The 57,671-nt window shown below is 38.8% G+C and carries 50 protein-coding genes, 2 tRNA genes and 1 CRISPR repeat array (2 of these 53 cut by a window edge); of the genes, 19 read left to right on the forward strand and 33 right to left on the reverse strand.

Annotated features, from left to right (window positions below; translation table 11 throughout):
• The 7 genes from WKV44_05240 to ptsP all read right to left on the reverse strand — a co-directional run.
• On the reverse strand, nucleotides 1-837 hold the 5' portion of the coding sequence (locus WKV44_05240; GenBank protein ID MEM5947940.1) for an ABC transporter substrate-binding protein. 753 nt of this gene lie to the left of the window's left edge; only the first 837 of its 1,590 coding nucleotides appear in the window; its start codon is at nucleotides 835-837; its stop codon lies off the left edge, out of view.
• Nucleotides 837-2,291: a hypothetical protein gene (locus WKV44_05245; protein ID MEM5947941.1), complete on the reverse strand. Its 1,455-nt coding sequence runs from the start codon at nucleotides 2,289-2,291 to the stop codon at nucleotides 837-839. The genes WKV44_05240 and WKV44_05245 overlap by 1 nt, the downstream gene beginning before the upstream one ends.
• Nucleotides 2,281-3,876 (reverse strand): SUMF1/EgtB/PvdO family nonheme iron enzyme, encoded by a 1,596-nt coding sequence (locus WKV44_05250; GenBank protein MEM5947942.1) that lies wholly within the window; start codon nucleotides 3,874-3,876, stop codon nucleotides 2,281-2,283. Before WKV44_05250 ends, WKV44_05245 begins: the two co-directional genes overlap by 11 nt.
• Before the next feature lie 264 nt (nucleotides 3,877-4,140).
• A complete protein-coding gene (locus tag WKV44_05255; protein MEM5947943.1) occupies nucleotides 4,141-5,424 on the reverse strand; it encodes a hypothetical protein in 1,284 nt (427 codons plus the stop codon).
• Between the two features lie 8 nt (nucleotides 5,425-5,432).
• A complete protein-coding gene (locus WKV44_05260; GenBank protein MEM5947944.1) occupies nucleotides 5,433-5,786 on the reverse strand; it encodes a MerR family transcriptional regulator in 354 nt (117 codons plus the stop codon).
• A 7-nt stretch (nucleotides 5,787-5,793) separates the two neighbouring features.
• A complete protein-coding gene (der, locus tag WKV44_05265; protein ID MEM5947945.1) occupies nucleotides 5,794-7,128 on the reverse strand; it encodes a ribosome biogenesis GTPase Der in 1,335 nt (444 codons plus the stop codon).
• A complete protein-coding gene (ptsP, locus tag WKV44_05270) occupies nucleotides 7,112-8,851 on the reverse strand; it encodes a phosphoenolpyruvate--protein phosphotransferase (protein ID MEM5947946.1) in 1,740 nt (579 codons plus the stop codon). Before ptsP ends, der begins: the two co-directional genes overlap by 17 nt.
• A 169-nt stretch (nucleotides 8,852-9,020) precedes the next feature.
• On the opposite strand from ptsP, the gene WKV44_05275 reads away from it, so the two are divergent.
• Nucleotides 9,021-9,791 carry a GerMN domain-containing protein gene (locus tag WKV44_05275; protein ID MEM5947947.1) on the forward strand — a complete coding sequence of 257 codons (771 nt, stop codon included), beginning with the start codon at nucleotides 9,021-9,023 and terminating at the stop codon, nucleotides 9,789-9,791.
• A 3-nt stretch (nucleotides 9,792-9,794) separates the two neighbouring features.
• Here WKV44_05275 and WKV44_05280 read toward each other — a convergent pair whose 3' ends face one another.
• The 5 genes from WKV44_05280 to WKV44_05300 all read right to left on the reverse strand — a co-directional run bounded on the left by WKV44_05280 (nucleotide 9,795) and on the right by WKV44_05300 (nucleotide 16,835).
• A complete protein-coding gene (locus tag WKV44_05280; GenBank protein ID MEM5947948.1) occupies nucleotides 9,795-10,592 on the reverse strand; it encodes a TlyA family RNA methyltransferase in 798 nt (265 codons plus the stop codon).
• 11 nt (nucleotides 10,593-10,603) lie between these two features.
• Entirely contained in the window at nucleotides 10,604-11,398 is a 795-nt protein-coding gene (locus tag WKV44_05285; protein MEM5947949.1) for a TIGR00282 family metallophosphoesterase, read from the reverse strand.
• 227 nt (nucleotides 11,399-11,625) lie between these two features.
• Nucleotides 11,626-12,726, reverse strand: coding sequence for an endo-1,4-beta-xylanase (locus tag WKV44_05290; protein MEM5947950.1), 1,101 nt, complete (start codon nucleotides 12,724-12,726; stop codon nucleotides 11,626-11,628).
• 228 nt (nucleotides 12,727-12,954) lie between these two features.
• Complete coding sequence (ligA, locus tag WKV44_05295) at nucleotides 12,955-15,003, reverse strand: NAD-dependent DNA ligase LigA (protein MEM5947951.1); 2,049 nt, start codon at nucleotides 15,001-15,003, stop codon at nucleotides 12,955-12,957.
• On the reverse strand, nucleotides 15,003-16,835 hold the full coding sequence (locus WKV44_05300) for an SPOR domain-containing protein (protein ID MEM5947952.1): 1,833 nt from the start codon (nucleotides 16,833-16,835) through the stop codon (nucleotides 15,003-15,005). The genes ligA and WKV44_05300 overlap by 1 nt, the downstream gene beginning before the upstream one ends.
• Before the next feature lie 126 nt (nucleotides 16,836-16,961).
• Here WKV44_05300 and WKV44_05305 point away from each other — a divergent pair, with 126 nt between their 5' ends.
• From WKV44_05305 to WKV44_05325, 5 genes are read left to right on the forward strand one after another with little or no spacing between them, the layout of a single operon-like run.
• Nucleotides 16,962-18,440 (forward strand): nucleoside-diphosphate sugar epimerase/dehydratase, encoded by a 1,479-nt coding sequence (locus WKV44_05305; GenBank protein ID MEM5947953.1) that lies wholly within the window; start codon nucleotides 16,962-16,964, stop codon nucleotides 18,438-18,440.
• Between the two features lie 57 nt (nucleotides 18,441-18,497).
• Entirely contained in the window at nucleotides 18,498-19,676 is a 1,179-nt protein-coding gene (locus WKV44_05310; protein ID MEM5947954.1) for a DegT/DnrJ/EryC1/StrS aminotransferase family protein, read from the forward strand.
• On the forward strand, nucleotides 19,676-21,682 hold the full coding sequence (locus WKV44_05315; GenBank protein MEM5947955.1) for a molybdopterin cofactor-binding domain-containing protein: 2,007 nt from the start codon (nucleotides 19,676-19,678) through the stop codon (nucleotides 21,680-21,682). The genes WKV44_05310 and WKV44_05315 overlap by 1 nt, the downstream gene beginning before the upstream one ends.
• Complete coding sequence (locus tag WKV44_05320; protein ID MEM5947956.1) at nucleotides 21,682-22,167, forward strand: 2Fe-2S iron-sulfur cluster-binding protein; 486 nt, start codon at nucleotides 21,682-21,684, stop codon at nucleotides 22,165-22,167. Before WKV44_05315 ends, WKV44_05320 begins: the two co-directional genes overlap by 1 nt.
• Nucleotides 22,121-22,978, forward strand: a complete 858-nt coding sequence (locus tag WKV44_05325) for an FAD binding domain-containing protein (protein MEM5947957.1) — start codon at nucleotides 22,121-22,123, stop codon at nucleotides 22,976-22,978. The genes WKV44_05320 and WKV44_05325 overlap by 47 nt, the downstream gene beginning before the upstream one ends.
• Nucleotides 22,979-22,995: 17 nt before the next feature.
• Here the strand turns inward: WKV44_05325 and udk are convergent, their stop codons facing one another.
• The 6 genes from udk to WKV44_05355 form a co-directional block, all read right to left on the reverse strand.
• Nucleotides 22,996-23,601 (reverse strand): uridine kinase, encoded by a 606-nt coding sequence (gene udk, locus WKV44_05330; protein MEM5947958.1) that lies wholly within the window; start codon nucleotides 23,599-23,601, stop codon nucleotides 22,996-22,998.
• A 340-nt stretch (nucleotides 23,602-23,941) separates the two neighbouring features.
• Nucleotides 23,942-24,874, reverse strand: coding sequence for a hypothetical protein (locus WKV44_05335; protein ID MEM5947959.1), 933 nt, complete (start codon nucleotides 24,872-24,874; stop codon nucleotides 23,942-23,944).
• Between the two features lie 452 nt (nucleotides 24,875-25,326).
• A complete protein-coding gene (locus WKV44_05340; GenBank protein ID MEM5947960.1) occupies nucleotides 25,327-26,781 on the reverse strand; it encodes a glycoside hydrolase family 30 beta sandwich domain-containing protein in 1,455 nt (484 codons plus the stop codon).
• A 200-nt stretch (nucleotides 26,782-26,981) separates the two neighbouring features.
• Nucleotides 26,982-28,262, reverse strand: coding sequence for an O-acetylhomoserine aminocarboxypropyltransferase/cysteine synthase family protein (locus tag WKV44_05345; protein ID MEM5947961.1), 1,281 nt, complete (start codon nucleotides 28,260-28,262; stop codon nucleotides 26,982-26,984).
• A gap of 33 nt (nucleotides 28,263-28,295) precedes the next feature.
• The gene (gene cysK, locus WKV44_05350) at nucleotides 28,296-29,219 is read right to left on the reverse strand and encodes a cysteine synthase A (GenBank protein ID MEM5947962.1); all 924 of its coding nucleotides are present in this window, start codon (nucleotides 29,217-29,219) and stop codon (nucleotides 28,296-28,298) included.
• Nucleotides 29,220-29,237: 18 nt separating this feature from the next.
• A complete protein-coding gene (locus tag WKV44_05355) occupies nucleotides 29,238-29,654 on the reverse strand; it encodes an Rrf2 family transcriptional regulator (protein MEM5947963.1) in 417 nt (138 codons plus the stop codon).
• A gap of 139 nt (nucleotides 29,655-29,793) precedes the next feature.
• On the opposite strand from WKV44_05355, the gene WKV44_05360 reads away from it, so the two are divergent.
• Nucleotides 29,794-30,093, forward strand: a complete 300-nt coding sequence (locus WKV44_05360; protein ID MEM5947964.1) for a putative quinol monooxygenase — start codon at nucleotides 29,794-29,796, stop codon at nucleotides 30,091-30,093.
• Nucleotides 30,094-30,153: 60 nt separating this feature from the next.
• On the opposite strand, the gene WKV44_05365 is transcribed toward WKV44_05360, so the two are convergent.
• Nucleotides 30,154-31,353 carry an OmpA family protein gene (locus tag WKV44_05365; protein MEM5947965.1) on the reverse strand — a complete coding sequence of 400 codons (1,200 nt, stop codon included), beginning with the start codon at nucleotides 31,351-31,353 and terminating at the stop codon, nucleotides 30,154-30,156.
• A 124-nt stretch (nucleotides 31,354-31,477) separates the two neighbouring features.
• Between WKV44_05365 and WKV44_05370 the strand changes: the two genes are divergently transcribed.
• The 3 genes from WKV44_05370 (at nucleotide 31,478) to WKV44_05380 (ending at nucleotide 33,845) form a co-directional block, all read left to right on the forward strand.
• Nucleotides 31,478-31,550 (forward strand) — tRNA-Phe (locus WKV44_05370).
• Nucleotides 31,551-31,635: 85 nt separating this feature from the next.
• Nucleotides 31,636-32,535, forward strand: a complete 900-nt coding sequence (locus WKV44_05375; GenBank protein MEM5947966.1) for a CBS domain-containing protein — start codon at nucleotides 31,636-31,638, stop codon at nucleotides 32,533-32,535.
• A 2-nt stretch (nucleotides 32,536-32,537) separates the two neighbouring features.
• Nucleotides 32,538-33,845: an ArsB/NhaD family transporter gene (locus tag WKV44_05380; GenBank protein MEM5947967.1), complete on the forward strand. Its 1,308-nt coding sequence runs from the start codon at nucleotides 32,538-32,540 to the stop codon at nucleotides 33,843-33,845.
• Nucleotides 33,846-33,988: 143 nt separating this feature from the next.
• On the opposite strand, the gene WKV44_05385 is transcribed toward WKV44_05380, so the two are convergent.
• The 10 genes from WKV44_05385 to cas6 all read right to left on the reverse strand — a co-directional run bounded on the left by WKV44_05385 (nucleotide 33,989) and on the right by cas6 (nucleotide 45,970).
• The gene (locus WKV44_05385; protein ID MEM5947968.1) at nucleotides 33,989-35,044 is read right to left on the reverse strand and encodes a 3-deoxy-7-phosphoheptulonate synthase; all 1,056 of its coding nucleotides are present in this window, start codon (nucleotides 35,042-35,044) and stop codon (nucleotides 33,989-33,991) included.
• Between the two features lie 53 nt (nucleotides 35,045-35,097).
• Entirely contained in the window at nucleotides 35,098-35,442 is a 345-nt protein-coding gene (locus tag WKV44_05390; protein MEM5947969.1) for an ArsC/Spx/MgsR family protein, read from the reverse strand.
• A gap of 177 nt (nucleotides 35,443-35,619) precedes the next feature.
• A CRISPR array of direct repeats spans nucleotides 35,620-37,866; the repeat unit is 29 nt; unit sequence CTTTAAATCCCATATTTGGTGGCTAAAAC.
• A 109-nt stretch (nucleotides 37,867-37,975) separates the two neighbouring features.
• Complete coding sequence (gene cas2, locus WKV44_05395; protein ID MEM5947970.1) at nucleotides 37,976-38,257, reverse strand: CRISPR-associated endonuclease Cas2; 282 nt, start codon at nucleotides 38,255-38,257, stop codon at nucleotides 37,976-37,978.
• Nucleotides 38,258-38,260: 3 nt separating this feature from the next.
• Complete coding sequence (gene cas1b, locus WKV44_05400) at nucleotides 38,261-39,238, reverse strand: type I-B CRISPR-associated endonuclease Cas1b (protein MEM5947971.1); 978 nt, start codon at nucleotides 39,236-39,238, stop codon at nucleotides 38,261-38,263.
• A gap of 8 nt (nucleotides 39,239-39,246) precedes the next feature.
• Entirely contained in the window at nucleotides 39,247-39,741 is a 495-nt protein-coding gene (gene cas4, locus WKV44_05405; GenBank protein MEM5947972.1) for a CRISPR-associated protein Cas4, read from the reverse strand.
• 9 nt (nucleotides 39,742-39,750) lie between these two features.
• Nucleotides 39,751-41,925: a CRISPR-associated helicase Cas3' gene (gene cas3, locus WKV44_05410; GenBank protein ID MEM5947973.1), complete on the reverse strand. Its 2,175-nt coding sequence runs from the start codon at nucleotides 41,923-41,925 to the stop codon at nucleotides 39,751-39,753.
• Between the two features lie 5 nt (nucleotides 41,926-41,930).
• Nucleotides 41,931-42,641 (reverse strand): CRISPR-associated protein Cas5, encoded by a 711-nt coding sequence (gene cas5, locus WKV44_05415; GenBank protein MEM5947974.1) that lies wholly within the window; start codon nucleotides 42,639-42,641, stop codon nucleotides 41,931-41,933.
• Nucleotides 42,642-42,652: 11 nt separating this feature from the next.
• On the reverse strand, nucleotides 42,653-43,549 hold the full coding sequence (cas7i, locus tag WKV44_05420) for a type I-B CRISPR-associated protein Cas7/Cst2/DevR (GenBank protein MEM5947975.1): 897 nt from the start codon (nucleotides 43,547-43,549) through the stop codon (nucleotides 42,653-42,655).
• Between the two features lies 1 nt (nucleotide 43,550).
• Nucleotides 43,551-45,170 (reverse strand): type I-B CRISPR-associated protein Cas8b1/Cst1, encoded by a 1,620-nt coding sequence (gene cas8a1 / locus WKV44_05425; GenBank protein MEM5947976.1) that lies wholly within the window; start codon nucleotides 45,168-45,170, stop codon nucleotides 43,551-43,553.
• Nucleotides 45,167-45,970, reverse strand: a complete 804-nt coding sequence (gene cas6 / locus WKV44_05430) for a CRISPR-associated endoribonuclease Cas6 (GenBank protein MEM5947977.1) — start codon at nucleotides 45,968-45,970, stop codon at nucleotides 45,167-45,169. Before cas6 ends, cas8a1 begins: the two co-directional genes overlap by 4 nt.
• A 234-nt stretch (nucleotides 45,971-46,204) precedes the next feature.
• Between cas6 and nrdR the strand changes: the two genes are divergently transcribed.
• From nrdR to WKV44_05450, 4 genes are read left to right on the forward strand one after another with little or no spacing between them, the layout of a single operon-like run.
• The gene (nrdR, locus tag WKV44_05435; protein ID MEM5947978.1) at nucleotides 46,205-46,657 is read left to right on the forward strand and encodes a transcriptional regulator NrdR; all 453 of its coding nucleotides are present in this window, start codon (nucleotides 46,205-46,207) and stop codon (nucleotides 46,655-46,657) included.
• 14 nt (nucleotides 46,658-46,671) lie between these two features.
• Entirely contained in the window at nucleotides 46,672-48,735 is a 2,064-nt protein-coding gene (locus WKV44_05440; protein ID MEM5947979.1) for a ribonucleoside triphosphate reductase, read from the forward strand.
• 45 nt (nucleotides 48,736-48,780) lie between these two features.
• A complete protein-coding gene (gene nrdD / locus WKV44_05445; protein MEM5947980.1) occupies nucleotides 48,781-49,245 on the forward strand; it encodes an anaerobic ribonucleoside-triphosphate reductase in 465 nt (154 codons plus the stop codon).
• Nucleotides 49,239-49,946 carry an anaerobic ribonucleoside-triphosphate reductase activating protein gene (locus WKV44_05450; GenBank protein ID MEM5947981.1) on the forward strand — a complete coding sequence of 236 codons (708 nt, stop codon included), beginning with the start codon at nucleotides 49,239-49,241 and terminating at the stop codon, nucleotides 49,944-49,946. The genes nrdD and WKV44_05450 overlap by 7 nt, the downstream gene beginning before the upstream one ends.
• Before the next feature lie 56 nt (nucleotides 49,947-50,002).
• On the opposite strand, the gene WKV44_05455 is transcribed toward WKV44_05450, so the two are convergent.
• Nucleotides 50,003-50,075, reverse strand: a tRNA-Met gene (locus WKV44_05455).
• 39 nt (nucleotides 50,076-50,114) lie between these two features.
• Nucleotides 50,115-52,886 carry a hypothetical protein gene (locus WKV44_05460; GenBank protein MEM5947982.1) on the reverse strand — a complete coding sequence of 924 codons (2,772 nt, stop codon included), beginning with the start codon at nucleotides 52,884-52,886 and terminating at the stop codon, nucleotides 50,115-50,117.
• A 93-nt stretch (nucleotides 52,887-52,979) separates the two neighbouring features.
• Here WKV44_05460 and WKV44_05465 point away from each other — a divergent pair, with 93 nt between their 5' ends.
• The 3 genes from WKV44_05465 to WKV44_05475 all read left to right on the forward strand — a co-directional run bounded on the left by WKV44_05465 (nucleotide 52,980) and on the right by WKV44_05475 (nucleotide 54,180).
• Nucleotides 52,980-53,474 carry an ATP-binding protein gene (locus tag WKV44_05465; protein MEM5947983.1) on the forward strand — a complete coding sequence of 165 codons (495 nt, stop codon included), beginning with the start codon at nucleotides 52,980-52,982 and terminating at the stop codon, nucleotides 53,472-53,474.
• Nucleotides 53,471-53,815, forward strand: coding sequence for a PilZ domain-containing protein (locus WKV44_05470; GenBank protein MEM5947984.1), 345 nt, complete (start codon nucleotides 53,471-53,473; stop codon nucleotides 53,813-53,815). Before WKV44_05465 ends, WKV44_05470 begins: the two co-directional genes overlap by 4 nt.
• 62 nt (nucleotides 53,816-53,877) lie before the next feature.
• Nucleotides 53,878-54,180 (forward strand): STAS domain-containing protein, encoded by a 303-nt coding sequence (locus WKV44_05475; protein ID MEM5947985.1) that lies wholly within the window; start codon nucleotides 53,878-53,880, stop codon nucleotides 54,178-54,180.
• 18 nt (nucleotides 54,181-54,198) lie between these two features.
• Here the strand turns inward: WKV44_05475 and WKV44_05480 are convergent, their stop codons facing one another.
• Both WKV44_05480 and WKV44_05485 read right to left on the reverse strand, forming a co-directional pair.
• A complete protein-coding gene (locus WKV44_05480) occupies nucleotides 54,199-55,422 on the reverse strand; it encodes a PilZ domain-containing protein (GenBank protein MEM5947986.1) in 1,224 nt (407 codons plus the stop codon).
• A gap of 25 nt (nucleotides 55,423-55,447) precedes the next feature.
• On the reverse strand, nucleotides 55,448-56,146 hold the full coding sequence (locus WKV44_05485; protein MEM5947987.1) for a hypothetical protein: 699 nt from the start codon (nucleotides 56,144-56,146) through the stop codon (nucleotides 55,448-55,450).
• Between the two features lie 109 nt (nucleotides 56,147-56,255).
• Here WKV44_05485 and WKV44_05490 point away from each other — a divergent pair, with 109 nt between their 5' ends.
• Both WKV44_05490 and WKV44_05495 read left to right on the forward strand, forming a co-directional pair.
• Nucleotides 56,256-57,566, forward strand: a complete 1,311-nt coding sequence (locus WKV44_05490) for an HD domain-containing protein (protein MEM5947988.1) — start codon at nucleotides 56,256-56,258, stop codon at nucleotides 57,564-57,566.
• Nucleotides 57,553-57,671: the beginning of an ATP-binding protein gene (locus WKV44_05495; GenBank protein MEM5947989.1), read on the forward strand. 664 nt of this gene lie beyond the right edge of the window; only the first 119 of its 783 coding nucleotides appear in the window; the start codon lies at nucleotides 57,553-57,555; the stop codon falls past the right edge of the window. Before WKV44_05490 ends, WKV44_05495 begins: the two co-directional genes overlap by 14 nt.

Consider the following 57,671-nt stretch of genomic DNA (forward strand, 5'->3'; position numbering starts at 1 on the left):
TATATCCACACCTCGTATCTTTTCTACTTTTACTCTATCCATTGGGGATGTTTCCAATATCATATTAATTCGACCTTTTTTTAATTCATTCATTCTAATCACAGGATCTAATACTTTTTTTAATATCAAAGTGCTAATAACAGGTACTCTACGGAAATAAGACTCATTAGAAGAGAATATGATCCACTTGCCAATCTCCCATTTTGTAAAACGATATGGTCCCGTTCCTATTGGTTCCACAGCAAAATTACGCTCATTTTCACCAGAACGCAAATTTGTACTCATCTTCTTATCATTGTAAACAGAAGGTATAATTTTAAAGGTTAGAATAGGATATACTCTAAAAGGAGGAATAGGATCATTGAATTCTATACTTATGGTACGATTATCCACTTTTTCTATTTTCTTTATAAATGAGGATAAATATGCTCTTTGAGGTGATTCGTTTGCAGGATCCATATAAGCATCAAAAGAAAAAACCACATCGTCAGCAGTAAGTTTTCTTCCATCGTGCCAAGAAATATCACGTAGAACAACAGTATAGATTTTTTTTGTAAGGGGATCTTGTTCTATGCTTTCGGCCAGAGCAAATTCTGGATACAGTTTTTTAGAGAGATAATCCACCTCAAAATTAACAAGCCCATCAAAAATCAATTCCGAAGCATTCATTCCAGAAATATTTTGAGGCAATATAGGATTAAGGGAATCAGGAAGCTCAGAAATAGCTATTGTTATACCTTTGGGTTGTGATTTCCATAAAATGAAAATTGTTGAAGCCCCTACTATTATAAAAAGTAAAATACTCAATAATATTATATTTCTCTTTCCTGTTTTCATTATCTTAACCTCGCTATAAAGGAACTATATACAACAACTTCTCCGGAGTAATTTTCTGGCCCGGGAGTAACTTCAAAGAAATATTTATCAGTTGGTAGCAAAGCACCTGCATTAAGAACAGGCCAAGAGTTGCCAACTCTATATGCCCTATTAACCAAATCCGGTATTTTGTTCTTTTTTATAAGCTTTCCAGACTTAGTATTGACAGGAAAAACCCTCACAGAGCATCCAGAAGTCACTGTTATTACCAGGTCGTTCATTTCTCCTGGAGGAATAGCTACCATTCCCCACCAATAATCAGCTTTTTTTACTTTCTCTGCCGAAAACTTAGCAGGTCTACTTTTTTTGGAATCTTTACTGCTGGAAGGATCGGGATTAAACAAACCTATCATGACAGGCATAACCACTTTACCCCTGCTGGCTATTTCTTCTGCTTTTTTAATTTCTTCTATGACTTTTGCAATTTTATCATTCAATTCATCTTTATAGCTTTGTAGCTCTACCATAAAATCTTCGTCCATTACATCCGGATATTTTTCGGAGAAAGCTTTAACCTCATCATAGATGCGGGATATTCCCTCTTTTACTGACTCATAGTGATCCAACAGCTCTTTTAGACTTAGATTACCAGGATTTTTTCCGGAAGGTACTCTGGCAAATTCTTTTCCTGCCAGTTCCTTATACATATAAGCTTGATTCCTGAGTTGTTTTTCACGTTCTATAAAAAGATTTTGTTGTCTTCTTTTTATTCTAAGACTTTCTGTCTTAACAAAAGAACTGTCACTTACTCCAAGTTTATTTGCTTCATCAATGAGAATAGAATTAGTCTTGTCATACTTGGAAATTGCAATTTCAATCGATTTAATGCGATCATCAAAATCTTCTACTGCAATTGCTTTTTTTGCTACAGTATCTACCGGAGCTACTCTATCCCATGAAGCTGTAACTACTTCTGATATTTTCTGCATTTCATCTATTTTGGGAGTAGTACCAAAAAGATCTTTTGTATTCTGAACAACTTTCTTTGTGGTTCTTAGCTTGCCAAGCTGCATATACCTCTCTATGCTTATTTCAGCCACATGGAGAGCCAGAGTTTTATCTTGCTCAGGTATTTTCAGCTCAGATGGCAGATTATAAAGTAAAAGGTAAGCCTTATCATAAGATTCTAATATGCGATCAGAATCTTCAATAGTAGCTGCTTCTTGTAGCAGTTTGGAAGCTGTCTCATAATCAGACAGGTATTGCATGTACTTTGATTTAAGTTCAGGCTCTTCTATTTTATTCCAGAATCCCATAGCTGCAGCTGGTTCATTTTCATTCCAGGCCTTTATTCCTTTGGCAACAGCTATTTCATCTTTTGTCATACCAGCATATTCTCCAAAAGAGGTACAGCCACTCAAAAATAAAATAAGACTTATGATTACCCATGTTTTAAGAAAACTATTAATTTTCATTTTCAGTAACCTCCCTTATAAGACGTATACCAACGTCTACGTAACCTTTGGATTTTGTCAAACATCTTTTATTTGATATGCGTAGTTCTTGAGGACCATCCATCCATCCACCTCCTTTAACTATGTTTTTATTACCGGATGTGCTACAAGGACTACTCGTCCACTGCCATACATTACCAGCCATATCGTATAGCCCTAAGGAATTAACACCATCAGGAAAACTGCCAACAGGAGATGTTCCAAAAAAATTATCCTCACCATCATAGTTAGCATACTGACCGTCAGCAGGTGATTCATTTCCCCATGGAAAGATTATATCCTGTCCTCCTCTGGCTGCTACTTCCCACTCCTCTTCTGTTGGCAATCTCTTTACTACTCCGAGTTTTTCAGACAGCCACTTAGAAAAAGCAACTGCCTCATCGTAGCTTACACCTATCACAGGTTGATCATATTGATTATAATCCGGGTTATCCCAATATTCTGGATAAGAATCAGAACCTATAGAATCTAAATACATAGCCCACAAAGAGTTTGTAACTAGGAATTTGTCCATATAGAAAGATTTAAGAGTCACAGTGCGAGAAGCCTCTTTTTGGGTAGCATAAACATCCCCCTCTACTGCCCCGATTTTATAATCACCTCCAGGAACAAATACTTCATTTTCAAAGAAGTATTTGTCAATGTTTTCAAAACACTGGTAGAAAAAAGATGTTTCTGTACTGAGTTCTAGTTTTTGTAGAAAGTCAGAACTGTAAGTATCATCAAAGAAACCAGTTCTTAGAGTTAATTTGACAGAACGATTATAAAATTGTGGATTATCAGGAAAATTAATAGTAAAATACCCGTCTTCAGAAGTTAGAAGCTTAATTGTAATGGGTTCTTCTCCTCTTACTGTCCATGTTGCCAGAATGGGGACTCTGCCTGTATCAGATTGTGTAATAAGTCTGCCGTTGAATCCTGTAGAAACTTCAACAAAACCGGGTATGGTTTCCATCTCAAACTTGAGAGTAGAAAATTCTTTTTCTGCAATATCTTCACAACTATCAAGTATTAACCTTCCTCCACCTGCTTCTTCTGTCAATATATCAAATAGCATCTCTATATAAAGACGATTAACAATACTGGCTATTTCTTTAATCCTATCAGAAAAAGAGATGTCAGAAGATAATTTTATCTTTAACAGGTCTGGTATTATATCAGCTCTAGTACTTTCTATCCGTTTAAGCTGATACTCATTCCAATCTTTTTCTTTTACTCTGCAGACAACAGTCCAGAGCCCATTGCTATTATCCATAGCAATAATTTTAAGGCTCGAAAGGTCTAAAGAATTGACCATATCATCTGTTATCATTACTATCCCGCTAAGACCTGCCGCCTCACGTGTTTTACCAATAGCTAGCTTAATTAAATCCTTCTTTGCTTCTTTTGTAGCATTAGCTTGCGTGGTCCCCGACCCCTTTCCATAGTAAAATCCTGGCTCATATTCGATTTCATCCGGAGTCGGTAAGGTACTGCACGAAACCACTAATAACAAGACGATGAGGAATAAAGATATTCCTCTACTAAGAAAATAAATTTTTCCCATAGTATCCCCCATAACCAAAAAGAGTAATTAGTAAAATGTCTCAAAAGTATAAATATAAAAGCAACATATTGTCTAGTATTTTTTTTTGTTCGCATTATTACAGTAAAAAAGGTATTTTTTTACTGCCCCATTATGACAAAACAGCAAAAAAAACGGGGAATCATGCCTGCAGTAAATATGTATGGAGAAGATTTTTCTAACCTGACATATTGCCAAAGGCAGCGCTGGGATGCTGAGGCGTCACAGCGCGTTCGGTATTATGTTTTATTTCCAGGGCATATAAGGGATAAAGGTCTGAGGGGCTTTTACGCGCACAAGATGCACATAATTGTCTGGATAGCGTTTTATAAATGCGCTGAGTGCGGTTGAACGGTTTCTTTCAACAACGGCTACGTGGAATTTGCCGTCATCGTCAAAGTACGGGAAGAATGCGGCAACGTGATAGTGCTGCCAGAGTACGGGGTCTTTTCCCCAGTAGCCGTTTACAGAGCCCAAAAAGAAGTATCCGGGGTATTCTATTGCGGCAAGATACAATGCCTGGTAAAGCTGTTCTGCACGGTAGCCTTTGTCTTCTATGTATCTCAGAGAGTAGAGGGTTCTTACGTCCCAGGCTTCTTTGCTTGTAGGATTGCCCAAGCCAAGGAGGCTGTTTATCTTGTAGGCAAGATTGCGTGTCCAATCTAGACCAAAATAGGGGTCACGTATTTCTTCATAAATTTCGCTCATGGGTGTGCCGCGAAGGCCTGTAAGTCGCTGCTTAAGCTCGTCTATTCTAAGAAGTTTTCCTGTGAGGCTGTAGGATATACTGTCGCCTACCCACTTGGCAAAGCCGGAGCAATTGAAGCCGGGTTTGGGAAGCGGTTTTTTGTCAGATATAAAGACAAAGTGCCCTTTTTCATCGAGTGCACCGTCGTCCGCATCCGGAAAGAAGCTGATGTTGGCCAGTATACTATCTGCCATATTTTTGATGTTCTTGCACAGAGTGTTGTCAGGAGGAGGCAGGATAGCCTGCCAATCTACCTGCTCCGAGGTTTCCGATATGAGAGTGTCCAGAGACATTGATAGCACTTCTCCAAATGACTGTCTGATAAAAAGGGCTTTTTTTAGCTCTGCTCCCATTATGCTTATATCCATTCTGGATATGTTGCCGTCAGGATATATTCTTATTGCATTATCCGGGCTTCCGCCAAGAAAAATTTTTGCCTGCACAAAGGAACCGTCTTCAAGGCTGCGCTTTATTACCCATGTGCCAGGAGAATCCAAAGGATAGCTGCCTTTATAGCCGGGGATAAAGAGTATATATGCTCCTTCTTGTTTTCTGACAGATAGTATCTTTACAGGATTGACAGTTGATCTCGGGTAGTATTCTGTTTCTCCTGCAGCAATGAATTCATACAAAGGTGCATTAATAGTATCCAAAAAAGCTGTCCTTGCCTCGTATGTCGAAAGCAATGTATGCCTGCAAATGCTATCATCCGTAAGAACAAATTGAGCATGTGCAGAAAGTGCTATAACAAGAAAAACACTGGCAACAGAAGAAAAACGCATCACTACCTCTAGAGTTTGTCCTGGTTTTCTGTATCTGTATCGGCAAACTCTTCTATAGACTCAATGTCCTTTCTTATGACAGACAGTGTCCTTAGAAGTATGCTTCTTGCCATACGTATTTGCATAAGCAAAGGAGGTGCATCAAGTTCGTGCTCCAGGGTTTTTCTTATACCTTCCAGAGTAAAACGCTTTTCATATGCTAGATACTTGATTCTTGCTATAAGCTGGAGGTCTGCGGAAGTATACATCCGCCTTCCATAAGCATCTTTGCGTGGCGACAGGAGCGGGATTTCTGTTTCCCAGTATCGCAACACATGAGGCTTTATGTCAAAGAGTGCACAAACCTGTCCTATAGTATACATTGGCATATCATTGCCTTAGTTCTATATCTATGGGAATACTAAGCAAGCCAAATTCTTTTCTTATGTTATTTTCTATATAAGACACGTAAGAGGATGGGAATCCTTTAACTCTGTTAACAAAAAGCACAAATTTTACAGGCATAGTAGATGTCTGTGTTATGTATCTTACCTTATAGCGCAAGGCCTTCTTGCCAGGTGGTGGAGTCCTCTCCACCCACTCCCTAAGCTTTCTGTTTAAAGGACCTGTATCAAGCTTGCGGTGAAGCTGTTCTCTCACAGCAATAACCTTGTTTAAAAGATTGTTTATGCCCTCACCTTCCTTAGCAGAAAGCTTAACAATAGGAACATAAGATATGTGGGGGAACAAAAACCGTATTCTATCCTTGACAGCATTAAACTGATTGGGAATATCTTCCATAAGGTCCCACTTATTGACAGCAAGAACCATTCCCCGGCCATGCTTTCTTGCAACCGCAGCTATTTTCTTATCTTGTTCGCTTAAACCTTCCTTTGCATCCACCATGAGAATAACGACCTCGGACTTAGCAACTGTATCAAGAGAACGTCTTACAGAAAAAAACTCTATATCATCATGTACCTTGCTTTTCCTTCTTATCCCGGCAGTGTCAACCACAAAAAAACGCTTTCCTTTATAAGAGAATTCTCCCTCAAGCAAATCCCTTGTAGTACCTGGAACATCCGAGACAATAGCTCTGTACTCTCCCAAAAGAGTATTTAGCAAAGTGGATTTGCCTGTATTAGGCTTACCCAGTATGCTTATCTTTATATCCGGCTCTTCCTCTGCTGCAGTATCTACTGTAGAATCAGGCAATAGCTTGCAAATACGATCCTCAAGCTCTTCTATGCCAAGCCTATGCTCTGCGGAAACAAAACACACAGAGGAAAAACCCAGTGACATAAAATTCCAGGCAATATCCTCTCTCTGTGGAGAATCAACCTTGTTGACAACAAGAATAACCCTGTCTTCAAAAGGACGAAAAAGATTGATAAGTTCTTCATCCTCGGCAGTAAAATCAACAACATCCAAAAGAAGCAGAATGACATCTGCTTTTTCCGCCTCTTTTATGGCTTTTTCTTTTACTAGCGGATCAAAAACACCGCCTGGTTCTGCCATAATACCGCCTGTATCCACAAGAGTTACGGGAAGCTTATCCTTGAGAGAAAATCGCTCTTCCACCGCATCTCGTGTTACACCCGCAACATGGTGTGTAATAGCCTTTCTTTTACCTATAAGTCTGTTAAAAAGCGTGGACTTCCCCACATTGGGGCGACCGGCTATAACCACCCTTGGACAAACACTAACACTATTTTTCTGACCCATAAACTCCCAACTCTTTCATCTTTTTTTCCACAAACCTAAGTACATCCCCAGTATTTGTCATAGAAAGAACAGTACCCGCAAGCTCCTCACATTCATTGAGACTTACAGAACGTATAAGCTTCTTTATCTCAGGAATACTTGCAGGGCTCATACTCAACTCGTCAAGCCCAAGACCAAGAAGAAGCAAAGTAGCAAGAGGATCTCCTGCCATCTCACCGCACATACTCACCGGGATTCCCACTCTATGAGCATGCTCTACCGTCATTCTTATGAGGCGTAAAACCCCCATATTAAAAGGCTGATAAAGATAGGCAACCTTCTCGTTTCCCCTATCTATGGCAAGAGTATACTGTATAAGGTCATTAGTGCCTATAGAGAAGAAATCCACCTTTTGCGCAAGAATATCAGCAGTAAGCGCAGCAGCAGGAACCTCTATCATAACACCCACACGCAAATTTTTATCATAAGGTATGGACTTGGCATCCAACTCCGCCTTTACATCGTCAAGAATAGACAAAGCATCAAGAAGTTCTTGTTGAGAAGACACAAGAGGAAACATAATACTGAGATTACCATATACAGAAGCTCTAAGAAGAGCCCTAAGCTGAGTCTTAAAAATATCAACATTGCTCAGACAAAATCGTATGGCCCGCCATCCCAGAATAGGATTATGCTCATCCAGATTATCTATAACACCAGCAAGCACCTTATCACCACCGAGGTCAAGAGTCCTTATTATAACATTTTTATTCTTCATGGACTCAAGAACACGCCTGTATGCAGCATACTGCTTATCCTCGTCAGGCAGCCTGCCGGAAAACATAAACAAAAACTCTGTTCTAAAAAGCCCAACACCATCTGCACCGTGAGCAATAACAGAATCAATCTCATCTGGGACCTCTATATTTGCCTTAAGGAAAATCCTCTTGCCATCCTTAGTCTCAGCAGGAAGTTCATTGAGACTGAGAAGATCCACCGTATACTCTTCAAACTCCCGCATCTTGCGGCCATATTCCGCAAGAACATCATCCGTAGGGTCTACAATAATCTCACCAGCAGTACCATCAAGGATAACAGTCTGTCCACTGGACACATTCTCCGTTATAGAAGCAAGCCCCAAAACAGCAGGAATCTCAAAAGCCCTTGCAAGAATAGCCGTATGAGACGTTCTACCACCAGCATCCATTGCAATACCGCGTATATAACGCTTATTCATCTGAATCGCCTCAGAAGGCATAAGATCATGGCAGACAAGAACAACCTCGCGGGAAACATCCGCAAGAGAGAGCCTCTCCCTGTAAAGAAGATGATTGATAAGCCTATTGGAAACATCACGCAAATCATGCACCCTATCTCTAAAGTACTCATTATCCATAGCAATAAGCTTCTTGATATAGCGCTCGCTTACATCAAGAATAACCCACTCCACATTCTTCTGCTCGTCCCTAAGAGAAGCCTCAATACTGGTAGAAAACTCAGGATCATCCAGCATAAGGAGATGAGAATCCAAGATTCCCATAGTCTCCTCATCGCCATGAGAATCCTTAAGAGACTCAATCTCCCTCTTTGCCCTTACGACAGCCTCCTTGTAGCGATTGATCTCCTTATCAACATGCTCATCTCTTACAAAATACCTCGGCACTGGAGGCGGAGCAGAATCATATACAAAAGCCTCGCCGATAACAATACCGGGGAAGACAGAAATGCCCTTAAATTTTTTCATGTACATACTATACGCAGATTATTGCCACCTGTCAAATACATAAAAAACAATAAACCGAACGCACAGCCTGCAGTCATACGCAGGCTGTGCTGCCTCCGGCATAATAGAAAAAACATCAACAACACTAACACTTATGGAGAGATAAAATCCTACCGATAGCAAAAATACCATGGCAAGAAAAAAGAAAAAAACCTACTTTGGCGTTATATTCTGGATAGCAAGCATACTAGTAGTACTAATAGTATACCTGTGGAACAAACCCACAATAACACGAGTGATAGAAGAAACAGGCTTCATGGAAGTCGTAAAAGAGAAATTCTCTCCAGCCCCCACAGACAAACCAAGCACAGAAAATCCGGCAGAGACAAAAGAACCCCCAAAGGCCACACAGCCAGAAGAAAAAGAAACAGAACCAACACCAAAACAGACCCCTTTAGAAACACCATCCCCGACCCCTAAGCCAACAAAAACACTGGAAAAAAGCAAAGAACCAAGTCATACAACAGAGGAAACAAAAAAAACAATCAACATGCTCATATACTTTGCAAAAGTATATGACAACGGAGAAGTAATAACAGCACCAGTACCCAGGAAAATAGAATACAAAGACGCACCACTTACAAGCACACTCAAAACCCTTCTTGCAGGCCCCACAGAAACAGAAAAAAAATCAGGCATAAAAAACCTCATACCAGAAGGAACAAAACTATTGGGCGTAAGCGTAAAGAACAGAATAGCATACATAAACATGTCGGAAGACCTCAGATTCAATCCCTTGGGACAGGAAGGACTTCTTATAGAACTCAAGCAAATAGTATATACAGCAACACAGTTTCCAACCGTAGACAAAGTGCAAATCCTGATAGAAGGGAAAATAATCCCCTATCTTGCACCGGAAGGCATACCAATAGGAAAACCACTAAAACCCGACGAGATATAGAAACTAAGAAGACACAGAAGAATACCACTTATCAAGCTCATCTCTACCAGCACCAGGGCCTCCTTTCGATATAAGCAAAAGAAACTCAAGATTACCGTGGCTACCCCTTATAGGAGAAGGCATAAGATGTCCCACACAGAGCCCCTCGGATACAATACGCTCAAGTATATAGTCTGCAATTATGTAAACAATAGAATAATCTCTTATGACCCCGTCAAAACCATAATCCTCCGCAAGCCCATGTTTTATCATGGCAGCATACTCAAACTGAGGCTTAAGAAGGAAAACCCCCCATTTCTGCGCAGTAAGTCCAATAATATGCGGTATCAAACCAGTAAGAGAAGAAAAAGAAACATCCGCAACAGCAGCATCAGGGCGAGGCACAAGCTCTTTTATATCCCTTATATTACATCTCTCCATAACAGACACACGATTGTCAGCCCTAAGCTTCCACGCAAGCTGATTATATCCCACATCTACAGCATGGACAAAAGAAGCACCCCGGGAAAGCAAACAATCAGTAAAACCACCTGTAGAAGACCCCACATCGACAAAACAAAGACCTCTGACATCCAGCTTCCATTCAGAAAGAGCAGCCTCAAGCTTATAGCCTCCTCTGGAGACATACCCATCCTCGCTTTTAAGCTCCACAATAGAAGAAGATTTTACTCCATAAAACGGATCTTTTATGCGCACACCATCGACAAAGACATCCCCGCATAAAATATTGGCATAGAGTCTTTCTCTCTCATAATCGGGATAAAGAGAAACAAGAACATCCAGAAGACGTTTTTTCTTCATTAATATTAATATCAGAGTCCCATATTGACCTGTAGTCTCTCTATAGAGAGAGCCTTGCCACTTGACTTATCAGCAACAACATGGACTCCGCAAATCGTTGCAGGTGCATCCACAACATTGAGCTGATGCGGCACTTGGGTGGTAACACGCTTTACTGCAAGCTCTGCATCAAAGCCAATAACAGTCCCTTCCGGAGATGTAGCACCCAAGTCCGTTATATAAGCCGTTCCACCTGGGAGAATCCTTTCATCCGCTGTCTGCACATGAGTATGGGTACCAACTACTGCAGTAACTTTCCCGTCAAGATAGAAGCCCATAGCCTCTTTTTCTGCTGTTGACTCAGCATGAAAATCCACAAAGATGAGATTGGTCTTCTGACGCAGCTTTTTTAGCTCCTCTGTTGCCTTTTTAAAAGGACAATCCACTGTCCACAGTCTCTGTCTGCCCAGTATGTTGAGAACCCCTATGGTTATATCACCCTTGTCATACAAAGTAGAACCTTTACCCGGCGCACCTTTGGGATAGTTGGCGGGTCTTACTATGCGCTCGCTCCTATCCATAAATTCAAACACAGACTCATCATGCCATATGTGATTACCAGTAGTAATTACGTCCACACTCATATCAAGCAACTTCTGAGCCTGCTCCGCAGAAAGCCCAAAACCATCCGCAGCATTTTCTGCATTTACCAGAACAATGTCTGCAGAATATTTCTTTATAAGAGAAGAAAGCCCCGCAAAAAGAGCCCTCATCCCAGGATGTCCTATTATGTCCCCTATAATAAGTGCTGATATTGTATCCGCCACATCATACTCCTGTGCTGTCAAGTAAATATAACAGTTATATAATATGCAGGCTTTGCAATCAACACGGCAATACTGTTTTTATACTCGTATTCATACCTGTTTCTTATGCCAGAGGCAGTGCGAACTGGCTTTGCCGGTTCGCACGTTCGGTTTATCTCTAATAAAAAAGAGGATGCCATTCGACGAATGGCATCCAGGAGGGAGTTAGGAAAAAAGCCCCTTGCTTATCAAAAAGCGGAGGCTGCAAAAAAAGCTTTTTTAGGCTTATTATCCCTATCAAAAAGAAGTGGATAATTGTTTCTGGGGCTGTCAAAGAACCTCCCACCAGAGTAATAGTTGAGCCATGAGTCCTCATCGCCTATTCCCCAGAAAGTTACAGAATCAATATACTGCGAATATTTTCTAAAAACAGAAAAAATCTCCGCGTATCTGTCTGCAAGCTGTTTTTCTAGCGATGACGTGTACTTTATCTCTCCCATAGACGGATTACCATTGTAGCAGTCTATATCCAGTTCTGTTATGTGGATAAGCAACCCCATATCCGCAAATGCTTTGATAGCTTTCTCTATTTCTGCAGCACTAGGCCAATAGAGGTTCCAGTGAGCCTGTATACCTATACCATCCAAACCTGCGGATATAAGATCAAGGTCCTTTATCATCTTTATAACACGTGCCCTTTTTGTACTGTTTACCATGTTATAGTCGTTATAAAAGTGCAGAGCATCGGGATCTGCCTTCTGAGCAAAAACAAAAGCATCCCGGATATATTCTGGACCACCGTAGTATCTGTACCAAGGAGAATCCGTTCTCCACTGCCCACCGTCGCCTACAGCCTCGTTTACAACATCCCATGCATAAATTTTACCCCTAAAATGGCCCACAACTGTATCGATATATTTCTGCAAAAACTCTCTCGCTTCTTCTTTACTGCGCTTTTCTTTAAAAACATTGTCCGACTGATAATGCCACACAAGCGTATGCCCTCTTACAACTGCGCCATGCTCGGAGGCATACTTTACAAGCCTATCTCCATAAGTAAAATCAAAGCTCCCGTCAGAGCTATAAACATTATCAGGCTTCATCCCATTTTCTGCAGAAAAGCTGTTAAAACTCTCAAGGACAGAGGCAGGATATGCATCGTAAAACGGAGTACTGTCATACTCACCAAGTTTTACTGCAGCACCAATGTAAAAGTAGTCCTTGTAAACCTGGGCCATAGGACGATAATCTGTCATGTCAAAATCAGGCTGCCCGCCGGCATCGCTTTTACAGCCTGATACAAGTACAAAAACAATACAAACAAAGATATAAAAATATTTCTTACTCATAATAATATTCTACAATCAAAAAAGACTTTTGTAAAGTTTTTTATAAAAGTCTTTAATTTATACCGAACGTCGGGAACGCACCCATATGGTAAAACAGGCAGGAGGGTGCGCCCCTCCTGCCTGTGGCATATATGCTGCGAAATATTCAGCAATACAGAATATCCATCTTCCGCCATAGGCAGTGAGATGATGCTATGCGTCATCTCACGTTCGGTTTATCAGTGTATTTTAAAAAAGTTCTGGCTGCTGATTTTTATTTTTGTCAGAGTTTTTTACAGAATCAAGCATAGAAATAAACTCATCTTCTGTAACGATTTTGATGCCAAGCTCCCTGGCTTTTGCAAGTTTGGAGCCTGCAGATTCTCCTGCAAGAAGATGGGTAGTTTTGCCTGATACAGTAGATGTGACTTTGCCACCGTTATCTTCTATAAGTTTCTGTGCTTTGGAACGGGGGTTAAAGTTGTTAAAGCTGCCTGTGATACACCATGTCTGACCGCTAAAGATACCGTCCTTTTTCTCCTCGGGCTTCTCTCTAAGAGAAAAGCCGGCTTTCTGTAGGCTCTCAAGCTCTGACAGAAAACGCTCATCAGAAAACCACTTTATGAGCTGGTTTGCAGTGGATTCTCCTACCCCCTCAATGGCTGTAAGACGTGTTATGTCTCGTTCTTCTGCTATTTTTTTGAGCTCATCTATGTCTGCAAGGTTGTTGTCTACAAGAGCTTTTACCACAGATGGACCTATATCAGGGATGCCAAGAGCAATAAGCAGGCGGGAGAAAGGCAGTTTTTTACTGTCTTCTATGCCTTTTATTATCTGAGAAATCTTTTTTTCACCAAATCCTTGCTCAGATATAAGAACAGTATAATCAAAATAATACAAGTCAGAGATATTTTTTATATGTCCTTTGTCAACAAGGTACTCTATGGTTTCGTTCCCAAGTACTGCTATGTCCATTTGTCTGGGACTTACAAAGAACTTGAGTCTGCCTTTTATTTGAGCAGGACAGTCAAAATTGCTGCAAAAGTGGTGAGAACCTTTTTTCTCAACTTGTGAGCCACAAACAGGACAAGTTTGTGGCATAGACCAGACAGGAGGGGAGTTTTCTGCTTTTTCAACTACTTTTTCTATTGCTGGGATTACATCGCCTCTCTTGGATATGCCTACTATGTCTCCGGGGGAAAGCTCAAGAGCCTGTACATAATCCTGATTATGCAATGTTACGTTGGAGATAACAGAGCCGGAAAGCTCCACGGGTTTTAGTCTTGCTACGGGCGTGAGTCTTCCCGTGCGGCCTACCTGTACGTCTATCCTTAGCAGCTCAGTTACTGCCTGTGGTGCTTCAAACTTATAGGCGATTGCCCATCTGGGATGATGCTCTGTATGACCAAGACGTTCTCTCATGGATATGCTGTCCAACTTAAATACTAGGCCGTCAATTTGATAATCAAGATAATCTCTCCGTTCTGTTTCTTTTTTTATAAATTCTTCTATGGCAGAAAATAATTTATCATATCCCAAGCTGGTATCAGCTCTAAAAAAATTGTCGTTTACGGAGAACTTCCATTCTCTCAAAAGGTTAAGAATATCACTATAGCTATCCGGAGCCGAGTCAAAGATTGCCTCATATGCAAAAAAGTGCAAGGGGACAGCTGCAACTTCGCTGCTTTTTATTCTTCTTAGAACACCTCCTGCAAGGTTTCTGGGATTGGCATACGGAACTTCCATTTTTTTGTTTATCTCGTCAAAGAATCGCACTGGTAGGTATACTTCTCCTCTGACTATTACTTCTTCTTGTACCGGTATGGAGAGAGGGATTTGCCTTATGGTTTTTGCATTGGCTGTTATGTCGTTGCCTTTTCTGCCGTTGCCACGTGTCACAGCCTGAGAAAGAAGTCCATTGCGATAATAAAGAACAAGTGAGATTCCATCTATTTTTTCTTCTGCTGTTATAGCAAAATCACCTGTCTCTGTTTTTCTTATCCTGTCAATCCATGCACGTACGTCTAAAGTGCTATATGCTTTATCAAGGCTTAATACGGGTATGCTATGCTCTACTTCTGGGAAATCCGATGCAAGATCAGAACCTACCCTTTTTGTTGGAGAGTCTTCTCTTGCTAGATGAGGATATTTTTCTTCCAGTCTTTTGAGTTTTTCCAGAAGACTGTCGTACTCATTGTCGGTTAGCTCAGGTCTTCCCAGTACATAATACTGATAATTGGCTTTTTCCAGTACGGAAATAAGCCTGTCCATCTCTTTTTTTATTTCTTTTTCATCCATCACTCTCCCCGCTGGATAAAGACGTCTTTAAAGCCCTGAGCCTTAAACCAGTAGACAAGAGTACCGCTCTCGTCATGGTTAAGCGGGCCCACCAGTATGCGATAGATTATTTTTCCGTCTTTTTCAAGGGGGATGGCTATCACAGGATAGGTTATGCCCATCCTGTTAACCATTTTTAATGCTGATTCTGTTGTTTTATATGCTCCTAGTTGTACGTAGTAGTAGCCTTTTTTAAGAGACTTTACAAGCGGCAATTCTTTTGCAAGAGTTGGAATGGTGGTAGCTGCTGTATCAGGTGCCGGACTTGGAGTTGGGGTAGGTGTTGGAGATTGGGATAGTGCGTCAACTATACCTTCTATTATAAGGTCCTCTTCAGATGGGGCATGTGTATGCTCGGGAGAAGGAGGTCTTTCTTCTGCAGGGACAAGAGAAAGCTCCATATTCTCTCCTGAAGGGGGAATGTCCGTAGGAGTCTGTGTAGGCTGTGGCATGCTTGTTTCTGCTATTTCTTCTTTTGTAAGCAAAGGTTCTTCTTGCGGCACTACCAGAGCTGTATCAGGTATGGAGGGTTGTTCTATTGGAAGGTCGGCTACTTCTTCTTTGAGAAGCTGGTCTGGCTCTACAAGGGGTATATCCACATCAAAAGGCGGCGGAGATGGTTCAAAAAAGGATATAGATGGCCCTTCTTCTACCGTGGGACTTTCCTCGCTTTCTGCAATAATAACAGGTTCTGTGAGTGATGGTATATAATCTTCCTGTTTTTTGGCTCTTAGGTTTTCCATACTTATCTGAGGGATTTCTTCTTGCGGAAGTGGTACTTCTGGAAGGTTAACTATATCCTTGTCTGTCAGATCCACAAGCAGCTTGGGCTCAGGCAAAAAGACAAAGGGGTTTTCCTTTCTAGGAGGTATAGCAAGGGTTTTTAATGGCGTTCTTTGTGTGAGTTTTTCTATTGTGCCGGATATGGGTGATTCTGTTTTTTTTGCAGCCAGTATGTTTATTGGCTCTGTTGTGGGGACTGGTGTTTTTTCTGCTACAGGGGCTGGTGTCGGACTGGAGGCAGGTGCTGCTATGGATGGCTCTACGCTAAGTTCTGCTGCAGTCTGCTCTTCTTCTGCTTTTGGTGACTCCAGAGTGGTTTCCGGCGTCTCGGGGGTGAGTGTAGCTGCAACAGTAGGCATAGCAGAAGGAGTAGGAGTGGGTGCAGGTACAGGAGTTGGTGTTTCCACAGGCTCTGGTCTTATGACAACTGGCTTAGGTGTAGATGTGGGCTCTGGTGTAGGAGCAGGTATAATGCTTTCTTCCGGCGCTATAAGAGAGGAATCAAGGAGTACTTCCTCTGAGGAGTCCGTTGCTTTGGGTTTGTCAAGGGAAACTATTGCTTCCCATGGTGGTGGTGTGGGGGTTGGGGGATTATCTATTATTTCCTGAGGTATGGTTACAGCAGGGTTCAAGTCAACGTCTTTTACTGCATTTTTACCGCTGTTACCAGAGGATTTTTCTGTCTGGTTTATGGGGGAAACTTTTGCCTTTATCCTTGCTATGCTGCCAACAGGTACTTCCAGCTCGCGTGCAGCATCTGCAGACAGAAGGAGAAGAAGCCCTTCTTCACTCAGACCTCTGGTTATGATTACTCTGGTTGTTTTTCCATTTTCTATGTTGGTAACTTCTACTATACTGTTTACGGGGAAAGCATTGGATGCTCCATAGTATCCCTCCGGAGGGAATTCTCCATACTGAGATACAGTGGCATTCCCTTGCCATATGTTCTGTGCAAACATAACACCAATGAGAATAAAAAAGTATATAAGAAGAAGTGCTTTTTTTGACATGTTTATTCTTCTCCTTCTCTTCTCTATCGGTATATGAGGAGAAGTATTTAACATAATATATGAGTTGCAGCTCATCTTGCTCTGTGATAGTCTCTTATTATAGATTAGGTTACGGATGGTGTTGATATGAGCAGAGATAAGCAGCACAGGATATATATAATAGGTGCCGGTATTGCAGGTACTGCCATAGCAAGAGAGATTATGGATAAGGGGATATTCGGTACTGTTGCGGCTTTTCTTGATGATGATGCTGCTAAGATTGGCAAAAAGATTTTGGGAACACCGGTGCTGGGTCCCATAGATGATGTTCTGCCTGTTTTGGGTAATAAACAGGAGGACGAAGCTCTTATTGCCATGCCAGGTGCTCAGCGTTCTGTGTTAAAAAATATATATTTCAGTCTCAAATCTGTGGGTTTCAGACGGATAAGGATTCTTCCAACTGTTTCTCAGATTCTTGATGGTGATGCTCACTTGATACAGACAAAAGAAGTGGATCCTGTTGATATTCTTCCCCGCGAGCCTGTTACACTCAATTTGTCCGAGGCTCTTGCCTACCTCAGGGGAAAGCGAGTTCTTATAACAGGTGCTGGAGGAAGTATAGGAAGCGAGCTTGCAAGGCAACTCCTATCGGGTGGAGTACAGAGGTTGTATCTTTTCGGTCATGGGGAAAATAGTATCTATGAGACAGAGAGAGAGCTTAGGTTACTGCAAAAAGAAGGGGTCGGAGAGAAGGCTGCTATTGTGCCTGTCATAGGGGAACTCCAGGATAGGGATTTTATGCGATATATTTTAAAGAAGCTTAAAGCCGATGTTGTTTTTCATTGTGCTGCCCATAAGCATGTTCCTCTTATGGAGGAGAATCCCGTAGAGGCTATAAAAAATAATGTTTTTGGCACCAAGAATATTGTGGATGCTGCACATGAGGCGGGTACGGAGCGTTTTGTTCTTGTGTCAACGGACAAGGCAGTGGAGCCTGTGAGTGTATATGGTTGTTCCAAGCGTATAGCAGAAGAGATTGTACTTTCTTCTTCCGGTTCTTCTTGTGCTTATATGGTTGTCAGATTTGGCAATGTGCTTGGTTCCAGAGGGAGTATTCTTCCGCTTTTTAAGAAACAAATTTTAACCGGAGGCCCGGTTACTATTACCAGCAAGAATGCTTCTAGATTCTTTATGACTATTCCAGAGGCTGCTTCTCTCATACTCAAGGCTGGCGGTGTTACAGAGAAGGGGGCTCTTTTTGTGCTGGAGATGGGTGAGCCTATAAGGATTGTTGACCTTGCAGAGCAGCTTATAAGGTTTTATGGTTTTGTTCCTTATGAGGATATTAAGATAGAGTATATCGGCCTTAGGCCTGGTGAGAAAGAGGAAGAGAAGCTTATTGCTTCCAATGAGTGTTTTGAGAGTACTCCTTATCCTGGTATTCTCAAGGTTGCAAGAATGGGGTCTTCTGCCCTAGATATTACTTCTCTTCTGGACAGGCTTTATCCTGTGTGTTTTCCCGTAGAAGGTAAATACGAGCTTTTTAGAAATAGAGATTTCTTAAAGTCTGTTCTTACTGAGTATTTTGAACATTATCGGGTTTTTTCCAACAATTTCGGAGGGTAAAAAGGGCACGAGCAAAGCTCCGTGCCCGTTCGGCATATTATTTTTTGGGGAGTGTTAATGGCTGAGAGGGGTTTTATTCCTTTTGCACGTCCTTGTCTTTCTGAGGAGGAAGAGCAGGCTGTTCTGCATGTGATGAGGAGCGGCTGGCTAACTACTGGTCCGGAGTCAGAAGCTTTTGAGCGCGAGTTTGCCGATTTCCTTGGGGTCAAGCATGCGCTCGCAGTGTCATCAGCAACGGCCGGTTTGCATCTGGGACTGGATGCTCTGGGTGCCAGAGAGGGGTCTTTTGTTGTGACTACTCCTTACACGTTTGCTGCTACAGCCGAGGTAGCACGACATGTGGGGGCCGAGCTTATTTTTTGCGATATAGATGAGGGTTCTATGTGCATTTCTGTGTCCGAGTTAGAGCGGGTGCTGGATAAGTATGCAAATCGTGTTGCTGCTATTGTGCCTGTGCATTTTGCAGGTAGAGGGGCGGATATGGAGGCTATTGTCAATCTTGCTGCCTCATGCGGGGCTTCTGTTCTGGAAGATGCGGCTCATGCTTTTCCTGTGCGATACGGAGAGAAGTTTCTGGGTGCGGCTGGAGATGCAGGGGTTTTTTCTTTTTATGCTACTAAGACGATTACTACCGGTGAGGGGGGAATGCTGGTAACGGATAGGGATGATGTAGCAGAGAGGGTTTCTCTTATGAGGTTGCATGGTATAGACAGGCGGGTTTGGGATAGATACACGAGCTCGCCTGGTGCGTGGTTTTATCAGGTGATAGAGGCGGGTTATAAGTACAATATGCCAGATTTGTTAGCTGCAATAGGAAGAGTGCAGCTAAAAAAGGCTGTGTTGTTTAAGAAAAAAAGAGAGAGAATCGCTCGCATTTACAGGGAAGCTCTTTCTGACAGGGATTATTTTATTCTCCCTGAGGATGCGGATGAGCACGCCTGGCATCTTTTTGTTGTGGGTATAGATGAGAACAGACTTTCTATCGGCCGTGATGAGTTTGTAAGACTTATGGCAGAAAAAGGCGTGGGATGTTCGGTTCATTTTATTCCGCTGTTCCTTATGCCTTATTATCGGAATAGGTACAATCTCAGTCCCGATGAATTTCCGGTATCTTATAGGGTGTATCTCCGCTCCTTTAGTCTGCCTATCTACCCTTCTCTATCCGATGAAGAGATATACAGGGTTATATCAAGTCTTAAGGAAATAGGAGACCGGTTTTACAGGAAGATATTATAATGTTAAACAGTGTGAGAAAGATTCTTACAGGTTCTGTACTTACTCCCGCAGACGTGGTCCTTCCGGACATGTTGGATATAGTCCTGTTGCGTTCTTCTAGAAGACATGCGGAAATAGAGGAAATAATTTTTCCAACGCACCCTGATCCTGATGTTGTAGTACTGGGAGCTTCTGATATCCCATCAGATAGCACTGTTATTTTGGAACAGTCTATTCCTCTCCTTGCAAAAAACAAGGTGTTTTATCAAGGACAGCCTATTCTGCTTGCATATTCCCGCGACAGAAACAGGGCAAAAGAAGAGATATCAAAAATACGGGTAAAATATAAGGAACTGCCTGCTGTTTTGTCCATAGATAATCCATCAGGAAATCAGATAGAGAATGTAAGAACAATAACCAGAGGTAAACCTGGAGATACAATAGATGGCAAAAAAATAGAAGGAAAAGTTTTTATATCCCAGGAGACAAAACCTCCCGTGGATGCCGACTGCAGCGTCGTATATCTACATAATGATACAGTAAACATTATTACGGATTGTCCTTGGCCTGCATTGCTCAGAACAGCCGTAGCTAAGGCCTGCAAGATAAAAGAGAATTCTATAATAATACACCAGTACAGCAGAGAAAATGCTTATGATGCAGATATCCTGAGCCCTATCATGGCATCCGTATATGCGGCTGTAATTGCAATAGGAACAAACCAACCAGCAAGGATTTTTATTCCGCCTATAGAAAGCAGTCTCTACGGCAGTAAAAGTCCTGCTATTTCTTTTTGCTACAAAGCTATAATAAATCAAAACACAATAAAAGAGCTATCTGTAACAGCATCAATAAATACAGGGTATATTGCTCCTTTTAGTAGAGAGATGGTGGAACGGTGTATTTCTCTTATCGTATCAAGATACAGATGTAAAAATATGACCATTACAGCAAGGACAGTAAGAACAAACATAACACCTACAGGTTTTTTTGCAGGTCTCATAGATTCTCAGCTATCTTCTGCACTTGAGACAATGATAGACAGCATAGCAAAAAAAGCCAATCTTGATCCTTATGAACTAAGACTATCACTGCTTACTGCAACGGGAAAAAAAACACATCCTGCAAAAGCAACACTGGAGATAATAAGAAAAAATACCGACTTTGCCAGAAAGATATACGCATATAATTATAACAAAGAGCATGGATATGTAAGAAAAGGTATAGGTCTCTCTTTGGCAAGCTCATGGCACGGCTTTATCACCATTCCGCCAAAACTAAAAAAATATACTCTCTCCCTCCTTATGGACGTTGATGGAACAATAATACTGGAGACACCATATGTTCCGGGTGATAAGCTGCTTCCTATGGAATGGAAAAAAACAATAAGCACTATGCTCAATACACCTATCGAAAAAATAAAACTGCATACAACTTTTGAGGGCTCAAGCAGTTCCTGCGCACCATCTTTTATGGGAAACAATATTGCAGGCATAACTCCTCTTATAGAAAAAATATGCAAAAAAACCCAGAAACAGCGTTTTAGAACCCCCCTCCCTATAGCCGTAAGAATAACACAATCGGAAAAAACAGATTATACCGGACCTTTGGGTTATATTATTCCACCCGTAAAAACCTCGTGGGCAAGCTGTGTTGCAGAGGTGAGTAAGAAAGAGACAGATATGTATCCCCAAATAGAAAAAATAAGCATAGTTATAGATGCAGGGAAAATAATAAATAAGAGACAATTAAAAAAAATAATACGACAAAACAGCATACTGGCATTAAAACAAAGCATAAGCAAAAATAAAGACCTGTCATCCAATCCCGAATCTTACCTTTTTGCAGAAGAAGCATTTATCAATACTGAAATAGACATAAAATTTGTAGCTAGCAACAGAATAACACCCCTACCGGCAGCAAATCTTCCTTTTTCGCTAATCCCTTCTGCAATAACAATAGCTCTATCACAGCTATACAATAAAGATATAAGCACTATCCCTGTCATAACAGGAGAGGAGGAATAATGCTTTTAACCTGCAAGATAGATAACATAGAGATAAAGAGAGAAACAAACCCTGCTATCAGTTTAAAAACTTTTCTTAAAGAAACACTCAAGATAATAAACATAAAAGGTAACTGTGATAAAGGATATTGTGGAAACTGTGGGGTTACTATATCGGGACAATATGCTCTCTCCTGCCTTGTTCCTGTTTTTATGATACAGAAAAAAGAAATATTCACAATACAGGGGTTTTCCACAACAGAAGAATACAAAGAAATAGAAAAGATATTTCTTGCAAAAAAAGTTTTTCCATGCCCAGCATGTGCTCCGGCCAGAATACTTCTCGCCCACAGCATACTTGAAAATGCTCATAATATAATGGAAGAAAAAAATATATCTGACCAGATATCAGGAATAAACTGCACCTGCATAAGTAAAAAAGACTATGCATCTGTGATACTTGAGATACAGAAAGAGAGAGAAAAAAGACATGATAAAACAAGATAACCTGCAAATATATTATCCAGGAGATCTCCAAGATGCACTTCTGCTTTATAACAAAAGACCGGAAGCAATACTTACAGCCGGCTCAGTCGAACTCTCAAGAACAGAAACATGGCAACATTATCAGGGACCTGTCATAGTTCTTGGGAATATAAGAGAAATAAAAAGAATCATAAAAACAGAACGCTATTTGGAGATAGGAGCAGGAAAAGCACTTAGCGCAATACTCTCCATTCCCTCCCCAAACATACCTCTTCTTCTCAAAAAAAGCATACTCCTTGGATGCCCTGCTCCCGCACGCACACAAGCTACAATAGGCGGAAACCTATGTATACCGGACAAAACCTATGATATACACGGAGCACTAACGCTTCTAAACGCAACAGCAGAGATAAGAAAAACAAACCATACAAGATGGATTCCTGTATCTGACATAAGAAATACAACAGGATTTACAACTCTGGAAGAAGGAGAAATCCTCACTAGAATAAGAATTCCTATAAGCAACTGGGAAATTCAAGAATATATAAAATTCCCCGGAGCCTTTACGACAGCAAGCATAAATCTCTATGGACTCGCCCATAAAGAAGACAATCTCATATCAGCAATACGAATAAGCATAAAAACTCCGTACAATCCCCCATACAGATATCCAGAAACAGAAAAATCAATGATAGGAAAAAGCTCACCACTTACAAAACACGAAATAACACAAATAACAAAAGAAATAGCAGAAAAAGTATCAGAAGAAGAACCAGAAGCAGACATAAGAACAATAACAAAACTTATATCTCACTTCCTGCAAAAAATATAACATCAAAAAACGCACAATCAAACCAAAGTTTTGAGATATGACAGAAGAACACCCAACGCATTCTCGTTATAACCACCCTCCGGTATGATAATATCCGCATAAATCTTGGTAGGCTCTATAAACTCATAATGCCCCGGCCGTACCATAGACAAATACTGCTCTATGACAGAATCAACAGTACGTCCTCTCTCTGCAATATCCCGCTTGAGCCTCCTTATAAAACGTATATCATCTGGAGTATCCACATAAATCTTAAGATCCAGCAAATCACGTATCCTGCTGTCAGTAAAAACCATAATCCCCTCAAAGATGATGAGACTATGCGGCTCTATAGTCCTAGTCTCCTTCTTACGCGTATGAGTTACAAAATCGTACACAGGCGCTTCAACAGCCTTACCCTGCTTAAGCCCAAGCAAATTGTTATAAATCCAATCCATATCAAAAGCATCCGGATGATCAAAATTAAACGCAGTAATATTATCATTACCAACATGCCCGGCAGACTTATAATAATTATCCTGAGCAATAAACACAAAATCATCAAAAACCTCTGTAATCTTCTTGACAATAGTAGTCTTACCGGACCCGGAACCGCCGCATATACCAATAATCTTTACATCCATAAAACACCCCGCAAACAATATAAAAAACTAATATCATAAATAATAAAATAATTAAACCATAAAATCAAAAAGAATTAATACCGAACGTCGTGACCGCTCAGACAAAGAAAAGCAAAACACAGGTCACTCCTGCCTCCGGCACAAAGAAAAAGTGCAAGAAAACAAGTCCTACAATAATAACAAGAATCATCCAAAATACAATATAAAAGCCGATTTTAACAGAACCTTACTTAGTACATCCTATAAAACAACAGGCAGAACCGCACACCATTAAAGCAGACAAAAAAACTGAGCGGTTCTACCGTTCGGTATATATAAAAAACACAAAATATGCTTTGCCCTATAAAATCTCTATCTTGATACGCCATCTTAACTTTTGGGAAGGAGCTATAGTCTCTACTGTTTTCCACTCATTGGCCGCAATCGCAAGAGAATCAGGAATTCCCGTACAAGGCTCAAGCCCCACATGATGAGCACCGCCGAGTCCCCGGTTTATCCAAATACCAAGATAAGGAATAACATCGGCATCCCAACTTATCTTAATAGAATCAGCCGTATTATCATTGCAAACAGAAGCCCAGCCGTGTTTCAAAGGTCCTGCAAAACCCTTAACACAAAGCTCACTACCATCCCCCGGAACCTGCAACCTATCAAGCCTTATACCAGAAAAAGGCTCAGGATAAGCCCATACATCACCTCTTTGTATGGGAACCCCAAGCCCCCCATCAAGCCTGATAAAATCTATCTCATCAGGAAGAACAAGATAATCCCCTTCTTTTATGCTCTTAAGAGGATGAAGACTCCATATAAAAGGCTCATCCTCTATTCCCCAATTTTCAAGCTTATAATCCAGCAAGAAAGAACCATCACTATCAATACTTATACAACGCTCAAAAACAAAAGGAGAAACATCCAGCACAACCCTTGAGCAAATAACTCCGCGCGCAAGGGCAGAAGAGTCAAGTTCCCACCCCTTATACCAAACCTCACCATGATCTGGCAACAGTCTTCCCTTAAAACAGCACGGTGCAACCGTAGGTATGCACTCATCAATTCCGGCCTGCGGACTCAATGCAAAGTCATCTCCCGCATTATTTTCCCACAACCAACCCTGCTTTTCCCTATGCCAAAGCCACTCCCTGCCAGACTTAAGCCCCACAAGACTGACAATACGCCCTCCAAGCTGGGGAACCATCAACAGCTCTGCCTGCCTACTTCTCAAGCCAACAGCAGAAAACCCTTCTATTATCCTATAAAAAACACCATATTCCATAACTATCCATAATTATGTTAACAAGTACCAACAATAGCAAGGCACAAAAAAAATTAATCACTCTTAAAACCATAACAAAAGTATAAAACAATTTTTAAAAACAAAACTTAAAATATCAAGTAAACACAAAAAGATGAGAAACAAATAAAATCCACTGACTTGCTGGGAAGCGCATTGATAATCCTTTCCTTATAATCAGGAAGCCCTGCATATCAAGCATACAAAATCGATAATTTTAAAAACAACAAAATCACAACTAAAACAAAATATACAAAAAATTAGCTCTCCTAAATTTTTATCGAACGCACAAGGACGCTAACGCGTCCTGTGCTGCCTCCGGCACAATAAAAAGCCGGCCATAACAGCCGGCAACACCCCGGAAGAGATAAGGAAAAAGCATGTTTTTGCCTATACAAACACCCCCTTAAGACTCCCCGAGGCTCTTCTTTTGCCTATTTTTCAAACGGCTTTACAAATATGCTAATCCCGGCGCCGGCAGGCATATCAACAGGTATCTTATTACCCTTTATACTTATTATACCCTTCTGGGAAGTAAAAAGAGGATTGAAAAGCACAACAACAATACTTCCATCCGGATTTTTAAAAGCTACGTGGTTAAAAAATCTACCCGCCCTGTCATTAGAATCTATCCGCACTGCCCCAGTTTTTACAAACTTAGAAAAATGTCCCAGAAAATACCATCCGGATTTTTTTTCTTTTATGCTGCCCTTTTGTGAAGCAGAATCAACCTCTATCTCTACAAGTCCATAATTAGCATTATTAGTAAAAACTATAGGTCCATTGTTCTGATCAAGAGCAATATTCCAAAGAATTAATGCAGAAGTATAATTTCTAAAAACATCAACAGCCTCTCTCATCCCTTCTCTAAAAGTACCAGAGAAACTACCTCCCCATATCCATCTTCCATTACCAGCTTCTGTCACCCACATTATTTTATCTCTGTATATTTTTGCAATCTCGCTCATTGCCTCTGGGCTACCTCCATAGTGATGCCAGGCAACACCATATATATTGTTTCTTGCAGAATCATGGGAAAGTATGCTTTTTACTGTCTCTATCCCATCCCAGTTATGGTCATAACAGAAGATTTTTACATTAAGGCCTGCAGAAATAAATGCTGGTGCCAAATACGTAGATATAAATTCTGCCTGTTCTTCAGCTGACATAAGCATTCCCGTATAAAGAGAAGGAGCATACTCTATCTCATTTTGAGGGGTTACAGCAGTAATTTTTATTCCTTCATTTTGATATGCCTGAATGAATTTTACAAAATAGTCGGCATACACTTGATAGCAATCACTTCTCAACCTACCCCCCTCCGAGCCTATAAGGCTTTTACCAGTCTTCATCCAGGCAGGAGGACTCCATGGAGATGCCATAATACGAAGACCAGGATTTATTTCTATAGCTTGTTTTAGAAGAGGGATTATATATTCTCGATCTCTTTCTATTGAAAAATGTGCGAGCTCAAAATCATCACTGTTGTCCTGAGTATCATCATAGGTGTATAAAGAGAGTGCAAAATCAGGTGCACCCATAGGCTGTCTAAGAAGACTTATCCCAAGCCCTTTATCCGGGTCAAAGAGTTCTCTCATAAGGGAGTTCCTCTCTTTGTCAGGAAGGCTTGAGAGCACGTAGGCAGAAGATTCTGTCATAGAAGCACCAAAACCATCGATTTTCTGATAACTCTTATTTTCATCTATGTTGATATAAAAATCAGCTTCATCAGTGAGAGCAGGTATTTCTATTTCTTCCAGATATTTGCCTTCATCCGGTGCAGTAATCCACATTTGGGTTTCTATTTCTTCTAATTTTCCCAGTGTAAAAATATTACTATAGGATACAAAAAACAACATCAAAAAGATGTTTTTAATGTGCAGCCTCATAATACACCCCTCCTTCTACGCTCTATGTTTTCGCAAACATAATAACACTGCTACTTTGCCGTGTCAAGAAAATATTTTCTATAATGATTTAAACACTATTTAATTAGAAATAATGGAGTCTTTGTTATGTGCTTTTGCCAAAGGCAGCAGGAGGACGCTGTTTAAGCGTCCTCCTGCGTTCGGTTTACTTGTTTTTAAATTTATTTTGCTGCAGCAAAGCCTTTTTTAAGATCGTCTATTATGTCATCTATGTTTTCTATGCCTACCGAAAGTCTTACAAGCGACGGGTCTATGCCTGCGGCTTTCTGCTGTTCTTCTGAGAGTTGCGAGTGCGTGGTGCTGGAGGGGTGTATTGCAAGTGACTTGGCGTCACCTACATTGGCAACGTGAGAAAAGAGTTCCAGTGAGTTGATAAACTTTTTGCCTGCCTCCAGTCCGCCTTTTATGCCAAAGACAACCATTCCTCCAAATCCGTTTTTGAGGTACTTGGTTGCGTTTTTATATGATTTATCACCAGCAAGGCCCGGATAGCGTACCCATTCTACCTGTGGGTGGTCTTTGAGAAACTCGGCGACTTTTGCTGCATTTTGGCTGTGTCTTTCCATGCGCAAGGGCAAGGTCTCTATTCCCTGCAGAAATATCCAGGCGTTGTCGGGGGAGATCGCTCCACCTAGGTTTCTAAGGGGAACTAGTCTCATCCTTAGTATGTATGCAAGCGGGGCAAGGTCGCCAAGGTCATGGGCGTATCTTAGTCCATGATAGCTATCATCAGGCTCATTGAGTGTGGAGAAGCGTGGGTTGTCCTTCCAGTTAAACTTGCCAGAGTCCACGACTATGCCGCCTATGGCTGTGCCATGTCCGCCTATCCACTTGGTAAGGGAGTGCACTACTATGTCTGCTCCGTGCTCTATGGGGCGTAGGAGACTTGGCGTTGTAAAAGTGGAGTCAACTATTAGGGGCAGGCCGTACTTGTGTGCAAGGTCTGCAAGAGCACCCAGATCGGGTAAATCCAGTGTAGGATTGCCTATTGTCTCCGTGTATACTGCTCTTGTCTTATCATTGATTGCAGCTTCAACCTCTGCAAGGTTATAAGGGTCCACAAATCTGACGGTTATACCATAATCGGGCAGAATGTTGTTAAACATCGTAAATGTTCCGCCATACAGATATTTGCTTGCTACAATCTCACTTCCATTTGTTGCTATATTGATTATAGAATAGAAAATAGCTGTTGTTCCCGAGGCGACTGCCAGTGCTCCAGCTCCGCCCTCAAGAGCCGTAATTCTCTGCTCAAGCACATCCTGAGTAGGATTCTGGAGACGCGTATAAATAAAGCCAAGCTCCTTGAGACTAAATAGATTTGCTGCATGTTCCGCATCTCGAAAAAGGTAAGAAGTTGTTCTGTGCACCGGATATGCACGGCTGGGTGGATTGTCTTCTCTTGACAGTCCAGCATGTAAAGCTAATGTTTCAAATTTCATTTTATCCTCCTGTGTTTTATGCGTATCGCACAATTATTCTTCAAAAAGCCATGTGCTCAGATAACGCTCACCAGTATCAGGCACAACAGCTACTATTGTTTTTCCCTTATTCTCTTGTCTTTTTGCAAGTTCTAAAGCTGCCCACACATTGGCACCTGCCGATACTCCTGCAAAGATTCCTTCTTTTTTTGCAAGCGCTCGGGAAACCTCGCCAGCATCCTCCGAGGCAACCTGCACTATCTCATCTATAATACCCGTATCCAGCACAGAGGGTATAAATCCTGCACCTATACCCTGTATAAGATGTGGTCCGGGCTGCCCTCCGGACAGTACGGGGGAATCCACAGGTTCAACCGCAACAAGTTTGATACTCTTGTTTTTTTCTTTAAAAAATCGGCCAGCTCCCGTTATTGTGCCACCTGTACCAACTCCTGCGACAAATATATCAACTCCGCCGTTAGTATCCTCCCATATCTCAGGACCGGTAGTCTTATAGTGAATCTCAGGATTAGCAAGATTCTCAAACTGTCTGGCAAGAAAGGCACTATCGCGTGTCTTGACGATTTCCTCAGCTTTCTTTACAGCACCACTCATACCCTCTTCTGCGGGAGTGAGAACAAGCTCCGCACCAAGCGCAGCAAGCAATCTGCGACGCTCTATACTCATGCTCTCAGGCATAGTAAGAACAACCTTGTAGCCCTTGACAGCACCAACATATGCAAGCGCAATACCAGTATTGCCGCTAGTAGCCTCCACTATAGTTGCACCTGGACGGATAAGCCCTTTTTTCTCCGCCTCCACTACCATAGAGTAGCCAATCCTGTCTTTAACGCTGGAAAGTGGATTAAAATACTCCAACTTTACCAAGACCTCGGCCTCAAGCCCTTCTGAGAGCCTGTTGAGCCTTACCAGCGGGGTTTTCCCCACCAGTTCCAAAACATTGTTATAAACTGCCATAAATCCTCCCTGGCATAATTAGATTACATAATTGAGAACACCTCTATCCTTCTTGATAAGAAGCAAAAGGTCAGAAAGACTCTGAGAAGAAAGCCGCTCTCTCAGATCCCGCTCAAGCTCTGTCCATATTGGCACATCCACAGCATCATCCTTGGCATCAGTATCAAAAACAACATAAGGCTCAAAAACCAGCATCACATCTAACAAGCTAATCCTCTCCGGCCTATCAGCAAGAAGATATCCGCCCGTTTTACCCTTGATGCTATCCACAAGCCCCTTAGCCCGCAACTGAGAAAAAATACCCTCCAGAAACTTCTCGGATATACCATGTCGTGCAGCAAGCTCCTTGACAGACACAGGTCCAGCAGCACCGTAACGCTCAGCCAAATCAAGAAGCCCCTGCAAAGCATATCTAATCTTGGAAGAAACCTTCATAACTTCTCCTATAGGAAAGATTGGTTATAATATAGGATAATAAACAAAAAAAGTAAAGTATTTTTCTCAACTTTTTTACATTTTTTATAACATTGTAGAATAACCCATCCGGCACTATAATAAAGACAAGGAGGCAACCATGTACGTAAAGCTAGTAAAAATGCAGGTAATACCCGGCAAAGAAGAAGAGTTTGAAACAATAAGCAAATACAATCAGGAAAACTCAATCAAAGAAAAAGACATAGTAAGATTTGACCTTTTAAGAAGCAAAGAAGAACCAGGCACATACATGTTCTACGAAGCCTATAGAACAAGAGAAGCAATAGAAGCACACAAAGAAACAGAACACTACAAAAAATGGAACACACAAACAGCAACCCTTTTGGCACGCCCCAGAGAAAGAGAAGAATGGACAATAATAGCACCAGAAAAACTATAAGCAACAAAACAGACCGAACGGGCTTGCCACAGTTCTGAGGCAAGCCCTGCCTGCGGCCGACTAGTTCTCAAGAATAATAATCTCAACACGACGATTTTTCTTTCTACCTTCTTCTGTCGCATTGCTTGCAACAGGACGCGTTGCACCGTACCCCTCTATCAGCATCTGCTCGGGAGACCTTACCCCAAGAGACAGCAAAAACTCAGCGACAGCCCTTGCCCGCTCTATAGACAACTTCTGTCTACCCTCAGCAGTACCAGCAAGCGCAGTATGTCCTGCAATCTTAAGATCCCTGTCTGGATACTTACGCAAAATTTCAGCAATCTTCTTTAACTTATCCTGTTCTGACGGTAAAAGCACAGCAGAATCAGGAGGGAACCTAATATTATCAAGAGTAATCTTTACCCCTTCCTCCGTGCTCTCAACAGAAGCATCGGGCACATCAAGCCTGTCTATATCCTTTTCCACAGCATCCACAACAGCTGCCTTATCCAGAGGACTTGCCCATACCACCTTTGCATTAGCCTTACCATCAAACTCAAAAACAGCACCATTGTTGAGAACAAGAGCAAAATAAAACTCCTCCCTATAAAACATATCCATACCACGCTCAACATCCCAATAATGCTCCTGACGAGAATATCCCCGTATCTCAACAGGAGCATCAGGACTGGAAACCTCAGCCTTTCTCCTATAAAACACAGGATACTCTGCATCAAACCGGTGCAAAACATTGCCATCCACAGAAACAGGCCCCACATAAATATAACTCACATTAACAGGAAACTTAAAAGGCTCCTTTATACCCAACTCATCAAAATAGTGCACCTCATATCCGCTTGCAGACCACACATCACCAGCCTCCAATTCTCTTCCAGGGAAAAGAGGAACATTCCTCACAATAGGATAACGATAAGAATCATCTATCTCCATATTTCCAAGCCTATCTATCCAGTACTCACTTACACTATCCTCCTGCTTATTAAACACAGAAAGAGAAAGTCCCGAGAACTCCTCTGCCGTAACATAAACAGCTTTGCAAAAAACCCTATTTCCCTCGGCCTTCTCTACAGAAATAGAACTCTTATTGAGAACACGCGCAAAATAAGACTGTCCACCCACAGATACAGTCTCTTCCACAAGCCCTACAACACGGTACATTTGACCCGCCGCAAGCCCATAAGCAAAATCAATAGAAAAAGCAAAAAAAGAAATAAAAGAAAAACACACAACACACAGAAAACGCTTAAACATAACCATGATACAAATTCTATCGACAAAAAGACACAAAAACCAAAATACGACAAAAACAACCTATAACAGATTTTTTTACACCAACACTTGACACAAAACAAAAAAGCTGATATATATCTGCACATAACGTGCCGCTGTAGCTCAGTCGGTAGAGCAGAGGACTGAAAATCCTCGTGTCCGCAGTTCGATTCTGCGCGGCGGCACAACCCCGCTTATGCGGGGCTTTTTTTTTTGCAAAAGCATTGCACAAAAAAAACCCCAATGCTATCCTCCCAAAAGGAGGATAAAATGAAACTTTCTAGTTATCTGTATCCCGAGTACATCAAGCTAGACTCAGCTGTATCAGACTTTGACCAAGCTGCTCTTATGCTGCTTGACTCGGTAAAGTCACTCATAAAAGAAAAAAACACACAAGAACTCCTTACCCTGGTAAAAGAAAGAGAAAAACAAGCACCAACAGTCTTTGATGACGGGCTCTGCGTACCACACCTAAGACTGGATAATTTTGACGACCACATAATAGCAATATGCATACCCAAAGAACCATTTATCTATGCAGAAAAAACAGTAAAAATAATGGTAATGATAATCTCATCCAAGGCAAAACCCTCTTCATATCTCAACACCCTAAGCGGAATAGCAAAACTAATAAAAAATCAGCAAATAAGACAAAAACTGCTGGATACAAAAAATGCAGACCAGTTAATAAACATAATAAAAGAAAACGACATAGAAGTAGAAAAAGGCATCACAGTAGCAGACATAATGAGCGACAAAGTAATAGCCGTACAAGAGGAAACATCATTAAAAGAAGTAATAGATCTCTTTGTAAAAAACCATACAAGCTTTATACCTGTTACTGACAATCACAACACTCTCCTCGGAGAAATCAGGATGTTTGACATCCTACAAATAGGATTACCACAATACACAAGCATGATAGGAAACCTGAGATTTCTAAAATCATTTGAACCCTTTGAAGAACTATTAAAGAAAGAAGAACAGCTTAAGGCAAAAGACATAATGAAAAAACCTCACCCACTTGTAAATCCTGACACAAGCATAATAGAACTTGCCTTTGAAATATCAAGAGAACAGAGAAGACACGTGGCAGTAGTCACAAAAGACAATAAACTTGCCGGCGTAGTCAGCATAATGGACATTTTGGACAAAGTATTGAGGGTATAATAATGGAAACAACATCAATAATATCACCTGCACACATATACATTGCAATAACAATATTTAGCGTACTCTACATCCTTATATCTCTAGAAAAAATCAACAAAACAATTCTTGCGCTCATAGGTGCAAGCCTCTTCCTCTTATCAGGACTCATAAGCCAGGACGCAGCCTTTTTAGAACACGTAGACTGGAACGTAATTCTGCTTCTCATAAGCATGATGGTGATAGTAGGAATAACAAAAGAATCCGGACTCTTTCAATACGTTGCACTAAAAACAGCAAAAATAACACGCGGTAACCCCGTATACATCCTAATCCTATTTGCACTCATCACAGCCTTCTTCTCAGCCCTTCTGGACAACGTAACCACAGTACTGATACTAACCCCCATAACAATACTCATAGCAGTTGAGCTGGGCATATCCCCCCTACCCTTTGTAATAAGTGACGCCATAGCATCCAATATAGGCGGCACAGCCACACTAATAGGAGACCCTCCCAACATCATGATAGGAAGCAAAGCAGGCCTATCATTTATGCAATTTATCACCAACCTAGGCCCCGTTATCCTTGTAATCATTACAGCATACATAGCATTTGCATGGCTCGTATTTGGCAGAAAAATGCACGTAAGCAACGAGAGAAGAGCCCGCATAATGGAAATTGACGAGACAAAAGCAATAACAAACAAAACACTACTCATAAAATCCCTAATAGTCATAAGCCTAGTAATAATAGGATTCTTCATCCATGGCGCACTTGGACTAGAACCCGCAACAATAGCCATGGCAGGCGCTGCCATCCTTATGCTCCTGACAGGAGAAGAAGAAGTAGACAAATTCTTTCACGAAGTAGAATGGGGCACAATATTCTTCTTCCTAGGCCTCTTTATAATGGTAGGAGCACTAGTAGAAGTAGGCGCAATAAAAATGCTTTCCCAATGGGTCCTCAAACTCACAGGAGGCGACATAAAACTAACCTCCATAGTAGTTCTCTGGTTCTCGGGAATATTCTCTGCAATAGTAGACAACATCCCCTACGTAGCAACAATGATACCCATGATAGACGGCATAGGACAAACCATAGGAGCGACAGCAATCCTTCCACTCTGGTGGTCGTTGGCACTTGGTGCATGCCTGGGAGGAAACGGCACATTAGTAGGCGCATCAGCAAACGTAGTAAGCGCAGGCATCGCAACAAAATCCGGCTACAAAATAAGCTTTATAGAATTCACAAAATACGGAGCAGGATTCACAATCATATCCCTAGCAATATCAATGCTCTACATAATGATAAGATACGTAGGCTTCTAAAAAAAACAAACCGAACGGTATAAGCGCGCCCCAAAAAGCACAGCACAAAAGAAAAGCGCGCTTATACCTGCCTACGGCAGAAAAGCAAAAAAGCCATCCTGCAAAACAGGACAGCCCCACAAACAGCACCAATAAAAAAACAATCAAAGAAGCTCATAAGCAGACATCACAAGCTCCTCTGTCTTATCCCAACCAATACACTCATCCGTAACAGACACACCATAGCGCAGCTTGGACAAATCATCAGGAATAGGCTGACACCCCTCATAGATATTACTCTCAAGCATAAAACCAATAAGAGAAGACCTCCCAGAAACACGCTGCTCAAGAAACGCCCTAAAAACCCTCTCCTGCCTCACATGCTTCTTACCAGAGTTAGCATGACTACAATCTATAACAATAGCCGGCTCAAACCCTGACTCCCTAAGCTTATCCTCTGCAGACTCCACAAACTCCTCATAATAATTGGGACCATGCTTACCACCACGCAAAATTATATGAGCATTACCATTTCCCGTAGTCCTTACAACAGCAGTACGACCATCCTGATCAATACCCAAAAAACTATGAGGAGAACTACAAGCCTTGAGGGCATTGACAGCAGTATCTATACTGCCATCAGTACTATTCTTAAACCCCACAGGCATAGAAAGACCACTTGCCATATCCCTGTGAGTCTGAGACTCAGTAGTACGCGCACCTATAGCAGCCCAAGAAATAAGATCTGCAATATACTGAGGAACAGTAGCATCAAGAAGCTCCGACCCAGCAGGAACCCCCATCTCATTTATCTTAATAAGAAGACGCCTTGCCTCTCTAAGACCAGTCTCAATATCCCATGAGCCATCAAGCCGCGGATCCATTATAAACCCACGCCATCCCAAAGTAGTCCTAGGCTTCTCAAAATACACCCTCATAACAAGAAAAAGCTTATCAGCCACCCTCTCCCTAAGCCTCTTAAAACGCTCCGCATAATCCAAAGCTGCATTCACATCATGGATAGAACAAGGCCCAATAAAACCAACAGGACGACTATCCCTCTTGGCAAGAATATCAACTATAGTATTTCTTGCAGCAACAACAGTCTCAAGAGCATCATTGGTTAAAGGAAGCTCCCTCTTAAGCTCCTCGGGAGAAACAATCCGCTCAATAGAAGATATATGAATATTCTCCGCTCTCTGCGACATCCTGGTAACCATACAAAACTCCTTATAAATTGATTCTACACAAAGAAACCTATACTTACAAGACCCTATACTTTAACAGACTCGCAAAAAACCTTCCAAGAACTCTCGTCAAAACCACAAGAATATCGCTGCCCGCACTTTACAACAGGAGTTTTAATAAGCTCAGGATACTCAACAATGAGTTCCTCTGTCTCAGCATCATAATAAGCAAACCTCTTCTTATAGACAGAACTATCCTTATCCAAAACATCATCACCCAGAAAAGAATATATCTTCTTAGCCTCCCCCCCTGACAAAGACCTCTCCCTAAGATCAAAAAACTGAGGATTAATCCCTCGTTCCTTAAAAAACCTTATAGCCTTCTGAGTAACCTTACACTTATTTGTACCATATATAACAATAGACATCATAACAACCTACCTTGTTTTATAACAATATTTTATAACAATAATATAGAAAAAAAACAGTATAAAAAAGCACCCTTATCAGCATTGATAACCTTATAAAACCTTTATTACATATTATTTCCCCTTATTCTGTCAATCTATGTTATATGATAACGATAAATACAGACAACAACAATTTTTCTCACTCTAACATATTTGGTGGCTAAAACTTTCTAAGAAATAAGAATAAAAAAAAGCAGGCCTAACTTTAAATCCCATATTTGGTGGCTAAAACTTGTCGGTGCACTTGCTAGTCCTATTGTGCTTGTGACCTTTAAATCCCATATTTGGTGGCTAAAACTGCGCAAGATGTAATTTCTTGTGTAACAAGCATTTGCTTTAAATCCCATATTTGGTGGCTAAAACCTTTGCTGCTGCTGTGGAGATTACGGCAGGTGAGAACTTTAAATCCCATATTTGGTGGCTAAAACAGGATGGACGGTTGCGCATGAGCAGGCATTGCATGACCTTTAAATCCCATATTTGGTGGCTAAAACTATGAAAATAAAAAACTATTTTAAAGACATAAACAACTTTAAATCCCATATTTGGTGGCTAAAACTCGAGGAACTTCCAGACGAGTACGAGGTTGTGCTAACTTTAAATCCCATATTTGGTGGCTAAAACACACTGGCAGGAGCTAGTTATATGCTGGAAAATAATACTTTAAATCCCATATTTGGTGGCTAAAACCTGCTGTTTTATGTACTCCTGTAAGGTCTAAAGTACTCTTTAAATCCCATATTTGGTGGCTAAAACGTTTTGTGCCGATACCAAGCTAGAATTTATTAAGATCTTTAAATCCCATATTTGGTGGCTAAAACAATCTTGTCCTTAATGCAGGAGGGATAAGCGAGATACTTTAAATCCCATATTTGGTGGCTAAAACGGATGGCACACGATAGAAATAACACCAGATATGGTCTTTAAATCCCATATTTGGTGGCTAAAACTAACACGCCAATTTTATGTTTGCCGTTAATTTTAAACTTTAAATCCCATATTTGGTGGCTAAAACAGACCAAAAAGGGGCTAACAGCCATCTGGGAAGAAGGCTTTAAATCCCATATTTGGTGGCTAAAACTAAAATATGCTAGCATATATACTTATAGTTTTAGGACTTTAAATCCCATATTTGGTGGCTAAAACAGAAATTTCTGAATCTTTTGACCTTCCTTCTCTGGACTTTAAATCCCATATTTGGTGGCTAAAACCAGGAAAAAAGCTATAAAGCTAATGAAGACGGTACGCTTTAAATCCCATATTTGGTGGCTAAAACCGTTTTTTTATAATAAAGCTTATAGATGATGAGCGAGCTTTAAATCCCATATTTGGTGGCTAAAACAAACCTGCTCATGGGCAACAGTCCAACCCTCATCGTCTTTAAATCCCATATTTGGTGGCTAAAACTGATAGGTGCTAATAATAATATGACACCTTTGCGTCTTTAAATCCCATATTTGGTGGCTAAAACCCATAATGCTGTCCGGCACAAGTGTAGGTATATCGTCCTTTAAATCCCATATTTGGTGGCTAAAACCAGGAAAAAAGCTATAAAGCTAATGAAGACGGTACGCTTTAAATCCCATATTTGGTGGCTAAAACAGGTAGTAATGTATCTGTTAATAATGGAGGAGCTGGCTTTAAATCCCATATTTGGTGGCTAAAACAAAATAAAGCCGTCCACTGCTTTGCTCTATGTAAGTCTTTAAATCCCATATTTGGTGGCTAAAACTATTATTTAAATACTGTAAAATATGTTTTACGCTTTCCCTTTAAATCCCATATTTGGTGGCTAAAACCATAATGATAAACATGTTTGAAGCATATACAAAAACCTTTAAATCCCATATTTGGTGGCTAAAACCCGGCAGATACTAAAAATGATATATGGCTTTTTGATCTTTAAATCCCATATTTGGTGGCTAAAACAATGTACACATTAATGAAAAGTTGTATTTATATAAGACTTTAAATCCCATATTTGGTGGCTAAAACGTCTTTTCTTTGTGCAACGATGTGCGATAACGTTGTCTTTAAATCCCATATTTGGTGGCTAAAACTTAAAATCTGCCTTGCTTTCTATTTTGCGTCGGTATCTTTAAATCCCATATTTGGTGGCTAAAACTTCAAGCTTCTGCCTGATTTCTTTCTCTTCTTTCAGCTTTAAATCCCATATTTGGTGGCTAAAACCCGAGTTGGTATAGAATATGAAACAAAAATAGAACACTTTAAATCCCATATTTGGTGGCTAAAACTCCACCATGGTGGTTTGCACAAACCACCAAAAAGCCCTTTAAATCCCATATTTGGTGGCTAAAACCGGTAATGTTATGGCTGATAGGATTGTTACCATTGACTTTAAATCCCATATTTGGTGGCTAAAACCCATTGCAATAATACACTTATCTTATTAAAAAATAAAGAGTTGAATTCTTTTTATTTTGGATAATTAAAGTTTTTTTTCCGAATCCTTTGATAGTGCATTGTTATATTACTATAAAATATTATCTGTAGGATCAAAGTCTATCCCTATATTCTCTCTATAAATATTATTTATATTTTCTATTATATAGATAACTACATAATCCTCTTTTTTATTTATTATATTCTCTACATCCTTTTTTAGAGCTAATAATTTTGCCTCTGAAATTTCTCCTTCAAAAACTGATTTTTGGGTATGATGAAGATATTCTCTACATTTTTTCATTATCTTGGGCAACCTGCTTCTTCCCTGTTTTGTTTCTGTATATATATCATACACAAGGATAATATACATCTCTTACCACCATATTTTAAAGGCTCTATATGGCTCTTCTTTTAAAAGATGTTTTATTATTTTATATAATTCCAATCTTATTATTCTGCTATAGCTGACCTTTCTTTTTAGCTTTTTATGCATTATTGTATTATTCATTTTCTCATCAAAAGATTTTACAACTATTTTTCTGCCGTTCTCTTTTAAATAACAATAGTTGAGCTCTTTATCAAAATGTTTATCGGTCAACTCTCTATTGTTTAACAAGTCAAATATCAGTCTGTCTCCATATATAGGTTTAAAAATTTCTGCAACATCAAGAGCAAGAGAAAATCTTCTATACGATGGCTCATGCAGATAACTTATTGTAGGATTCAATTGGGTTCTGTATATTTCCTTTATCACAGCAGTATATATAAGGCTGTTAACAAATGATATTATGGCGTTTAACATATTATCGGGAGGATGTTTTACTCGTTTTGTAAATTCTATTTCTTGTTTTATGATCTGTGGGAAAAGAGCATAATACAACTCCCTTGCGTTTCCTTCTATCCCCATAAGAGAAGCAATTGTATCCTGTTCTAATGCCAGAGCAGAAAAATTATTCATAGTCGCTATATTACTATCATCAATATTGGGATATTTTTTTATATTTTTTATAAATCCATCAATTGCAGAATATACAAATTCTTTTGCAATTTCTAATCTCTTTTTTATGTCCAAATAATGTTCTACCTGCCTTACAATAATCTCTCCCGATACAAGATTTTCTCTTGGATAAAAACTTCCCGTCCACCAACCATAATAATTAAAAAAATGCACAAGTATTCCGTTCTTTGCAAAAAAGTTTATGACCCTGGTATTAAGATCAATCTCTCCAAAAAGATATAAATTATCGATATCATTGACAGGTATGGGAATTTTTGTGTCTTCTGTCTCCATAACAATAGAGTTATCTTTTCTGCTTATTCTGCCACTTTTAAAGATATAATAATCTTTCACAATACACCTCAACAGTAGCAAAACTCATAATAACTGCATTTTTTGCAATAGGGTTTATTTATTATAGTTGGAGCTTCAGGTTTTCTGATTATTCTATCAATATCCATCAATGTTTTTTCTATAAAGCAGGTATCTTCTAATGAAAGGCTTACTCTTTCCCTCTTTCTTAATTTTGGATAATCAATTATCCCTTCTATTTGAATGCCAATGTTTTTAAAATAGTAAATATAATACTTTATCTGCCAGAGATGAGATTCTTCTAAAGACTTTGATTTTTTTACCTCGTGAATTAAACCTCTTTTTGCTTCAAGCAGGTCTATTTTTATTCCCTCTAGATTTATCTCCTTTCTTTTTCTTTGATAAGAATTCTCATGGATTAACTTCCCAATTTCCACAAGCTCGCTTGTATGTTCCATAGATATGTTTTTGCTAAAAAGCCAGAGTTTTCTTTGGCAGACAATATAATAGGCAACCTGTGTGCCTGTGATGATTGGGTTTTGCATAAATTTTATCTAAATAATATTGTCATTTTCTTCTGCTTGTAATTGCTCAATAACTAAACCTAATTCATAGGTATATTCTACATTCTTCATAATTTTAATATTATGTTTTCTGCAAAATATAGACTTGTTGATGTCTTCAAGATTTTTTACTTGTTTGTTAAATATCTGCATAGGCATAGTGTAGTTCATAAACTCGGCTTGTTTTTTTATTCTTTCCATTCTATTCTTTGATCTATCATCAATAAACTGTAGTAAACAATCAATTATTTCTTTATTATTCTCATAGACTGGATTAGGAATAATCAAATAATTATTAGTAATATCTCTAAAATCACTCTCAGCTTGGATTCTTGATAAACTTCTATATCCTATTTCAAGCAAATCTTTTTGCTTTTTGTAGTTCTTCCAATAATTTGTGTTTTTTATATCATAAAAAATTTTATTTATTATTTCTTGTTTGTCATTTTCTGTTATTACTTTTTCATTATAATCTTCCTTTAATATATCCCATGTTTTATTAAAAAGATATTCATCATAAATCATACTAGGAGTTGAAGAGAAAATATAAACATTTGGCAATTCTTCTTGATATTCTCTTTTTCTATAACACCTACCAAATCTCTGAAAAAGACTTTCTATTGAAGCGTTCTCCGTTAATAGGATATCAAAGTCAATATCAAGTGAAGCCTCAACTACCTGAGTAGAAATCCAAATACACGGAGAATTTGCCTTTATAATCTCATATTCTTTCTTCTTCCTATCTTTGTTTATAAACCGGGCATGTATTAAGGAAGCATCATATCCTCCTGTCTCCTTAAGCATTTTAAAAACTTTTTGAGCTTTTGAAACTGTGTTACATATAACTAATATTTTTTTGTCCTTGAAATTTTTAATTAATTCTAAAGTTCCCTCCATGCATATATCTTCTTCCACTATCTTAATTCTATGTCTGTTAATTTTGAGCAATTGAGGTTTAAATATTTCAATATTACCTATATCTTTAAGCTCTTCCATAAGAAATGGTGGTAAGGTTGCTGTCATTAACATAAATTTTCCGCCTAAATTATGAATCTCCTTTAAAAAAACTACGATTGCTGCAATTGAAGCAGGAGAAAAACTCTGAATCTCATCCATAACAACTTTAGAATATGTACAGGTTAAATAAGTCAACTCAAACCCAGGATATTTAAAAACACTTGTGATAATTTGATCAGCTGTTGCAATTGTCAAGGGATAAGAAAGCTTTCTTGCTTTTTCAATCCTTATATCATAGTCATATTCATTATTTTCTTCTTGAGCAAAAAAGTATGAAGACTCTCCATGTAATAATGTAACATTATCACCAAATATATTTTTAAATCTGTTATACATTGCATTGACAGCTGTTCTTATTCCCAAAAGATAAAAAGCTTTTTGGCCATTTATCCAATTTATTGCCGCTTCTGTTTTGCCCATTCCTGTTGAAGCAACTAAAATTATACTTTTTTCAGATGATTTTTTTGCTTCCTTTTGAAAATCTCTTAAATTAAAGCCCTTCTTTCTAAGAAAATTATTAAATTGAGCATGATAGCTACCACTATAAGGGGTTTCCGGATCTATACCGGCAGAAGCCGAATAATCTGATTTTATCAGTGAGCCTAACCATTTTACCCTATAAGGGAAAAACAAATTCCATATATTTCTGTTCTCAGATGTATTATATGTGCTCAGGAGTCTAAATACATCATAGTAATATTCCAAGCACAATTGAAAGTTACTATTCATCCAGTCAACCACACTACATATCAACCCGTTATCAGGTATCTGATTTTCTCGGTTGTGATGTGATAATATGCAAAAAATAAAATAATTAAAAAATCTATCTATATCTAAGCCCATTAATTGAAGCTTGTTTTTAATTTCTTTTTCTTCCTGCTGAGTAATAAATGCAGGGGATAACCATTCATGTGGAACGTTTCCTCTGTTCCAGTCAAACCTCTCATTTAATCCAAGCTTTTTTCTCATCCTGTTTTGGAATTCCGGATTTTTTTTGCCCAAGTCATGATAACTAATAAGCTTTATAATAATAAACTTATCCTCATCGGTCAGTTTTGCATAGTTAGACAGAATATCAAAGGCAATTAACAGTTTTTTTGTATGTTCATCGATTGTTTCACCAGTAGATTTTGCAAAAAAAGTTGGCATCTACTTTAATCAACCTCCAATAAACAAACAATATTATTCTCTTCATCTTGTAATATACTATCTTTTTTAAGAGGAACATCTTTGCCCACATAATAGGGTTCAACAAAATGAAAAACTCTATTTTCTTCAAAGGATTCTACTGTGTCATAGTAAAATGGGAGTCTGTATCTGGTTCCACACTTTTCTATAAGTGAATTTTCCATAACATACATGGGAAATTGCGTATTAGCAGATCTACCGGAATAATTATTCAATCCTACAATTTTTAAATCTTCAACTAATGCAAAATCTTCATTTCTCCCTAAAACTACAATTTTTTCCTGGATTTTTTTATATAATTCATTTAACATTTTTTCATTATCTTCTCTAAAAGAAATATGTATAATTAATTGCATATTTACATGAAGATCAATAAACAAAATCCCATGAGTTGCTGTCTTGGTAGCTTTTCCTACAGTAATTTTATAAGGATTATCTGGCCTACTATTAGAATCCCTATCAAATTTAAACACTTTTTGAATATTAGTAATTACCGCATCACTTTTTCCTTGTATAGATATTTTTAAAGGCTTATATTCTGTAAATTCCATAATCTCATGAACCATACCTCTTATCATAGAAGGAGTAGGCAATGGATATGTCTGCACATAACCAAAACTTCCCTCTTTTCTGTAATTACATAGGGTTTGATATAATTTTAGCATTAAAGCTTTCATAAAGCTTTCCTCTATTTGTAAACTTCATCCAATGCATTTTTTAGTGCGTTAAAAAAACTCTCTATTGATGTAATTTTGTTTTTTTCCAGATTAATATCTTCCAGATTATCAAAAGTTCCATTTAAATGTCCAATATAGGTGTTTTCTTTAACCTCTTGGTCATTGTAATTCCTTTCGAGAATTTCATTTATGGGTTCTGTTTTAATTTTTGTTGAATTCGTGCCAAATTCTAATGAAACCTTATTGTAGAAGAACGGATTACCGGTGTTATAAACTCCACCAATCACAAATACAGGAGACAATTCCTCTCTTCTTCCCTTAATATCTCTATATAAAACTTTAATGGCATCTAATAATAAACAAACTCGCTTTTTTCTTTCATTGCTATTTAAGGTTATATCATCATTGGTGTCTATTCCAACTTTATCAAGGTCAATGGTAATGGTATAAGTATAAAAGGATTTATGTATTTCTGTTTGAAATATCATATTATCTAAGCCTTCTCTTCTTGCTGATAAGCCCATATTGTTACCATAATCAATATCACTATTCCATGGCTCCAGGCTAATTGCATCACTCAAACGCACTATAGCTTTTCTTATCCTTCCTCTTGAACCTTCTCCTGAAGTTTTCATATATCCAAATAAATCAATCTCCGGATATTTTTCGATGGTAGTATTTGCTTCAAACTGAACAACTTTTCCGTCGCTTCCAACAGGTGTTAGAGCAATTCCAAATTCTTCGTTCATTATTCTTACAATATCATATCTTAAAGCTTGTCTTGAAATGTATGAATAACTTTTTCCTTTAAATGATAATTTTTTAAGTGAAGTAATATTTGCTGTGCTTTCACCATAGTTAAGATTTGATCCATTAAAAATTACTGTTAATGTCAAATAATTAGCCATTTTACTCCTCCTCTTTATTTAAATTTGAACTCTTAGCCAAAAGTCCATTAACAAAAGCATAACCAAAACTCATAAAATTATCTAAATCAGTCAGTTCTTTGTTGCCACCGAGCTTAATTTCTAATCCATAAGACATTGATAATCTTAAGTATTTATCCATAAATGAATTTCTATCAGCTATTTTTAAGTCATTTAATAACTGATAAGCAATTCCCTTTATTTTATTTTCCTGCTGAATTTTCTGGGCAACTTCCCGTCCATTACCAAAAGCTTTGCCTACAATTTTTGCTTGCTCTTCCATATTTCCTCCTTTCAGTTTTAAAATGTATTTTAATATATATTTCATAACTGTATATATTGAATAACGAACTTTATATTTTGAGTGTAATTCTAGTGATCTTATATAGTAATCAAAATACCTTGATAAATCAGAATAGTTTAAAGTCATATCAACAGTTTTTTTTAAGATTTCTTCTGCTATATCATAATAAATATCATTAAGGATATATCCCCCTCGAGGTACTTGGCCATCTTCAAGACTTTTAATAAATCCTGCCAAATCGGGTGTTATATTATAGTTATACACATTATAACTTTTTGTTCCCTGTCCACCAAAACTATTTTCGGCCATCTCAATGAAGTTTATGTTTTCAAAAAAAGCCTCTGCTTTATTTTTTACAATTTCCAGAGTAATCTCATTGACTATTGTATAAAATGGTTTCTCCTGGTTCTCTTTTTCTTCAATTCTATTTTTAAAAAGCCAAAAAGTGTTAAAAAGCGTTTCTAAATTAGTATTTCTGTTTAAAGCATAAAAAAAGGTTTTGTACTCACCTTTGATATTTCTTTTGATAAAAACCATACCAGGTACAGCACAGGTATAAATTAAGGCACATAGTGGACATATTTTTACCTTTGAACCCTTAAATCCCCATATCCAGTTGGAATTATCAGAGTTAAACCCCAAGACCTGCGTAATTGCATTACTAAAATCATATGATTTTTTTAAATGACCACAGATATAACACTGCTGGCTTTTATTCTTTGGACTATTATCTGCATTTAATTTATCGATATATTCTTTAACTTTTTGATAAGAACAAATTCTTTTATCTACTTCATTATTAAGGAAATAGTCAATAAAATTACTATTTTTTTGTTTTAAATAAAAATAAACATCATTATTATTTTTAAATTTATCCAGTTCTTTTTTAACATTAGTAATCTCTTTTAACACATTTTGTCCTGAAAAAATTTTATTTAAGTCTTTGCCAACAACTTCTTCTATGAAGCTGTTAACTACTTTTCCGCTTAAAGCTGTTTCCTGCAATAATTTTTTAGGTATCTTTCCACTAGAATTTTTAATTTTTTCTATCAGCCTATCTATTCTCTCTTTATAATTATCAATATCAAAAAAAATATCAAAAACCTGTTTTTTATATTTTTCATAAAAGTCATTTAATATATCAGTTGAAAATTCTATATAATTTTCTCCTATTTCCAGTTTTGCATCAAAATCTTTTTTTATTTTGTTTATATTTATTTCATTTTCACCTAAAACATTTATAAAGCCGACAATACCAGAGTTGTAATACCAATCTCTTAGATAAACACAATATCTCATTCTACCACCTCCAGCATACCAAAGCCTTGGCTTTTCTTGGCTCCTATTCCATTATCGTAGAAGAGTTGGAGAAGTTTTGGAGGTGCCTGGATGGTTATTATCCCTTTTATCCCGGGGTATACTTGTTTATATTGATGGTCAGGGTTTCCAGAGCCGTGTACTACGGGGATTGTTTTTGTATTGAGGTTCTCTATTTTTATGTCTTTTTCTTCTATATCTATTCCTAGTTCTCTTTTTGCTTGTGCTGCAAGGTTATGGCAAAAGGCTTCTATAAAATCTCTTTCTGATATTTTTTCCCATGTTTTATATTCTTTTCTATTGGCTTTTATACAGGTGTTATCAGGAAGAAGGAATTTGCCATTTTGTTTGGCTTCTCTTACAAGTATTGGAGAGAGTGTTTTAAATGTTATTTTATCTTTGTTTATTTTTTTTTCTGGATATAGATAGAATCCTGATATGCTTTTTATTGTCTTACCAAAAAGTTTGATTTTTTTCTTTATATCTTGGTTATTGAGTCCGTTATATACTCTCAATAAGAATTCATAGTCATTTGTAGAAAATGTGAGGGTTATGTATTGTCCGTCCAGTGTGCTGCCTTTATCTGTTTTTTTTATTGGTATATATGATGAGAAGGTAAATGGCTTGTATGTGTTTCTTGCATAATATTTGTCATAAAATTTTGCACTGCCTTCTCCGCTGTTTTTTATGGCTTCTTTTATGAGAGATAATATTGACGGCCTGCTATCTGGGGGGATTGTTATATTTTCTTCTTCCAGGTAGATTTTGCTGGAAAAGCGCATTATACCTCCTTTTACCTCTTTTGCAAAATTATAGGATGATTTTTTTTTGATTTCAAGTATTTTTCTTATGCCGCAGGCAGGAGTGCCTGCGCCGCTTTTGTCTTCTTGCTTTTATGGCGCAGGTACGACGTTCGGTCTTTTTTTCTTATAATATAAATTACACATTGACAGACTATATATATAGTGCTAAAGTTACTTCCGTAAGGTATAGAAACTATATATATAGAGGCTTATATGAAGTGTCCGCATTGCGGTTCTACGGATGATAAGGTTGTAGAGACTAGAAATATTGCCGGCGGGGAGAGTGTGAGAAGAAGGCGGGAGTGTCTTTCCTGCGGGTATCGTTTTACTTCTTATGAGCGGGTGGAGGAGAAGCCTCTTATGGTGATTAAGAGAAACGGGAGGCGCGAGCCTTTTGACAGGTCCAAGCTTGAGAAGGGGATTCTAAGGGCTGTCGAGAAGCTTTCTGTTTCTATGGATACGGTTGAGGAGATTGTTAATCGTATCGAGGAGCAGGTGCTGCTCAATAATCCTTCCAGAGAGGTTAAGAGCTCGGAGCTTGGCGATGTTGTGCTTTCTGAGCTTAAGAGGCTGGATTATGTGGCTTATATCCGATTTGCTTCTGTGTACAAGAATTTTAGAGATCTTAGGGCTTTTCTGGAAGAGATTGAGAATATTAAAAATTAGTTTAAGGGGGAACTATGGACATTGCTTCTTCTGATGCAAGGGTTATGCCTGTGCGTCATGTCATCAAGCGCGATGGTCAGCTCGAGTTTTACGATAGGTCGAGAATCAGGTCTGCTATTGGCAAGGCTATTGAGAGTACTCGCGGCGATAAGGATCCGGAGCTTGCAGATAGGCTTACTTCTCTTGTGGAGGATAAGATCAGGACTATGATGCAGGGCAGGCATCCCAATTCTGCTCCGGCTGTGGAGGAGATCCAGGATCTTGTGGAGACTGTGCTGATAGAAGAGAGGCTTGTGGATATTGCCAGGGCTTATATTATCTATAGGGCTCAGCATGGTGTTATGCGTGATACCAAGAGTCTTACGCTTGATATTGAGAGTACTATGGATGGGTATCTTGCTCAGACAGACTGGAGGGTCAATGAGAATGCCAATGTCAATTTTTCTCTTGGTGGGCTTATTCTGCATAACTCAGGTACTATAACTGCAAACTATTGGCTTAAGAAGATTTATCCCAAGGAGGTTGCAGAGGCTCATATCAATGCGGATTTTCATATCCATGATTTGTCTATGTTCTCAGGTTATTGTGCGGGATGGTCGCTAAGACAGCTTATACAGGAGGGGCTTGGTGGTGTTGAGGGTAAGGTAGCTTCTACTCCTGCAAGGCATCTTTCTACGCTGGTCCAGCAGATGGTCAATTTTCTCGGTGTTCTGCAGAATGAGTGGGCCGGTGCTCAGGCTTTTTCTAGTTTTGATACTTATCTCGCTCCTTTTGTTAAGATCGATAATCTGGATTATAAGTCTGTAAAACAGTGTATCCAAAGTTTTGTCTTTGGTGTAAACACGCCTTCCAGATGGGGCAGCCAGGCTCCGTTTACCAATATCACTATGGATTGGGTTGTCCCTGAGGATTTAAAGGACAGGCCAGCTATTGTGGGTGGTAAGGAGCAGGATTTTTCTTATGGCGATTGTCAGAAAGAGATGGATATGATAAACCGCGCGTTTATGGAGGTTATGCTGGAGGGTGATGCCAATGGACGCGGTTTTCACTACCCTATTCCCACATACAATATAACCCGCGATTTTAACTGGGACAGCGATAATGCAAAGATGCTTTTTGAGATGACGGGTAAGTACGGTACACCGTATTTTCAGAACTTTATCAACTCAGATCTCAATCCCGGTGATGTCAGGTCAATGTGTTGCAGATTGCAGCTTGATAAGCGAGAGCTTAGAAAAAGAGGCGGAGGTCTTTTTGGCTCAGATGAGTTTACAGGTTCTATAGGTGTTGTTACCATAAATCTTCCACGTATAGGATATTTGTCTGATTCTCGTACGGAGTTTTTTAGAAGGCTCAACAATCTTATGGATCTTGCGGCAGAGTCTCTTACCATAAAGAGAAAGGTCATAACAAGGCTTCTTGAGGCTGGTTTGTTTCCTTATACCAAGCGCTATCTCAAGCACCTGGATAATCATTTCTCTACTATTGGCCTTGTGGGGATGAATGAGTGTCTTCTTAACTTTATGGGTAAGGATATAACTACAAAAGAGGGTAAGAATTTTGCACTGGAAGTCTTACAGCATATGCGCAAGAGGCTGCAGGATTACCAGGAGGATACTGGCAATCTGTTTAACCTGGAGGCAACTCCTGCAGAAAGTACAAGTTACAGGCTAGCACGACATGACAAGAAACACTATCCAAATATCATAACATCCGGAACGGATGAGCCATATTATACTAACTCTACGCAACTTCCAGTTGATTATACAACGGATATTTTTGAGGCTCTTGATCATCAGGAAGAGCTTCAGATTCAATATACAGGTGGAACTGTTGTACATGGTTTTATAGGGGAGTCTATAGAAGACTGGGAACTTACCAAGAAGCTTGTAAAGACAATAGCGGAGAATTACAGGATTCCGTATTTTACAATTAGCCCCACCTTTTCCATATGTCCGGTGCACGGATATCTCAAGGGAGAGCAAAGATACTGCCCTCACTGTGAGAGAGAAGAGAGAGAAAAGATACTCCAGCAGATACAGGAGCTGGAAGAACAAAAAGCAAAACTTGCAATATAAACAATATAAAACATTTTTATTTTTAGATTTATTCAGGAGGAGAATATGAGTACAATAACTAAGACAGAGATAGAAAGAAAGATAGAAGAGCTTAAAGAACAGCTTAAGAATGTAAGAGGAAGAAGAACAGAGATATACACAAGGATAGTAGGCTACTACCGCTCGCTTGATAACTGGAACAAAGGTAAAAAAGAGGAATACAAGCATAGAAAAACATTTCTGCCCACAAGTATAGAAAAGGATTTTAGCATAAAGACAGAGGAGATTCTCTATTTTTACAGACAGGACTGTCCCTATTGTCCTGCAGTAAAGAATATACTGGCAGAAGAAAATATGGAGTATAAGTCAGTGGACGTGGATACAGTAGAAGGCCTTGCCCTTGCAGAAAAATACGGTATATTTGGCACACCTACAGTACTCTTTCTTGATGCAGACAAAAAAGAAAGAGCAAGAGCCACATCCCCTGATACACTCAGAAATATAATAGAAGAAAAACTTACAACATGCTAAAAAAAGCACGTCTAGGAATCATAAAGACAAGCTTTATAGACTACCCTGGCAAGATAAGCACCCTCCTTTTTACAGGAGGGTGCAATTTACGTTGTCCATACTGCCACAATCCGGAGCTAATAGAAGGAGAACCTGATGATTTTCTCCCATGGCAAGAAATAAAAAAACATCTGGAAAAAAGAAAAAATCTCATAGAAGGCATCGCAATAACAGGCGGAGAACCACTAATAAAACCATGGATAGAAAAGCTCATAATAGAAATAAAACAAATGGGATACCCCGTAAAACTGGACACCAACGGCACACTTTCTGAAAAACTCGCAAAAGTTCTTCCCATACTTGACTATATAGCAATGGATTACAAAACACTCCCGGACATGTACAACACAAAACTAGGCGCACAAAAAGACATGACAGAAGAAATAAAAGCAAGCCTCAACCTCATAGCAGAAAGAAACATACCACACGAGATAAGAATCACAACATGCCCAACAATAGTAGATACAGAGACCATAGAAAAAATAGCAGAAACCCTCCCTAAAGGAATAAAAAACATAACACTTGCAGGATTTAGACCAGAAAAAACACTAGACCCGGCACTATCTCAAGTCTCCCCCTACCCCCAAGAAATAATGGAATCATGGAAAACTATCTTTGAGAAAAAAGGAATAAACTGCAGAATAAGAATAAATAAGACATAATAAACCGAACGGGCGACCCCTATGAGGTCGCCCTTTTTCTTATCAAATAAAGAAGATAGTGGCGAAGGGACTCGAACCCCTGACCAAGCGGATATGAGCCGCTTGCTCTACCGACTGAGCTACGCCACCACATTGTGGAAAGCAATATAGCAAGAGCAAGACAAAATGTCAATAAGAAAGCTTATATCTTCTAGCAAGCTCCATAAGCCTGGAATTCCAATAATTATCAAATAGATAAGCCCTTCTGTGACGCGCATTCTCTATCTTGCTTGCCCTCATCTGAAGAAGCCGTACAGCCTTACCAATAATCGTAAGAGAATGATCAGGAAGCTCCAGTTGTTTTTTCTCAAGCTCAATAAGAACCTCACCATACCACAAATGATATAGATGAGTATAAGGATCGGCAGTTCTAAGATAAGCCTTCCTTATTATATCTACAAACTCTTCGCAGACAGACTCATCACCCATCATACCCCTGGCATACAACTTGAGAGTATAAATAAGCCTATACATACAGCGCAAATCTTCCGACTCATAGAAAATCCTGTCCTCCAGCATAGAAAAACCAGTAAACCAAGCCGGCAAGATATCATCATATACAGACACATACTCACGGATATCTTCCGGAGCCTTATCACACATCTCAAGGACACCCGTAAAATCACCGGACATAGCCTCGTGCTCCATAGCAAACAACCTGTGCTCTAACCCCTTGGGAAGAGAGTCCATAATAGTAAAAGCATCATCATAGCGGGAAGAATAAAAATACGCCCTTGCCTTCCAGAGATTACACAAGCGTATTACATCATCACAGACAAGACCCTTAAGCTCCCCCTCTATAAATACCAACGTCTTTATAACTCCCTGCCAATCACCAAGCTCAAAGGCAATCCTAGCTTCTAGAAATAAAACAGCAGCATAAAGCTCAAACAAATCCATATCAGCTAATTTTGCCTTAAGATCATCTATATTGAGCAAAGCCCTTGTATAGTTACCCTCAAGATAAAAAAGACAGGCAGATAAAAACAGAACAAACAATCTGACATAAGAATGATTGGCATAACTGTCAGCTATTTTAAGATACTCCTGAGCCTCCTTTAGCTTTGCAAGAGAAGCCATAGACATGGCAAGCTCCATATACGCATATGACTCAAGATTGCAAAACATCTTTCCATAATCACCAATTAGATAAACAGCCTCCTTTATAAGTCTTATAGACTCTTGCGGATTATAACTCCGTAAAAAACGCCCCTTGACAAGAAGAGCAAAGATAGAAAAAGCAGACTCTGCACTGGTTGTCAAAACCTTCTCGGAAACAAAAGCCCTTATTTTACCCTGCTCGGAAGAAAAATAAGCCTTATACACAGCAAGAATAAAAGCAGTACTATCCCTTGCAATAATACCACAAGGTTTTAGAAAATTCATATTAGAAGAAACAAAATCAAGCACCTGTTCTTTTGCCCCTACTGTCAAAAGAGAAATAAAAGACGCAACAAGAAAATCCTCCTTCTTCCTGCAATCTTTTTCTTCAAGCAAAAAATAAGGAAGCCTGCGGTTCTCAGAAAGCCATAAATCATTAAAACTCTTTTTTATGGTCACAAGCATATCAGATGGCATAAGAGTGTCTATATTTTCCGGATAATAAACAGGAGTAAAAACACCAGGAAACAGCAGTCCAGCGCCCTCCAACCATGATAAAATCTCTTCAAACTCAACATAAGAAACATCAAGCAAATTGAGAATCTCTTTTATTTTGTCATGAGTAAAAAAAGGCAGCAGTCTTAAGAGAGCATAGTAAACCTTTTTTTCCTTATCCAACAAGGCAGAAATAAGGTTTTTTGCAGCATTGGGAGAAGAAGCTCCCCCTCTCTCTCTTAAAATAGCAGAAGAATAAATAAAAAACCTTCCTCTTTCTCCCTCATCACCTACATCAGATAAAACATCCTTTTCTATGAGAGGAAAGGCAACTCGCTCGCCTGGACAAGAATCTGGCACTGTAGATACAAAGTCAAGACAAAAAAGAACAGACACTCCACTATCAAAAAGCCATGAAAAAAAATCATCATAGGGAAAAGCATGAGGTAAAGAAGAAACATTTATAATAAGCAAAACCTTTTTTTCTATCAGAATAAGAGAATGGAGAAGTTCCTTTATAATATATTCCATTGCAGCAGGATTTACATCATATAAGAAAGATTCTCTCCATGATGCAACCCGTTTTCTAAGATAAGGAGAAGAAAGAGAATCTTCTATATCAGGAACCGTTAAAACTGTCCTGAGTAAGGATATAAGAAAATCAGTTCTATCAAAATTATCATGATACACAGAAACAGGCAAAACAAACCAACCAGCCTCAACCGCCCTGTAAGAAAGAGTGTATGCAAGCCCCTCAAAGCCCTCAGAATAACAAGTGCAAACCTTATCTGTATTTAGCAGATAAAAAATTCTGTTAATCTGCTCATTCTGCTTTACCCCTACCGGAAATTCTTTAAAACGCGAGGTAATAGCAAGCGGATCCTCATCCCTTATTCCAGTTATTTCCCAAAGTCCATCTATTCTATCAGCAGTGACATATCTTGCAAGGAGCTTAAACCCAGAAGAGGTAGACCACAGAAGACTATTATAAAAGTATACATCCAAGGGTATATCGTTAAAAGAAGAAATATCAACATTATCAAATATGATATCAACACCACAATGAGTGTGTCTGTTTTCTTTACAATATCTGGCAATACTCATAAAAGAAAGCAATAATTTTTGCAACTCGACAGGTGTCTTTATATTGGAAAAATCAAGTTTTATATAACGCAGGTTTTTTTCATAAGATGCAGGAGAAAGAGAAAAAAGCATATCGTAAAGCTGATTATAAAAATCCATTGTGCTTTTTCTTCTTACAAAAGCAGCCAATTCCATATCACGAGTTAAAACCCAAACATTCAAAAAATACCCCCTTACAATTTGCGTTTTTTCTCCAAATATTATATTCTTAAATTGATTATGGCATATTATTTTAAATTTGGCGACAAAAAACTTTTGCGCATTAAATTATCCATACATGCTGGGGCAAAAATAACAGAAGTATTTGCTCTACTCAAGAAAATAGAAATGAACGGCTTTGAAGAAGAAAGTCAGAGCATTGTCTATGCACTCATAGAATTGATAAGCAACTCTTTGAGAGCTCAGCGCAGCAAAAAAGTAAATATTCCGGTGCAACTAATAATGGAAATAAAAGACAACACATTCCTTGCCATGATAAAAGACCACGGAGGAGGTTTTGATCCAGGGAAGCTTCCATATGATATAAGCATGCCTGCAGAAAAAATAGATACACAGAGTCACGAGTTTAAGGAATACAGGGAAAAAACCAACAATAAGCATTTTGGCCTCGGCATCTATATAGCAAAAAAGATATTTGACAAACTCAGTATAAGCTTCTTTGACGGGGAAGAAACACAAACAAAGACATATTCCCCGAGTATACAAGGGACAATAATAAAATGCAGCCTTAAAATAGGAGCAAAAAAATGAACCACGAAAAAAGGAGTGTGGAAAGAGACATCATATACTGCAAAGCATTGTTCACAGATAAGGAAATTCCTTCTTATCTGAGAGATATATCCCTTCTGGGATGCAGAATAGATATAGTAAATCCCATACAGACACAGATAGGTGACAAACATATAATAAAACTCTTTCCTCTAGAAGAGACAGGTATCCCTTTTTTCTCAGTATCAGCAGAAGTACGATGGATAAAAAACGGCTCTGACTTTTTAACGCTTGGACTCAGATTCTTTGACGTCCCCATAGAAAACACCCTCAGATTAAAAAAACTGGTAGAGTTTATACACAATCATAACAAAGACCAGTAGATATAGGGGTATGGATTTTTTTCTGTTTTTATTATAGCATAATGTAAAAGGAGAATTGGATAATGGAGATAAATACCCAAAAAAAAGGAGATACTGTAATTTTTTTTCTTCAAGGTGAGATGGACTTGTATAACTCCCACATGTTAAAAGAGCATCTATCCAAGATAAAAGAACAAAATCCCAAAAAAATAATAATAAATATGAAGGATGTGCCATATATAGATTCCAGCGGAATAGGAGCACTTATATATGTATATTCTTCTTTAAAGAAAGAACACATTGACTTTGCCATAACAGGCATAGATGGTACAGTAAAGAGAGTAATAGAGCTTACAAAATTATCAGAGTATTTCCCAATAGAATAAAAATAATTATTGTACGTCTTAAAATTCTCCCATAAAGTCCTGCCCATAAATAGAACGTGCAAGAAACAGCCTGTCATCGGGTTTCAAATCAAGAAAAGAAACTGCAACATACAGTCTATCTGCATCCTTGGATTTTCTGACAATTCTTCCCATGACAGGTATATCCTTTCCCTCGATATTTAAACATATTTCCATATCAGTAAAAAGTACAAAATTATCTTCCGACAGACTCAAAGGAACAGAAAACAACACACCAGTAAGACTTATATCTATAATTTCTGAGTCATTATAGGTGTTTTTCACCTTCTGCGGTTTAAAGTATCCGTGTATTTTAAGAGAATAAGCAAAACTCATACAAAACTCATGTACATAGTCCAGTATGGTTCTATCGTATTCGTAACGCTTATCTTTTCCGCTTACAAGATATACATAGGCAACAACATACTGATAAAATATTACAGGAGCATATAATTCTCTACTTATTGCTTTGTTTTTTTTCTCTTCTATCATGGCTCTTATTTTGTTTTTTGAGGCCTGCATATCCATGCCCTGCTCTTTAAAATAAAGCATAAGGGAATCAGCAGAAATAGGGCTTATTCTCGGATAGAGTCTTTCCATCTTAAAAGAGTTATATATATAGCTTTGAGGAAACAGCAGCATCTTACCTGTATTGACTATAATCTTTTCTTCTGTTGTTTCTGGCTTTCTTTCTTTAAACATCACTATCTTGCTCTCAGAAGAAAGGTCTTTTATCTTATTTCTAAAATCTGTTATAAGTGCGGATATGGTTGTAGAATCAAAAGAAGAAGAAACAACAGGCGGACTGGTAACGTTTTCCTTATTAATAGTTGGGAAATTAAGAACAAATTTTTCTCCCTTTAAGGAAAAAGAAAGCCCTATATTCTCTGGATGCCTAACTCTCTCAAATTCTCTCTCAAGATCCCTATAAACTCCGGCAGGCAGGTTGGTGACAACACAGTCACCCTCTATCCCAAGATAAACTACAGAAAAGGTCATAAGAGTACCATGAAACTTAAAATATACACTTATTACATCACCTATAGGCACAGTTATTACAGGGTTATCCTCCACAAAGATGTACATCTTGTTAAAGGATTCCTCAACTTTATAGAGCTTTGCTCTAAAACGTTTTTTTTGAAGAAGAATCTCAAGAGGTATTTCCTCGTCAAGAATGCTCTTGAGTATAAACTCCTTTTCTATTCTCTTTAACTCTATGCCCATATATTTTTCCTAACCTATAATATACTCAATATAGCGGTAACATTGCATAATCTCCCAAAACAAAAGCCTTTTCTTTCTTTTCTTCAAGCAAAGAAGCAGTATCAACTATAAAATCGTCAAGAATCCATTTTTCTTTATCCAGAGAAAGCACTATTTCCCCCACTGCAAAACTAGAAGAAGAATAAATTTTAAAATTAAGATGACTCTTGCCCGAGTCATCAAATATTGCCTTGCCCAGCCTATAATTCTCAAGAGTTATCCCTCTTGAGGATAAAAAAGAAAAAAAACGACTTAACACATTCTTTACCATATCAGAACTGTCTACAGGCATTCTTTTTTTTAATATATCAGAGAGGAATCCCACTGATTTTTCTTCCGGAGCAGAAAGGTTATTATCTCCCACCAGCACCCCTATCATAGTGTCGACAGCTGGATTTTCTGGTAAAATCCAGGACAGAAAAAGAGGATTGACATATGAGCTTACTATTGTGCGGTTTTTTTCAGGAGATACAGATCTAGGCGGAGCAGAAACAACCGTAGAAGTCCGGCTTGGCACAGGTGCAGGAGTTACAGACGCAGTAGTTGGCGGTATCCTTACAATAGAAGTGGAGGCAGGCACAATATTACTCTTATTTTCCATATCTTTCTTATCCGTATTATTTTTACAGGCAAAAATCACAAGAAAAATATATAATATCAGCAATATATTTCTATATAGTTTCATCACTATATTATTTCACGATTTTGGGGCTAAGGTCAAATATATTTTTCTTTTTATTGGCTTTTCACATACAAATATGGACAGTACCTGCCTGTCTTAGTATGATATTGCCATGAACATGTCCAGTACATACAAGCTAATAGAAGACATAAGAAAAGACTTAAAAGAAATAATAAGAGACCCTTTGTGGAAAAACATCCATGTACCACCGGTTATTAAGGAACTTTTGCAGCTGGAATCAGTACAAAGGCTCAACAGAATAAAACAGCTTGGGCCTTCATATCTTGTATATCCCGGCGCAACTCATAACAGGCTAATACATAGCCTAGGAGTCTTCTACGTCGCATCCAGAATGCTGGAAAACATATTACTTTATCCTTACGCCGTAAATAACATATTAGAAATAAATAAATATGATGCTATGGCATTCCTTGTGGCAGCCTTTTTGCACGACATAGGGCATTTTCCATACACACACTCTTTAAAAGATCTTATAATAGAAGGAAAAGTAATAGAAGAACATGAAGCTCTAAGTGCAAAATTGATTCTCTCTGACTCTATAGCAACTACCCTGGAAAAATACAAGATAAATCCTGTTCTTGTTGCCGCAATAATCGATAAAAATATGAGTCCTGACAAAATCAGAAGAGAAATACTTGTATTTTTCCGTTCTCTGTTATCCGGTGTTTTGGATCCGGACAAACTTGATTATCTTACAAGAGATGCTTTTTTCTGCGGTCTACCATACGGTATACAGGACCTTGATTTTGTTCTCACATGTCTGAGATACACAGAAGAAGATGGCCTTTATTATCCTGCAATATCGAATACCGGAATAGGCTCCATAGAACATATACTCTTTGCAAAATATCTCATGTACCGTTCCGTGTATTGGCATAGAAAAGTAAGAAGCGCAACAGCAATGATAAAAAAAGCAATAATGCTGGCCTTTGCAGAAGAGAACGCAGAGTTGAGCCCAGAGAATCTGTATTATAAAGATGACCAAGGTTTTATTTTGCTTTTTGAAAAAAAAGGAATCCCCCAGGAGGCAAAAGAACTGGTATGGAGAGTACAGCACAACAGGCTTTATGATATTGCACTTGAGATTCCTTTTGAGTCGGATAAACATAGCGCACTAGAAAGTATCGTATACAGAATAAATCTGGAAAAAGAATTGTCAGATAAAACAGGCATACAAAATCTGATAATAGATGTACCTGAGGCAGTAAATTTTGAGGATTCTGTCAGAATAATATCGGACGGAGACGACAAAGTAAAAGATTTTATCACAGCTAAGACTGTTTTTGATAAAAATACGATAAAATCGTTTACAGGAAATCTCAGATACATCAGACTGCTTATTCCCAATAAAGAAGAAAATCATAAGATAAAATTTGAGGAGATTGTGAGTGAACTCAAGTAATTTTGGCGAGATCGAAAATCTTTTTAAATACAACAATCCTAGATGGTTAAAGTACACTCTAAGAAAACTAGGCCAGGGGATTTCCCGTTACAACATGATAGAAGA

It is taken from the genome of Spirochaetia bacterium 38H-sp, from assembly GCA_039023545.1.
Taxonomy (GTDB): domain Bacteria; phylum Spirochaetota; class Spirochaetia; order Winmispirales; family Winmispiraceae; genus Rarispira; species Rarispira pelagica.

What these genes read in the sequence shown, in the direction of transcription:
- WKV44_05245 (MEM5947941.1), bottom strand. Translation starts at nt 2,291, where the DNA reads ATGAAAATTAATAGTTTTCTTAAAACATGGGTAATCATAAGTCTTATT.
- WKV44_05250 (MEM5947942.1), bottom strand. Translation starts at nt 3,876, where the DNA reads ATGGGAAAAATTTATTTTCTTAGTAGAGGAATATCTTTATTCCTCATC.
- WKV44_05255 (MEM5947943.1), bottom strand. Translation starts at nt 5,424, where the DNA reads ATGCGTTTTTCTTCTGTTGCCAGTGTTTTTCTTGTTATAGCACTTTCT.
- WKV44_05260 (MEM5947944.1), bottom strand. Translation starts at nt 5,786, where the DNA reads ATGTATACTATAGGACAGGTTTGTGCACTCTTTGACATAAAGCCTCAT.
- der (MEM5947945.1), bottom strand. Translation starts at nt 7,128, where the DNA reads ATGGGTCAGAAAAATAGTGTTAGTGTTTGTCCAAGGGTGGTTATAGCC.
- ptsP (MEM5947946.1), bottom strand. Translation starts at nt 8,851, where the DNA reads ATGAAAAAATTTAAGGGCATTTCTGTCTTCCCCGGTATTGTTATCGGC.
- WKV44_05275 (MEM5947947.1), top strand. Translation starts at nt 9,021, where the DNA reads ATGGCAAGAAAAAAGAAAAAAACCTACTTTGGCGTTATATTCTGGATA.
- WKV44_05280 (MEM5947948.1), bottom strand. Translation starts at nt 10,592, where the DNA reads ATGAAGAAAAAACGTCTTCTGGATGTTCTTGTTTCTCTTTATCCCGAT.
- WKV44_05290 (MEM5947950.1), bottom strand. Translation starts at nt 12,726, where the DNA reads ATGAGTAAGAAATATTTTTATATCTTTGTTTGTATTGTTTTTGTACTT.
- ligA (MEM5947951.1), bottom strand. Translation starts at nt 15,003, where the DNA reads ATGGATGAAAAAGAAATAAAAAAAGAGATGGACAGGCTTATTTCCGTA.
- WKV44_05300 (MEM5947952.1), bottom strand. Translation starts at nt 16,835, where the DNA reads ATGTCAAAAAAAGCACTTCTTCTTATATACTTTTTTATTCTCATTGGT.
- WKV44_05305 (MEM5947953.1), top strand. Translation starts at nt 16,962, where the DNA reads ATGAGCAGAGATAAGCAGCACAGGATATATATAATAGGTGCCGGTATT.
- WKV44_05310 (MEM5947954.1), top strand. Translation starts at nt 18,498, where the DNA reads ATGGCTGAGAGGGGTTTTATTCCTTTTGCACGTCCTTGTCTTTCTGAG.
- WKV44_05315 (MEM5947955.1), top strand. Translation starts at nt 19,676, where the DNA reads ATGTTAAACAGTGTGAGAAAGATTCTTACAGGTTCTGTACTTACTCCC.
- WKV44_05320 (MEM5947956.1), top strand. Translation starts at nt 21,682, where the DNA reads ATGCTTTTAACCTGCAAGATAGATAACATAGAGATAAAGAGAGAAACA.
- udk (MEM5947958.1), bottom strand. Translation starts at nt 23,601, where the DNA reads ATGGATGTAAAGATTATTGGTATATGCGGCGGTTCCGGGTCCGGTAAG.
- WKV44_05335 (MEM5947959.1), bottom strand. Translation starts at nt 24,874, where the DNA reads ATGGAATATGGTGTTTTTTATAGGATAATAGAAGGGTTTTCTGCTGTT.
- WKV44_05340 (MEM5947960.1), bottom strand. Translation starts at nt 26,781, where the DNA reads ATGAGGCTGCACATTAAAAACATCTTTTTGATGTTGTTTTTTGTATCC.
- WKV44_05345 (MEM5947961.1), bottom strand. Translation starts at nt 28,262, where the DNA reads ATGAAATTTGAAACATTAGCTTTACATGCTGGACTGTCAAGAGAAGAC.
- cysK (MEM5947962.1), bottom strand. Translation starts at nt 29,219, where the DNA reads ATGGCAGTTTATAACAATGTTTTGGAACTGGTGGGGAAAACCCCGCTG.
- WKV44_05355 (MEM5947963.1), bottom strand. Translation starts at nt 29,654, where the DNA reads ATGAAGGTTTCTTCCAAGATTAGATATGCTTTGCAGGGGCTTCTTGAT.
- WKV44_05360 (MEM5947964.1), top strand. Translation starts at nt 29,794, where the DNA reads ATGTACGTAAAGCTAGTAAAAATGCAGGTAATACCCGGCAAAGAAGAA.
- WKV44_05365 (MEM5947965.1), bottom strand. Translation starts at nt 31,353, where the DNA reads ATGGTTATGTTTAAGCGTTTTCTGTGTGTTGTGTGTTTTTCTTTTATT.
- WKV44_05375 (MEM5947966.1), top strand. Translation starts at nt 31,636, where the DNA reads ATGAAACTTTCTAGTTATCTGTATCCCGAGTACATCAAGCTAGACTCA.
- WKV44_05380 (MEM5947967.1), top strand. Translation starts at nt 32,538, where the DNA reads ATGGAAACAACATCAATAATATCACCTGCACACATATACATTGCAATA.
- WKV44_05385 (MEM5947968.1), bottom strand. Translation starts at nt 35,044, where the DNA reads ATGGTTACCAGGATGTCGCAGAGAGCGGAGAATATTCATATATCTTCT.
- WKV44_05390 (MEM5947969.1), bottom strand. Translation starts at nt 35,442, where the DNA reads ATGATGTCTATTGTTATATATGGTACAAATAAGTGTAAGGTTACTCAG.
- cas2 (MEM5947970.1), bottom strand. Translation starts at nt 38,257, where the DNA reads ATGTATATTATCCTTGTGTATGATATATATACAGAAACAAAACAGGGA.
- cas4 (MEM5947972.1), bottom strand. Translation starts at nt 39,741, where the DNA reads ATGCAAAACCCAATCATCACAGGCACACAGGTTGCCTATTATATTGTC.
- cas3 (MEM5947973.1), bottom strand. Translation starts at nt 41,925, where the DNA reads ATGCCAACTTTTTTTGCAAAATCTACTGGTGAAACAATCGATGAACAT.
- cas5 (MEM5947974.1), bottom strand. Translation starts at nt 42,641, where the DNA reads ATGAAAGCTTTAATGCTAAAATTATATCAAACCCTATGTAATTACAGA.
- cas7i (MEM5947975.1), bottom strand. Translation starts at nt 43,549, where the DNA reads ATGGCTAATTATTTGACATTAACAGTAATTTTTAATGGATCAAATCTT.
- cas8a1 (MEM5947976.1), bottom strand. Translation starts at nt 45,170, where the DNA reads ATGAGATATTGTGTTTATCTAAGAGATTGGTATTACAACTCTGGTATT.
- cas6 (MEM5947977.1), bottom strand. Translation starts at nt 45,970, where the DNA reads ATGCGCTTTTCCAGCAAAATCTACCTGGAAGAAGAAAATATAACAATC.
- nrdR (MEM5947978.1), top strand. Translation starts at nt 46,205, where the DNA reads ATGAAGTGTCCGCATTGCGGTTCTACGGATGATAAGGTTGTAGAGACT.
- WKV44_05440 (MEM5947979.1), top strand. Translation starts at nt 46,672, where the DNA reads ATGGACATTGCTTCTTCTGATGCAAGGGTTATGCCTGTGCGTCATGTC.
- nrdD (MEM5947980.1), top strand. Translation starts at nt 48,781, where the DNA reads ATGAGTACAATAACTAAGACAGAGATAGAAAGAAAGATAGAAGAGCTT.
- WKV44_05450 (MEM5947981.1), top strand. Translation starts at nt 49,239, where the DNA reads ATGCTAAAAAAAGCACGTCTAGGAATCATAAAGACAAGCTTTATAGAC.
- WKV44_05470 (MEM5947984.1), top strand. Translation starts at nt 53,471, where the DNA reads ATGAACCACGAAAAAAGGAGTGTGGAAAGAGACATCATATACTGCAAA.
- WKV44_05475 (MEM5947985.1), top strand. Translation starts at nt 53,878, where the DNA reads ATGGAGATAAATACCCAAAAAAAAGGAGATACTGTAATTTTTTTTCTT.
- WKV44_05480 (MEM5947986.1), bottom strand. Translation starts at nt 55,422, where the DNA reads ATGGGCATAGAGTTAAAGAGAATAGAAAAGGAGTTTATACTCAAGAGC.
- WKV44_05485 (MEM5947987.1), bottom strand. Translation starts at nt 56,146, where the DNA reads ATGAAACTATATAGAAATATATTGCTGATATTATATATTTTTCTTGTG.
- WKV44_05490 (MEM5947988.1), top strand. Translation starts at nt 56,256, where the DNA reads ATGAACATGTCCAGTACATACAAGCTAATAGAAGACATAAGAAAAGAC.